The 57,671-nt window shown below is 36.3% G+C and carries 59 protein-coding genes and 1 pseudogene (2 of these 60 only partly in view); 8 read left to right on the top strand and 52 right to left on the bottom strand.

The window, feature by feature from the left end; translation table 11 throughout:
* On the bottom strand, positions 1-705 hold the start of the coding sequence (locus ACFQU5_RS01630) for an ATP-binding protein (RefSeq protein WP_486395049.1). It extends 888 nt beyond the left edge of the window; the window shows 705 of its 1,593 coding nt (coding positions 1-705); it begins with the start codon at positions 703-705; the stop codon falls past the left edge of the window.
* A gap of 139 nt (positions 706-844) precedes the next feature.
* On the opposite strand from ACFQU5_RS01630, the gene ACFQU5_RS01625 reads away from it, so the two are divergent.
* Together ACFQU5_RS01625 and ACFQU5_RS01620 are read left to right on the top strand one after the other, a co-directional pair.
* On the top strand, positions 845-1,891 hold the full coding sequence (locus tag ACFQU5_RS01625; protein ID WP_390284045.1) for a DctP family TRAP transporter solute-binding subunit: 1,047 nt from the start codon (positions 845-847) through the stop codon (positions 1,889-1,891).
* Positions 1,892-2,177: 286 nt separating this feature from the next.
* A complete protein-coding gene (locus ACFQU5_RS01620; RefSeq protein ID WP_390284043.1) occupies positions 2,178-3,425 on the top strand; it encodes a dicarboxylate/amino acid:cation symporter in 1,248 nt (415 codons plus the stop codon).
* 88 nt (positions 3,426-3,513) lie between these two features.
* On the opposite strand, the gene ACFQU5_RS01615 is transcribed toward ACFQU5_RS01620, so the two are convergent.
* From ACFQU5_RS01615 to ccpN, 10 genes and pseudogenes are all read right to left on the bottom strand, one after another.
* Entirely contained in the window at positions 3,514-3,723 is a 210-nt protein-coding gene (locus tag ACFQU5_RS01615; RefSeq protein ID WP_390284041.1) for a hypothetical protein, read from the bottom strand.
* A 41-nt stretch (positions 3,724-3,764) separates the two neighbouring features.
* Entirely contained in the window at positions 3,765-4,886 is a 1,122-nt protein-coding gene (locus ACFQU5_RS01610) for a Nif3-like dinuclear metal center hexameric protein (RefSeq protein ID WP_390284039.1), read from the bottom strand.
* Complete coding sequence (locus tag ACFQU5_RS01605; RefSeq protein WP_390284037.1) at positions 4,873-5,580, bottom strand: tRNA (adenine(22)-N(1))-methyltransferase; 708 nt, start codon at positions 5,578-5,580, stop codon at positions 4,873-4,875. Before ACFQU5_RS01605 ends, ACFQU5_RS01610 begins: the two co-directional genes overlap by 14 nt.
* A gap of 149 nt (positions 5,581-5,729) precedes the next feature.
* A complete protein-coding gene (locus ACFQU5_RS01600) occupies positions 5,730-6,116 on the bottom strand; it encodes a c-type cytochrome (RefSeq protein ID WP_390284035.1) in 387 nt (128 codons plus the stop codon).
* A gap of 146 nt (positions 6,117-6,262) precedes the next feature.
* Positions 6,263-6,424 (bottom strand): annotated as a pseudogene (locus tag ACFQU5_RS01595) (acyl-CoA dehydrogenase family protein); the annotation flags it as partial.
* A 199-nt stretch (positions 6,425-6,623) separates the two neighbouring features.
* Complete coding sequence (locus ACFQU5_RS01590) at positions 6,624-7,187, bottom strand: hypothetical protein (protein ID WP_390284033.1); 564 nt, start codon at positions 7,185-7,187, stop codon at positions 6,624-6,626.
* A gap of 188 nt (positions 7,188-7,375) precedes the next feature.
* Positions 7,376-8,503 (bottom strand): RNA polymerase sigma factor RpoD, encoded by a 1,128-nt coding sequence (gene rpoD / locus ACFQU5_RS01585; RefSeq protein WP_390284031.1) that lies wholly within the window; start codon positions 8,501-8,503, stop codon positions 7,376-7,378.
* 32 nt (positions 8,504-8,535) lie between these two features.
* Positions 8,536-10,356, bottom strand: coding sequence for a DNA primase (gene dnaG, locus ACFQU5_RS01580; RefSeq protein WP_390284029.1), 1,821 nt, complete (start codon positions 10,354-10,356; stop codon positions 8,536-8,538).
* A 465-nt stretch (positions 10,357-10,821) separates the two neighbouring features.
* A complete protein-coding gene (locus tag ACFQU5_RS01575; RefSeq protein ID WP_390284027.1) occupies positions 10,822-11,634 on the bottom strand; it encodes a pyruvate, water dikinase regulatory protein in 813 nt (270 codons plus the stop codon).
* Between the two features lie 11 nt (positions 11,635-11,645).
* Complete coding sequence (gene ccpN / locus ACFQU5_RS01570; RefSeq protein ID WP_390284025.1) at positions 11,646-12,284, bottom strand: transcriptional regulator CcpN; 639 nt, start codon at positions 12,282-12,284, stop codon at positions 11,646-11,648.
* Between the two features lie 841 nt (positions 12,285-13,125).
* Here ccpN and ACFQU5_RS01565 point away from each other — a divergent pair.
* Complete coding sequence (locus ACFQU5_RS01565; RefSeq protein WP_390284023.1) at positions 13,126-14,514, top strand: glycine--tRNA ligase; 1,389 nt, start codon at positions 13,126-13,128, stop codon at positions 14,512-14,514.
* A gap of 889 nt (positions 14,515-15,403) precedes the next feature.
* Positions 15,404-15,877, top strand: coding sequence for a hypothetical protein (locus ACFQU5_RS01560; RefSeq protein WP_390284021.1), 474 nt, complete (start codon positions 15,404-15,406; stop codon positions 15,875-15,877).
* A 3-nt stretch (positions 15,878-15,880) separates the two neighbouring features.
* On the opposite strand, the gene recO is transcribed toward ACFQU5_RS01560, so the two are convergent.
* From recO to gpr, 26 genes are all read right to left on the bottom strand, one after another.
* Positions 15,881-16,660, bottom strand: coding sequence for a DNA repair protein RecO (recO, locus tag ACFQU5_RS01555; RefSeq protein WP_390284019.1), 780 nt, complete (start codon positions 16,658-16,660; stop codon positions 15,881-15,883).
* A gap of 281 nt (positions 16,661-16,941) precedes the next feature.
* Positions 16,942-17,859, bottom strand: coding sequence for a GTPase Era (gene era / locus ACFQU5_RS01550; RefSeq protein ID WP_390284017.1), 918 nt, complete (start codon positions 17,857-17,859; stop codon positions 16,942-16,944).
* Entirely contained in the window at positions 17,840-18,259 is a 420-nt protein-coding gene (locus ACFQU5_RS01545) for a cytidine deaminase (RefSeq protein ID WP_390284015.1), read from the bottom strand. Before ACFQU5_RS01545 ends, era begins: the two co-directional genes overlap by 20 nt.
* Before the next feature lie 109 nt (positions 18,260-18,368).
* Positions 18,369-18,719 carry a diacylglycerol kinase family protein gene (locus tag ACFQU5_RS01540; RefSeq protein WP_390284013.1) on the bottom strand — a complete coding sequence of 117 codons (351 nt, stop codon included), beginning with the start codon at positions 18,717-18,719 and terminating at the stop codon, positions 18,369-18,371.
* On the bottom strand, positions 18,706-19,191 hold the full coding sequence (ybeY, locus tag ACFQU5_RS01535) for an rRNA maturation RNase YbeY (RefSeq protein WP_390284012.1): 486 nt from the start codon (positions 19,189-19,191) through the stop codon (positions 18,706-18,708). The genes ACFQU5_RS01540 and ybeY overlap by 14 nt, the downstream gene beginning before the upstream one ends.
* A 16-nt stretch (positions 19,192-19,207) precedes the next feature.
* Positions 19,208-21,322: an HD family phosphohydrolase gene (locus ACFQU5_RS01530; RefSeq protein ID WP_390284010.1), complete on the bottom strand. Its 2,115-nt coding sequence runs from the start codon at positions 21,320-21,322 to the stop codon at positions 19,208-19,210.
* 146 nt (positions 21,323-21,468) lie between these two features.
* The gene (locus ACFQU5_RS01525) at positions 21,469-22,425 is read right to left on the bottom strand and encodes a PhoH family protein (RefSeq protein WP_390284008.1); all 957 of its coding nucleotides are present in this window, start codon (positions 22,423-22,425) and stop codon (positions 21,469-21,471) included.
* A gap of 4 nt (positions 22,426-22,429) precedes the next feature.
* Positions 22,430-23,554, bottom strand: a complete 1,125-nt coding sequence (locus ACFQU5_RS01520) for a sporulation protein YqfD (protein ID WP_390284006.1) — start codon at positions 23,552-23,554, stop codon at positions 22,430-22,432.
* Entirely contained in the window at positions 23,541-23,792 is a 252-nt protein-coding gene (locus ACFQU5_RS01515; protein ID WP_390284004.1) for a hypothetical protein, read from the bottom strand. Before ACFQU5_RS01515 ends, ACFQU5_RS01520 begins: the two co-directional genes overlap by 14 nt.
* A 97-nt stretch (positions 23,793-23,889) precedes the next feature.
* Complete coding sequence (locus ACFQU5_RS01510; RefSeq protein WP_390284002.1) at positions 23,890-24,384, bottom strand: hypothetical protein; 495 nt, start codon at positions 24,382-24,384, stop codon at positions 23,890-23,892.
* A gap of 38 nt (positions 24,385-24,422) precedes the next feature.
* On the bottom strand, positions 24,423-25,421 hold the full coding sequence (gene floA / locus ACFQU5_RS01505; RefSeq protein WP_390284000.1) for a flotillin-like protein FloA: 999 nt from the start codon (positions 25,419-25,421) through the stop codon (positions 24,423-24,425).
* A 2-nt stretch (positions 25,422-25,423) separates the two neighbouring features.
* Positions 25,424-26,749 (bottom strand): NfeD family protein, encoded by a 1,326-nt coding sequence (locus ACFQU5_RS01500; RefSeq protein ID WP_390283998.1) that lies wholly within the window; start codon positions 26,747-26,749, stop codon positions 25,424-25,426.
* Positions 26,750-27,064: 315 nt separating this feature from the next.
* Positions 27,065-27,238 (bottom strand): 30S ribosomal protein S21, encoded by a 174-nt coding sequence (gene rpsU, locus ACFQU5_RS01495; protein ID WP_004227078.1) that lies wholly within the window; start codon positions 27,236-27,238, stop codon positions 27,065-27,067.
* A gap of 109 nt (positions 27,239-27,347) precedes the next feature.
* Positions 27,348-28,016, bottom strand: a complete 669-nt coding sequence (gene deoC, locus ACFQU5_RS01490; protein WP_390283995.1) for a deoxyribose-phosphate aldolase — start codon at positions 28,014-28,016, stop codon at positions 27,348-27,350.
* 199 nt (positions 28,017-28,215) lie between these two features.
* On the bottom strand, positions 28,216-29,550 hold the full coding sequence (gene mtaB / locus ACFQU5_RS01485; protein WP_390283993.1) for a tRNA (N(6)-L-threonylcarbamoyladenosine(37)-C(2))-methylthiotransferase MtaB: 1,335 nt from the start codon (positions 29,548-29,550) through the stop codon (positions 28,216-28,218).
* A 15-nt stretch (positions 29,551-29,565) separates the two neighbouring features.
* Positions 29,566-30,309, bottom strand: a complete 744-nt coding sequence (locus tag ACFQU5_RS01480) for a 16S rRNA (uracil(1498)-N(3))-methyltransferase (protein WP_390283990.1) — start codon at positions 30,307-30,309, stop codon at positions 29,566-29,568.
* A gap of 110 nt (positions 30,310-30,419) precedes the next feature.
* Positions 30,420-31,358, bottom strand: coding sequence for a 50S ribosomal protein L11 methyltransferase (gene prmA / locus ACFQU5_RS01475; protein ID WP_390283988.1), 939 nt, complete (start codon positions 31,356-31,358; stop codon positions 30,420-30,422).
* 76 nt (positions 31,359-31,434) lie between these two features.
* Entirely contained in the window at positions 31,435-32,544 is a 1,110-nt protein-coding gene (dnaJ, locus tag ACFQU5_RS01470; RefSeq protein WP_390283986.1) for a molecular chaperone DnaJ, read from the bottom strand.
* Between the two features lie 168 nt (positions 32,545-32,712).
* Complete coding sequence (dnaK, locus tag ACFQU5_RS01465) at positions 32,713-34,545, bottom strand: molecular chaperone DnaK (protein WP_390283984.1); 1,833 nt, start codon at positions 34,543-34,545, stop codon at positions 32,713-32,715.
* A gap of 62 nt (positions 34,546-34,607) precedes the next feature.
* Complete coding sequence (grpE, locus tag ACFQU5_RS01460; protein ID WP_390283982.1) at positions 34,608-35,177, bottom strand: nucleotide exchange factor GrpE; 570 nt, start codon at positions 35,175-35,177, stop codon at positions 34,608-34,610.
* Positions 35,178-35,190: 13 nt separating this feature from the next.
* Positions 35,191-36,225, bottom strand: coding sequence for a heat-inducible transcriptional repressor HrcA (gene hrcA / locus ACFQU5_RS01455; RefSeq protein ID WP_390283980.1), 1,035 nt, complete (start codon positions 36,223-36,225; stop codon positions 35,191-35,193).
* A gap of 90 nt (positions 36,226-36,315) precedes the next feature.
* The gene (gene hemW / locus ACFQU5_RS01450; RefSeq protein ID WP_390283978.1) at positions 36,316-37,461 is read right to left on the bottom strand and encodes a radical SAM family heme chaperone HemW; all 1,146 of its coding nucleotides are present in this window, start codon (positions 37,459-37,461) and stop codon (positions 36,316-36,318) included.
* A gap of 157 nt (positions 37,462-37,618) precedes the next feature.
* Positions 37,619-37,948 carry a hypothetical protein gene (locus tag ACFQU5_RS01445; protein WP_390283976.1) on the bottom strand — a complete coding sequence of 110 codons (330 nt, stop codon included), beginning with the start codon at positions 37,946-37,948 and terminating at the stop codon, positions 37,619-37,621.
* A 401-nt stretch (positions 37,949-38,349) separates the two neighbouring features.
* Positions 38,350-40,182: a translation elongation factor 4 gene (gene lepA / locus ACFQU5_RS01440; RefSeq protein WP_390283974.1), complete on the bottom strand. Its 1,833-nt coding sequence runs from the start codon at positions 40,180-40,182 to the stop codon at positions 38,350-38,352.
* Positions 40,183-40,487: 305 nt separating this feature from the next.
* Positions 40,488-41,378, bottom strand: a complete 891-nt coding sequence (gene spoIIP / locus ACFQU5_RS01435) for a stage II sporulation protein P (protein ID WP_390283972.1) — start codon at positions 41,376-41,378, stop codon at positions 40,488-40,490.
* A 48-nt stretch (positions 41,379-41,426) separates the two neighbouring features.
* The gene (gene gpr, locus ACFQU5_RS01430; RefSeq protein WP_390283970.1) at positions 41,427-42,455 is read right to left on the bottom strand and encodes a GPR endopeptidase; all 1,029 of its coding nucleotides are present in this window, start codon (positions 42,453-42,455) and stop codon (positions 41,427-41,429) included.
* A gap of 165 nt (positions 42,456-42,620) precedes the next feature.
* Here gpr and rpsT point away from each other — a divergent pair, with 165 nt between their 5' ends.
* Entirely contained in the window at positions 42,621-42,872 is a 252-nt protein-coding gene (gene rpsT, locus ACFQU5_RS01425; RefSeq protein ID WP_390283968.1) for a 30S ribosomal protein S20, read from the top strand.
* A 154-nt stretch (positions 42,873-43,026) separates the two neighbouring features.
* On the opposite strand, the gene ACFQU5_RS01420 is transcribed toward rpsT, so the two are convergent.
* The 3 genes from ACFQU5_RS01420 to holA form a co-directional block, all read right to left on the bottom strand.
* Positions 43,027-44,352 (bottom strand): efflux RND transporter periplasmic adaptor subunit, encoded by a 1,326-nt coding sequence (locus ACFQU5_RS01420; protein ID WP_390283966.1) that lies wholly within the window; start codon positions 44,350-44,352, stop codon positions 43,027-43,029.
* Positions 44,349-45,038 (bottom strand): hypothetical protein, encoded by a 690-nt coding sequence (locus ACFQU5_RS01415; protein ID WP_390283964.1) that lies wholly within the window; start codon positions 45,036-45,038, stop codon positions 44,349-44,351. The genes ACFQU5_RS01420 and ACFQU5_RS01415 overlap by 4 nt, the downstream gene beginning before the upstream one ends.
* A 95-nt stretch (positions 45,039-45,133) precedes the next feature.
* Positions 45,134-46,144 (bottom strand): DNA polymerase III subunit delta, encoded by a 1,011-nt coding sequence (gene holA, locus ACFQU5_RS01410; protein WP_390283962.1) that lies wholly within the window; start codon positions 46,142-46,144, stop codon positions 45,134-45,136.
* A gap of 172 nt (positions 46,145-46,316) precedes the next feature.
* Between holA and ACFQU5_RS01405 the strand changes: the two genes are divergently transcribed.
* A complete protein-coding gene (locus ACFQU5_RS01405) occupies positions 46,317-46,481 on the top strand; it encodes a YqzM family protein (RefSeq protein WP_036201782.1) in 165 nt (54 codons plus the stop codon).
* 59 nt (positions 46,482-46,540) lie between these two features.
* On the opposite strand, the gene ACFQU5_RS01400 is transcribed toward ACFQU5_RS01405, so the two are convergent.
* From ACFQU5_RS01400 to ACFQU5_RS01345, 12 genes are all read right to left on the bottom strand, one after another.
* Positions 46,541-48,832, bottom strand: a complete 2,292-nt coding sequence (locus tag ACFQU5_RS01400; RefSeq protein WP_390283960.1) for a DNA internalization-related competence protein ComEC/Rec2 — start codon at positions 48,830-48,832, stop codon at positions 46,541-46,543.
* Positions 48,813-49,385 (bottom strand): ComE operon protein 2, encoded by a 573-nt coding sequence (locus tag ACFQU5_RS01395; protein WP_390283958.1) that lies wholly within the window; start codon positions 49,383-49,385, stop codon positions 48,813-48,815. Before ACFQU5_RS01395 ends, ACFQU5_RS01400 begins: the two co-directional genes overlap by 20 nt.
* An 80-nt stretch (positions 49,386-49,465) precedes the next feature.
* Entirely contained in the window at positions 49,466-50,080 is a 615-nt protein-coding gene (locus ACFQU5_RS01390; RefSeq protein ID WP_390283956.1) for a helix-hairpin-helix domain-containing protein, read from the bottom strand.
* A 123-nt stretch (positions 50,081-50,203) separates the two neighbouring features.
* Positions 50,204-50,947: a class I SAM-dependent DNA methyltransferase gene (locus ACFQU5_RS01385; protein ID WP_390283954.1), complete on the bottom strand. Its 744-nt coding sequence runs from the start codon at positions 50,945-50,947 to the stop codon at positions 50,204-50,206.
* Positions 50,947-51,294 (bottom strand): ribosome silencing factor, encoded by a 348-nt coding sequence (rsfS, locus tag ACFQU5_RS01380; RefSeq protein WP_390283952.1) that lies wholly within the window; start codon positions 51,292-51,294, stop codon positions 50,947-50,949. Before rsfS ends, ACFQU5_RS01385 begins: the two co-directional genes overlap by 1 nt.
* Before the next feature lie 28 nt (positions 51,295-51,322).
* Complete coding sequence (gene yqeK / locus ACFQU5_RS01375; protein WP_390283951.1) at positions 51,323-51,886, bottom strand: bis(5'-nucleosyl)-tetraphosphatase (symmetrical) YqeK; 564 nt, start codon at positions 51,884-51,886, stop codon at positions 51,323-51,325.
* Complete coding sequence (locus ACFQU5_RS01370; protein WP_390283949.1) at positions 51,873-52,445, bottom strand: nicotinate-nucleotide adenylyltransferase; 573 nt, start codon at positions 52,443-52,445, stop codon at positions 51,873-51,875. Before ACFQU5_RS01370 ends, yqeK begins: the two co-directional genes overlap by 14 nt.
* A 12-nt stretch (positions 52,446-52,457) precedes the next feature.
* Positions 52,458-52,763 carry a ribosome assembly RNA-binding protein YhbY gene (yhbY, locus tag ACFQU5_RS01365; protein WP_390283947.1) on the bottom strand — a complete coding sequence of 102 codons (306 nt, stop codon included), beginning with the start codon at positions 52,761-52,763 and terminating at the stop codon, positions 52,458-52,460.
* Positions 52,764-52,784: 21 nt separating this feature from the next.
* On the bottom strand, positions 52,785-53,612 hold the full coding sequence (aroE, locus tag ACFQU5_RS01360) for a shikimate dehydrogenase (protein WP_390283945.1): 828 nt from the start codon (positions 53,610-53,612) through the stop codon (positions 52,785-52,787).
* Positions 53,613-53,661: 49 nt separating this feature from the next.
* Entirely contained in the window at positions 53,662-54,765 is a 1,104-nt protein-coding gene (yqeH, locus tag ACFQU5_RS01355) for a ribosome biogenesis GTPase YqeH (protein WP_390283943.1), read from the bottom strand.
* The gene (locus ACFQU5_RS01350) at positions 54,765-55,283 is read right to left on the bottom strand and encodes a YqeG family HAD IIIA-type phosphatase (protein WP_390283941.1); all 519 of its coding nucleotides are present in this window, start codon (positions 55,281-55,283) and stop codon (positions 54,765-54,767) included. The genes yqeH and ACFQU5_RS01350 overlap by 1 nt, the downstream gene beginning before the upstream one ends.
* Before the next feature lie 84 nt (positions 55,284-55,367).
* Complete coding sequence (locus ACFQU5_RS01345; protein ID WP_390283939.1) at positions 55,368-56,150, bottom strand: phosphatidylserine decarboxylase; 783 nt, start codon at positions 56,148-56,150, stop codon at positions 55,368-55,370.
* Positions 56,151-56,269: 119 nt separating this feature from the next.
* Here ACFQU5_RS01345 and pssA point away from each other — a divergent pair, with 119 nt between their 5' ends.
* Together pssA and sigK are read left to right on the top strand one after the other, a co-directional pair.
* The gene (pssA, locus tag ACFQU5_RS01340; protein WP_390283937.1) at positions 56,270-56,809 is read left to right on the top strand and encodes a CDP-diacylglycerol--serine O-phosphatidyltransferase; all 540 of its coding nucleotides are present in this window, start codon (positions 56,270-56,272) and stop codon (positions 56,807-56,809) included.
* Between the two features lie 128 nt (positions 56,810-56,937).
* A protein-coding gene (sigK, locus tag ACFQU5_RS01335; RefSeq protein WP_390283935.1) for an RNA polymerase sporulation sigma factor SigK crosses the window boundary here: on the top strand, positions 56,938-57,671 show its 5' portion. 13 nt of this gene lie beyond the right edge of the window; 734 of the gene's 747 nt are visible here — the first part of the coding sequence; the start codon lies at positions 56,938-56,940; its stop codon lies beyond the right edge, outside the window.

Here is a 57,671-nt window from a genome sequence, read left to right as displayed (position 1 = left end):
ATTTAAATCTTTATCAACAGCGATAATTCCTTCATGCATGGCATTGAAGGTTTCTGTTCTTTCTACATACATTTTTGAGATTTCATGGGGTTCTAAACCGAACATTTGCAACTTTATATGTCTTCCAAGCGTATGTGCTCCCCAAACACTGAAGAGAACAGAAATTGCAATTGTTACCAATATTTCGCTTTGGTAATCAGTGAAGATTTCAAGTGGAGATGGAACTAAAAATCCAACAAGAGCTACCCCGATTTGTATATTAAACTCATTCATAATTGGTACAAATGCTCGGATTGTTGTTCCTTTGTCGCCATTTGCTTTCGATAAATAATAATGTTCGACAAAGGCAGCATCCATATCCGAGGATTTGCTTATCTGTCCAATTTCATGACGCGATGGATGAGAGTACTTTTTGCGATTTGTATCCATAATGACGATATAATCAGCTTGGTTGATAAAACGAATCTCCTCTACCATTTCATTAATACTGGTGGACGCTGTATCAAAATTATCACTTTGCAATAATGTTTTAATCTCAGGTAAATTTGCAACAGTACGGGCTACAAGCATTGCTTCTTGTCCAATATCATCTTCTTTTTCTTTTAATAAGCTTCCAATGACAAAGGTTCCTGCGATTAAAAAAGAAAAGACAATAATGAAAAATGTTAACATCATTATTTTCTTATTCATTGATAATTTTCGTATTTTCATTATTGTCACTCCTTTAAATATTACTATTATATAATTGCTATAATGTTTATAATTATCTATAAATATTGTGCCTCCAGACTTAGAAATACTTCAAGCTCTACTCAATATTAATTTAATCATCGTGGTGAAAAAAATGAAATTATTCCTAACTGGTTCTTTTATTACCATCATTATCTTAATCGTACTATTCAGCTATCGTCAAAGTATTTTTTCAACTACCTCTCTTCCCTATGATGACGAACAACAAGGTTTAAATGAACAAATAACCATTCATTTTAGCCATGTTGTAGCGGAAAACACTCCTAAAGGAGCTGCAGCCGAAAAATTTAAGGAGTTAGTTGAAGAAAAAAGCAATGGAAAAGTAGTCGTGCAAATTTACCCGAATGGCATGCTTTATAATGATGAAAGTGAATTAGAAGCACTTCTGGAAAATAAAGTGCAAATGATTGCACCAACTAGTTCAAAGATGACAAATGCATTACCTAATTGGCAAGTACTAGATTTGCCCTTTATTATCGAAAATAATGAACAGTTAAAAAAACTTTTGAACGGAGAGACAAGTAAATCACTCTTAGAAGAGCTTGAAAGGATTAATGTTAAGGGATTAACTTTCTGGAATAATGGTTTTAAACAAATTGCCTCTACTTCCCCTATTGTTGAGGTGGAGCAATTTAAAGGAAAGCGTGTCCGGGTGATGGGCAGTGACATTCTGCATGAACAATTTAATCTTCTAGATGCTAAACCAATCGCTATTCCATTTGGTGAGGTGTACACTGATTTAAAAGATAATATGATAGATGCACAAGAAAATACGATTTCCAATATTTTTTCAAAGCAATTTCATACGATGGAAAATCATATTACCCTCTCAAAACATGGGGTTTTAGCCTATGCCGTCATGATGAATGGAGATTTTTGGAATAGCCTGGATGCAGAGAGTCAAAAAATTATTACCGATTCGCTTGATGAAATGCAGGACTGGCAATTTGAACAGGCAGAACAGTTTAATAATGAAAACTTAACATATCTAAAAGCAATTCCAAACGTTAAAATTTATGAATTAAATGACCTTACTAAAAAAGATTGGAAAGAAAAATTAAAACCAATATATAATCATTACGAAAAAAAAATTAATAACCATTATCTTGAAGAACTTTTAAATGAAAAAAGTTATCCATAAGATTCATAAAGAACAAAATGAACAATAATGAGCTGCCTTATTAAAAAGGGAGCTTTTTTTATGTTTCTAAAGTTTGTACTATAACAATTTATAACCCTTAGAAATTAGTATTATAACAGCAATAACATTGATATATAGCTGTTTGTGAGCATTTTCACAAGTTATATAACAAAATGAACGATAAAACCATTAAAAACTAAACAGTTTTTTTAGAAAACTTTACGGTATGATAGTTTCAGATATTGAAAGCGATATCATTTAAATTTTCAAGGGGGATGAAAGTGAAATGAAATTACTTAAAAACCTAACCGCTCAGGTTATCATTGCAATCATTCTAGGTATTATTGTTGGGGCAATTTGGCCAGAGTTTGGTGCAAGCTTAAAAGTATTAGCGGATTTATTCATAAAATTAATTAAAATGTTAATTGCGCCAATTATCTTCTTAACTGTTGCAATCGGGATCGGTGCAATGGGCGACATGAAAAAGGTAGGTAAAATTGGTGGTAAAGCATTAATTTATTTTGAGATAGTTTCAACCATTGCACTTGCAATCGGTATTGCAGTTGCGCTTCTAGTTAACGCTGGTGAAGGAATGAATATAGATGCTAATTCTGGTGCTGACGTTTCACAATATACTGAAGCTGCCGAAAATCAAGAACATGGAATTGGTGCTTTCATCGCAAGTATAATTCCATCAAACTTTGTTGGCGCTCTAGCTAACGGTGAATTATTACCTACTTTATTCGCTGCAGTATTATTCGGAATGGCGGCTGCAGCACTTGGCGAAAAATCTAGACCAGTCATTACTTTCTTTGAACAGGTTTCAGAAATTTTCTTTAAAATCGTTAGTATGGTTATGAAGTTCTCTCCAATTGGTGCATTTGGTGCAATGGCATATACAATCGGTCACTTTGGTTTAGAAGCTCTTGGAAACTTAGGCTTCTTAATGGCTGCAGTGTATATTACAATGGCACTATTCCTTATTTTAATCTTAGGTTCTATTGCAAAATTCTATGGCTTTAATATCTTTAAATTTATCGCTTATATTAAAGACGAAATTTTCTTAGTAATTGGTACATCCTCTTCTGAATCTGCTTTACCGTCGATGATGCGTAAATTAGAAAGATACGGTTGCTCTAAACAAGTTGTTGGATTAGTCGTTCCAACGGGTTATTCATTTAATTTGGATGGTACAGCAATTTACTTATCAATGGCGGCTTTATTCATCGCACAAGCTTATGGTGTAGATTTAACTTGGATTCAAATCCTGACTCTACTCGGTATTTTAATGATTACATCTAAAGGAGCAGCTGGTGTAACTGGCTCTGGTTTCATCACTTTAGCAGCAACTTTAGCAGCCTTCCCAATGATTCCAGTTGAAGGGATTGCTTTATTAATCGGGGTTGACCGATTCATGTCAGAAGCTCGTGCTGTAACAAACTTAATTGGAAACGGTGTAGCAACTGTAGTTGTCTCTAAATCAGAAAAAGAATTTGACGAAGCAGTTAATGCAGTAACTCAATCAAGAGCATAAAAAAAAAAGCAACTTCTTCTAAGAAGAGGTTGCTTTTTTAGTTGGAGGTAATCGTGCGATACCAACTCAATTGACTGGTTACTTTTTGTCATTTCTCACACTCATATTCAAAGGAGGTTGTTACGATGAAACCGCTTTTCTCTACGACGGCCTTTCCGCCCTCCTTTTCACACGCCTCAACTAATTGATCAATCTTGTTTTCTAAAAAGTACGAGGTTAATCCCGCAAAAATTATCCCCATGACAATCATGATGATTCCAATAATCACCCATCCACGTCCACTATTCCCCATTGACATGCTTCCTACCCTCTATTTAGATACAACTGTTGGGCATTCCTTTAAATGAAAGTAAATGGCTCCGTATTGATATCCGATTGAATAAATTGTACAGATAACTTAGCTTCCGAGCATAATTTATCCATTTTCTCTGCAACGCCCTTTATCATAACTTTTTCTACATGATGTCCAGGGTCTACAATGCTTAGCCCAATACTCTCAGCATCTTGAGCAATATGAAAACCGATATCACCTGTGACAAACACATCGGCACCAGATCGTTTCGCAGCATGAATATACTTGTTTCCATCGCCGCCTACAATCGCCACTTTTGAAATTGTCTTAAGTGTATCACCTACAACTCGAACTCTTGGTACGTCTAATTGCGTTTTTACGTACTCTGCAAAACGTTCTAATGGCATCGGCTCTTTCAACCTTCCTACACGTCCTAGGCCCATTTCATTTGTTTCTACTGCTAATGTATATAGATCATACGCCGGTTCCTCATATGGATGTGCATTTAACATGGCCTTTAGTACTTTATTTTTAATGGATTGCGTGAAAACGACTTCGATTTTTTCCTCATCCGTTTTTTCCATTTCACCAATGTCTCCGATAAATGGATCAGCACCTTCCAACGCTCTAAAACGGCCTTGTCCGTTTGTTGAGAAGCTACAAGCATCATAATTCCCAATTGCTCCTGCCCCGGCATTAGCAAGGGCATGACGTACATTTCCTGCATAATCATCCGGTACGAACACTGCAAGCTTCATAAGATTTTCATGATAGGTTTTTTCAAGGATTTGACGATTTTTGAGCTGTAGAGCATCAGCTAATAGATCGTTTACACCTCCATCTGCAACATCTAAATTGGTGTGAGCAGCATAGACTGCGATATCGTTTTTAATTAATTTTTCATATAGCTTTCCTGCTGGTGTATCTGTTCTTAAATTGGATAGCTTTCTAAAAATCGGCGGGTGATGAGCAATGATCAATTCACACCCTTTTGCAATTGCCTCATCTGCAACTTGTTCATTAACATCCAGTGTTACTAATACTTTTGTAATTTCTTTATTTAATGTCCCAATGGCTAATCCTATTGGATCATTTTCCATACATGCTAACTTTTTTGGTGACCAGCTTTCAAATAATTGAATTATTTCATGACCGTTAGCCTTTTTCATTGTTTAAAGCCTCCTCAACAAGCTTTATTAAATGTATTACCTCTTCTCGTTTCTTTACAATATCGGTTGTATGATCTGCCTGTTTTATTGAATTTAAAATTCGTTTCCAATTATTTATTTCTTTTGACCACTTTTCGACAAAAACATCCGTTTTATTGGCCATTAATTGTTTGCCTAGTAAAATTTCTTGTTCTGTAAGCTCCATTTCACCACGCTGCAAAACAAGAATTTCATATATCTTATCATCTTCTTTTAAGATGACCTCATCTAAGATAGCCCAATGATTTCCAATGGCCCATTCTCTAATTACTTTTGCATGTATGTTAGGTTGTAAAATAAGACGTGTAACCCCGTTAAGGACTTCCGGAGATTTCTCTAAAATTGAAACGATCAAAGGGCCACCCATACCAGCAATCGTGATTGTATCCACTCCATCGCGTTTTTCAACTGCTTTTAATCCATCTGCAAGCCGAACAGTAATATTATTTTGTAGACCCTCTAATTTAACCTGTCTTAACGCAGATTCGAAAGGTCCCTTTACCACCTCACCAGCAATCGCCTTTGTTACGATGCCATTATGTACTAAATAACATGGTAGGTACGCATGGTCACTCCCTATATCTGCCACAACTGCACCGGTGGGAACAAAGGATGCAACCGCTTCTAATCGTTTAGATAAATTTTGTGCATTCATGTAAGTAAACCGCCCTTTTCTAATTTCTATGTATTATTATATATAAATTTAAATGCCTTGTCCTTATAGGCATATTTGTATCTTATGTTTGTAAAAAATAAAGGGCTACCTTATAAGAATCCTTATAAGGTAGCCTCTGGTGTTCATTATTATTCTAATGAAGAAATATAATCAGCGATTGCTTGTGCTTCAGAACCTGTTTTTAAACCTGGTGTCATTGGAGAACCTGGAATACCATTTTCTAAAACATCAGTGATATGAGCAGCATCTAAACCAGCTAGTTTAGGACCCATACCTCCAGTTAAGTCACCACCGTGACAACCGATACATGAGCTTACTAATTCTTCACCGCCAGCACCTTCAGAAGCAGTTGCACCTTCTTCAGCAGTTGCACCCTCTTCAGTAGCTGCGCCTTCTTCACCATGACCTGCAGCGATTTCTTCTTTATTGCCTGCTCCTTCTAATGACATAAAGAAGATAAGTCCGATACCGAATGCCATAATTAGAATATAAGGAATAATAGGATTGTTTTTCATTAGGATAACCTCCCTTAGTTTTTATTTTTCTACATCTATTAATATAGAATCTAGTCAACATTAATTATTGTACTGCATTATTCGAAAAACGAAAAGACCTAAACAACAACTTTTACTAAGGCTGACACAAATTCGACAATTATAGGCTATTGGTTTAGGATGTATCTTGTAATGAGAAGCTTTTGCATCTCAGAAGTTCCTTCACCAATTTCAAATAATTTTGCATCTTTTAGATATCTTTCCACTTCATACTCTTTCATATACCCATAACTGTATTTACAGCCCCGAATTTGTATTGCTTTATCTGCATGCAACCTCTCCTATAATACCCATTTGTGAAAGCTGTTTAAACACATCGATCGGAAATGTTTTTGTTCTACCTTTTGCCCTTGATGCCACCACCGAAGTATTTTTCATCTTTAAGATTTAATCAAAATTAGGTTTGATTATTTATCGTTCACATGATGGGCAATTTATGGGTATTGAAATGGTATTTTAGTAAACGCACTATAGAAAAGAAATAATTTGAAATCCTATCAATACAATTAAGCCGACAATACCGGAGACTGTAAAGTACATTAATTTAAATTTAAATCCCGTTAACAACCACAATATACAATTCAAAATTAATAAAAAGTATAGAATGCCTTGCTTTTCAGGAAAATATTCTAAACTAACTTTTACGGATACACCAAAAAGTAATAATGCCGAAGCGATGTGTAAAACAGGTGAAATCAATTCATTTTTCTTTGAAATCCGGTAAGCCATCATCATTAGTACAACAGCGAAAATGCCGACCACTGTTACAACTAACCAAGTTAGTGCTGGTACCATAAATAAAGCCAAAAATAACCCGATTGTAGCAATGAAAGCTAACAGTATTATTATAAATTTATTTCGTTTTTCTTGGGCAATTATTGAATGTTGATGACTAATTTCTTTTTCAAGCTCTATCTCATTTCCTTCAGAATAAAGGGTCATTAAAAAATCACAATAATTCTCTGGTAATAACTTATTTTTTTTCCAAAATAGAATTTCATTCAAAATAATTTTTTTCTTCGCATTTGCCATAATGAATCTCCAAATTTGTTGAATTATGTATATATCCATTTTAACTTATTTCTAGGTTGATGACTAAAGTAATTTAAAAAAGGCACCACTAAAAGGGTGCCTTTATCGAAGGTGATTGGTTTAAAATTGCAATAGCCAACCTCTTACTTATAAAATATAAATAACTTCTATAGTGGTTTTTACGCCTTTTACTCCAGGAAGTCTTTTAAACGTTTGCTTCTTGAAGGATGTCTAAGTTTTCTTAATGCCTTTGCCTCGATTTGACGAATACGTTCACGAGTTACTCCGAAAACCTTTCCTACTTCTTCCAGAGTACGTGTACGCCCATCGTCTAAACCAAAACGTAAACGTAAGACATTTTCTTCGCGATCGGTTAACGTATCAAGAACATCTTCAAGCTGCTCTTTCAACAATTCATATGCGGCGTGATCGGATGGTGATTGGGCTTCATGATCTTCGATGAAATCTCCTAGATGTGAATCATCCTCTTCACCTATTGGTGTTTCCAATGAGACTGGTTCTTGAGCGATTTTTAGAATTTCACGAACTTTTTCAGGAGTTAAATCCATTTCTTCTCCAATTTCTTCCGGAGATGGCTCACGTCCCAAATCTTGCAATAATTGTCTTTGCACACGAATTAATTTATTGATTGTTTCAACCATATGCACCGGGATACGAATTGTACGAGCTTGGTCAGCAATTGCACGTGTAATTGCTTGACGGATCCACCAAGTTGCGTAAGTTGAAAATTTAAACCCTTTACGGTAATCAAATTTTTCTACCGCTTTAATAAGCCCCATATTTCCTTCTTGAATTAAATCAAGGAACAACATTCCTCGACCCACATAACGTTTGGCAATGGATACTACTAAACGCAGGTTCGCTTCAGCTAGACGTTTACGTGCCTCTTCATCGCCTTGTTCAATACGTTCTGCAAGTTTAATTTCGTCTACTGCCGATAGCAAATCTACGCGGCCAATTTCTTTTAGATACATACGAACAGGGTCATTAATTTTAACACCAGGAGGAACACTTAAGTCATTTAAATCAAACGCTTCTTCGCTCTCTTCTTGTTTTGCTAAAACTTCTTCTTCAAACTCTTCTTTACCATCTACCTCAATACCAAAGCTTTTTTCAATATCTTCAGCAAAGTGGAAAATTTCCTCATTTTCTAATTCAAATGGAGTGAGTTTGCTTGAAATTTCTTGCATAGAAATTTCATTTGATTTCTTTGCTTTTTCCTGTAAAAGTGCTTTAACTTCGTCAATCGTCTGTCCATTGACAACTTCTTTTGATTGTTCTGACTTGTCCGCCATAAACCTTCCTCCTTCTAACAACGCAAATCGGCTTAAATTACAGATAAAGATTTCTTCAGTTGTATGATTTCCAGAGCTATTTCCAGTGCACGTTTATGTTCATGCATCTTTTCGGCTTCCTGTGAATCATGAAGCAATTTTTTTATCTTCATTTCAATCCGATGTTTTTTTAACTGCCTTAAACAATCTGCTATTTCAGCTTCAGCCTGTTCAGGATCATGTTCTAGAAGTGCTGCTTCCATTACAATTTTCCTTAATTCTGAATCCTCTAGAATTTCTAAAAACCTTTGATAGTCAGCTGAACCATGCTCCTCATAAAATCCTACTAATCGAACGAAAACTGCCCCGTATTCATCTCGTATAAAGGGCCCGGGTTCATCGCTTTTCAAGATTCGATCCACAACATCAACATTATTTAGCATATGCAGCAAGAGTAATCGTTCTGCACGCTCAGTAGCAGATAAAGGTTTTTTTGTTTGTAATTCAATTTTTTTCGGTTGCTTACTGTTGTCTGTTTGGTTAAAATTTCTAGCATTATCAGCTTCTAGTTTCCTATATTGGGCATAGATAGCTTCCTGAGAAATATTTGTTTCACTTGCAATCTGTTTTATATAAAGGTCGCGTTCAATGGGTGAAGATCGACCAACAAGTTGCTCAAGTACTTCCTGGGTAAATTGCAACACATCATTTTCGAATTGAAAGTTTTTGTTTCTCCTTGCATGCATCATCATAAAAGCAATGTATGCATGAGGCTTTTCTAAAATTTGCTGTACAAAGGAATCTGGACCATATTTTTTTATATATTCATCTGGATCTAATTTTTCTGGTAATACAGCTATTTCAACCTTCAACTTTTCAGCATATAACATCTCAGAAGCTCGTTTAGCTGCTTCCCAACCTGCATTATCACCGTCATAACAAATGATTATCTGCTCACTTAAGCGCTTTAACTTTGTGATGTGCTGAGGTGTAAGGGAAGTTCCCATTGTAGCTACTGCGTTATAAACCCCTGCTTGATTTGCTGCAAGTACGTCCATAAATCCTTCCATCAAGATTACTTGACGTTTTTTTCGAATCACGGTTCTTGCTTTGTCCAAATTAAAAAGAATTTGACTCTTGTGAAAAATCGGTGATTCAGGACTATTTAAATATTTCGCCTCATCATCCGAATCTATAATACGTCCTGAAAATGCGATTACTTTTCCATTTTCATCCCGTATTGGAAACATGACTCTCCCACGAAAGCGATCAAAATAAGTATGGTCATTTTCTCGTCTTATGATGAGTCCGCTCTCGGCCATTTCCTCTAAATCAAACCCTTTTCTTTTTAACAAAACTGACAAAGTATCCCATCCTGGTAAAGACCATCCTATACCATTCGTTTCGATATGTTCCTTTGTAAATCCTCTTTTTAGCAAATATTTTAATGCTTGTTCTCCCTCTTCAGTGTTCATCAGTACGTGATGATAGAAATCGGCAGTAAATTCATGCGCCTCAAGCATTATTTCTTCTTTCTTTGAATAGGCTTGGTTTTCCCTGGATATACTGTTGCTTTGGATATCTAATTGGATTCCAAGGCGATTACCAAGTTTTACCACAGCATCTGGAAATGTAATATTTTCAATATCCATTACAAAAGTAATGGCATTACCACCTGCAGCACAACCAAAACAATGAAAAATCTGTTTATCTTGAGACACTGAAAATGAGGGTGTATTTTCACCGTGAAATGGACATAATCCAAACCAGTTACGTCCTCTTTTTGTAAGTTGCATATAATCGCTAATTACATCGACGATATCGGATTGAGAACGAATTTGTTCAATCATCTCTTCAGGTATTTTCCCGGTCATATAATCACCAACTTCAGTTGCTAAGTAACACAATTCGAGATAAATTTAAAAAATCCTCTATTTTCCGACAAAAAAATAGTGTTTTTGTTCTAAAATTTCTCTTATTAATATTTTTACCACAATTTTCTCATTATAAAACAAATAGATGAAAGTTTCCACTTTTTTATTGAAAAAAAATACGATTCTAACCTAGTTTAGGACAATTACCTCAGTAACCACGAACAAATTTCACAAATAATGACTAATTTAGTATGTATTATTAAGTGATATGCGAAAAAAACCTCTACTTAAATGAGGAGGTGGCAGACTATTCACCACGCTCGTTCATAATGTAATGTACTTTTCGGTTCTCCTACTGCATTGACTGATAAGCGTTAAGACAATTTCAGTAAAAATTTAATTATTATCACTAAAAATGGCTATAGACAAAGTCATATCTAACTTTATCTACAGCCAAAGCAGTAATTATTTATTATTTTCGATTTTTTCAATTATGATGTTTGCAGTTTCTTCGACTGCTTTGTTTGTCACGTCAATAACTGAACAACCTATTCTTTCCACTACTTTATTGAAATGCTCTAACTCCTGCTCAATGCGTGAAGGTTTAGCGTATATGGCATCATCATTTAATCCTAGTGCCATAAGCCGTTCTTTTCGAATAACGTTAAGTTTTTCTGTAGAAATAACCAGACCAAAGCATTTTTTTGGATCTACTAAGAATAATTCTTCAGGAGGATTTATTTCTGGCACTAACGGTACATTTGCCACTTTAAAACGTTTGTGTGCTAGATACTGGGATAGTGGTGTTTTTGAAGTTCTTGAAACTCCCACCAGGACTACATCTGCTAATAGTAATCCTCTAGGATCTCGACCGTCATCATACTTTACTGCGAATTCTACAGCCTCTATTTTCTTAAAATAATCAGCATCAAGTTTATGAACAAGCCCAGGCTCTTCCCGTGGCTGTTCCCCAATTTTTTCTTCAAATAGATGAATTATAGGTCCTAATAAATCTATCCATTGGATTGCCTCTCGGCTACAACTGTCCATCATATAGCTTCTCATTTTTTTTTCGACTAATGTAAAAACAATAATTGCATCTTGTTCTTTTGCAATTTCAACAATTTTTTCAATATGATCATTATTTTCAATATTTGGGAACCTACGAATTACAGTATTATCAAAGGTTGGACGAAATTGAGAAACTGCTGCTTTAACAACCTGCTCACCGGTTTCCCCTACTGAATCAGATACAACGAATACTTTTAAATTTTTCAAAGTAGCACTCCTTATAAATCATGGGTTTCAGCTAATGAAATAAACGCTTTGGTAACGTTGGTTTTTGTTAATCTCCCAACAATTTCAAGTCCCTTTTCTGTCTCATTGACAACAGGAAGCGAATCTACTTGACGTTCAATTAATTTTTTTGCAGCTCCGATTAATAAATCTGATTTTTTACAATAAACAATATTAGGCATCCTTGACATAATAATATGAACCGGTATTTTTGTCAGCTCTTGTGTCCCAATACTTGTTCTTAGCAAATCTTTTCTAGACAAAACCCCTTGTAAATAGGACCCTTCATCAACAACAAATAATGTTCCAACATCCTCTAAGAACAATTGAACAATTGCATCGTATACGGTCATATTTTCCGAAACTACTACTGGTAATGATTGGAAATCCCCTACTTTCAAGTTCATCATAGATTCACTTGCTGTAGTCATCGTTTTTTTACCTGAATAGAAGTATCCAACACGTGGTCTAGCATCTAAAAAACCAGCCATCGTTAAGATTGCTAAATCTGGTCGTAGAGTAGCCCGGGTCAAATTTAAACGCTCCGCAATTTGTTCACCTGTTATTGGTCCATTCTCTTTAACGATTTGAAGAATCGTATCTTGACGTTTATTGAGTTCGATTGGACTCACCCGCTTCAAATAGTGTTATACTTTTCTTTAAATATTATATACTAATTTAGTGCGATTTGCGAAGAAATGAATGAAAAACTACAATATTGACACAGTTCGAGTAAATAGCATAAAATATCGATAGAAGTTTATATAGGCAATGAGAGGACAATAAGTATCTTTTCACACAAGCGAGTAGGGATTGGTGGAAGCCTGCACGAAAAGAGAAAAGGCACCCTTGAGCCAATTTTCTAAAAGAGGATTGTTCATGTTAATAGTTAGCGCCTTTGCTGTAACGCGCCTTACTTTAGCCGACAGAGGCTAAAAAGAAAGCGCTTGTCAGACGAGGAACGAGGAAAAAATTAACCGCAGTGAACTAACTAGATGGTTAGCAGACTAAAAGCGCCACGTCCTGTGGCAACGTCCGCATGACAAACATCGTGTTTGCCTAGGATTAATTTTTGACAAGTGACGCAGTATGCGATGCGCTTTACTTTAGCCGAAAAAGGCTAAAAAGAAAGCGCTTGTCAGACGAGGAACGAGGAAAAAATTAACCGCAGTGAACTAAAGGTTCATGAGGATTAATTTTTGACAAGTGACGCAGTATGCGATGCGCTTTACTTTAGCCGCAAGAGGCTAAAAAGAAAGCGCTTGTCAGACGAGGAACGAGGAAAAAATTAACCGCAGTGAACTAAAGGTTCATGAGGATTAATTTTTGACAAGTGACGCAGTATGCGATGCGCTTTACTTTAGCCGACAATCAAGCGGGGTGGAACCGCGGGTGTAAATTATAGCACTCGTCCCCGGGCAAAAAGCCCGGAGACGGGTGCTTTTATATTTTTTAACTTAGGAGGAAATTATTATGGCTCAAAAATCTATGGAAACAATCGTAAACTTAGCAAAACATCGTGGTTTCGTCTTCCCTGGATCTGAAATTTACGGTGGACTAGCTAACACATGGGATTACGGCCCACTTGGTGTTGAATTAAAAAACAATGTAAAAAAAGCATGGTGGCTTAAATTTGTTCAAGAATCTGAATACAATGTAGGTCTTGACGCGGCAATCTTAATGAATCCCCGTGCATGGGTAGCATCTGGCCACGTTGGTAACTTCAACGACCCAATGATTGACTGCAAATCATGTAAAGCACGCCATCGTGCCGACAAACTAATTGAAGATGCTTCATTAGAAAGAACAGGTAAAGAAATTATCGTTGATGGTATGAGCTTCGACCAAATGAAAGCGAAAATGGATGAGTTAACAGTTACTTGTCCTGAATGTGGAGCAAACGATTTCACGGATATCCGTCAATTTAACCTCATGTTTAAAACATTCCAAGGTGTAACGGAAAGCTCAACAAACGAAATTTTCCTTCGTCCAGAAACTGCACAAGGTATCTTCGTCAACTTTAAAAATGTACAGCGTTCAATGCGTAAACGTACACCATTTGGTATTGCACAAATCGGTAAATCTTTCCGAAACGAAATTACACCTGGAAACTTTACATTCCGTACACGTGAATTCGAGCAGATGGAATTAGAATTCTTCTGCAAGCCAGGTGAAGATCTAGAATGGCACCAATATTGGAAAGAATTCTGCAAAAATTGGCTATTAAAGTTAGGTATGAAAGAAGATAGCATGCGTCTACGCGACCACGAAGATGATGAGTTATCTCACTATTCAAATGCAACTTCCGATATCGAATTCCGCTTCCCATTTGGCTGGGGAGAATTATGGGGTATCGCCGACCGTACAGATTACGACTTAAAACAACATATGGAACACTCAGGTGAAGATTTCACTTACATCGATCCAATTACAAACGAACGTTATGTACCATATTGTATCGAGCCATCTCTTGGTGCAGACCGTGTAACATTAGCATTCTTATGTGACGCCTATTACGAAGAAGAACTAGAAGGCGGCGATTCTCGTACAGTTTTACGCTTCCACCCTGCTCTAGCTCCATTTAAAGCAGCAGTTTTACCATTATCGAAAAAATTAGCTGATGAAGCAGGAGAAGTATGGGCTGATTTACGCAAATCGTTCCCAGTTGATTATGATGAATCACAATCAATCGGTAAACGCTACCGTCGCCAAGATGAAATCGGTACACCATTCTGTATCACATACGACTTCGACTCAAAAGAAGACGGCCAAGTAACAGTTCGCCACCGCGATAGTATGGAGCAAGTCCGTATGCCTATTACAGAGGTAAAAGCTTATATAGAAAAGCATCTTCAATTCTAATTGGCGATAACGCAAGAAAATATACGGACTTTGTGCCGAAAGCCTGCGACAGGCACAAACTATGCCTATTTCTGAAGTTAAGGCATATATCGAAAAGCATTTACAATTCTAATAATTCATATCTTAACATGGAGATATGCGAGTTCTGCACCGAAAGCTTGCGACAGGTGCAAGTCCGTATGCCTATTACAGAGGTAAAAACTTATATAGAAAAACATCTGCAATTCTAATTGGCGATAACGCAAGAAAATATACGGACTCTGTACCGAAAGCTTGCGACAGGTGCAGGTCCCTATCACTGAAGTTAAAGCCTATATCGAAAAACATCTTCAATTGTAAAAATACTTTTTCATAAGTTTTGCGAGCGACATGTGCAGACTTTAAAACTTCAATCGAAGAGCAATATTAAAAGGGTCCCTCGGAAAGTCCAATAATTCACTTTCTGAGGGACCCCTTTTTATCTTTATTCTAAAATAACCTCTTTTACTTAAGAGTGTCGTATTTGATATTGAATCCAGCCACCTTTGTCGAAACCCCGCCCACTTCCAAAAAACATAAAATACTCTATTAATTTTCAATCATATTAATAATATTTTTTGCGATTATTTATTAATTTGTTCTATTAGATCTAATTGATAGGAATGATTTCGGAAACTTTTTTTAAAAAAGTTACTACTTCATAAATATGATTCTTCCCCTTTGTATTGTATTTCTGACTATAAGTAATAAAGCCCACACATCTTGTCTAAAATGTGTGGGCTTTATTTAAGATAAATCCATTTCAAATAGTGTATATTTTTGTTCATTTTGGTCATTTAGTTCATTTAAGAAGTGATTTATTTGAAAATTTAGATTATAATGAATTAAAATTAAAAATAGGGGTGAATTGATGTTCCTTCACACTTTATTTAAACAACCTAAACAGGAAACCGTTAAAATTTGCTCGGCCGAAAAGCTTTTAGACCTCGTACGCAAACTACTAGAGAAAGAATTACCCGAACATCTAGCACATAATCATATTTTATTTACTGCAAATTTTAAACTTGAATCTTTAAATAATTCCCTCAACCATCATCGAAGTCAGTTAAATCAACAATTGAAATTGGGACAATATCACTCGCAAATGTATCATCACTTGCAAAAACAAGTTAGTGATTTGCAAATGTTAATAGATAGCTACATGGAGCTAAATATTGATTTGAAGCAAATGAATCATCGACTGCACTTTCACTATGACCAAATAGATTATCTTCATGAAAACTATATATTTTTCATGGAAGGGCTATCTTCTGACCAAAGCTCCCTCTTGTTTTGGCAAACAGTTAAAGAAGATGTATTAGACATCATTCGAAAAATTTTGTAACACTTAATCTGTAGAATCCTCATTAGATGTCCTTCTGGTCAATAATGGGGTTCTTTCCAATTGTTCAATAAATGAACGTGATTTCAATCGGATTCCTGTTTGCTCCTCATAAATAGTAGTAACTATTTTTTTAATGAACTGTTTTGTCCCTTTTTTTAGCTCAAGCTTCCCAATTTGATCAATTGGTACATTATAAAACATCCGTATTAATTTTAATTGAGTAGGAGATAAACGAATGATATACGGATCTTGATGAAAACAGCGATGACATAAAAAACCGCCCTGTGAAAATGAAAAAGAAAATTCTCCATCAAAGGAACCACATGAAGCACAAGCATTTAGAATTGGTTGAACTCCAGTATAAGGCAGTAGCTTCCAATCAACGAATAAGCTAATTGCTTCTGGATCATGCTCTTCTTCAATAGCATTTAATGCTTGAAGCAAAACTTCAAATGCAAACGGTTCTGGTCCTTCATCTACTAGTCTATCAACAAGCTCGACGATGTAGCTGGCATAAGCCGTTGCCACTATATCTGTTTGTAAATAGCGCATAGAAGCTAAATGTTCCCCTTGTTGGAGAGTCCCCATCCCAGTTGTTCTTTGCACCATATAAATCCCATGCATAAAGGTTTGAGTAACACCAGCTAGGCGACTAGTCGGCTTTTTTGCTCCCCTAGCCATAACAGTCACCTTGCCTGCTTCTCTAGTCATTAAAGTGACAATCTTATTTGACTCACCATAAGCACGTGACTTCAAAACAATGCCTTCCCATTTGTTTAACATTATGGCACTGCACTTCCTTCAACATTTTACTTTTGTTCTATTATACATTACCGTTTCATAATTTACGCTATTTGTAGCATTAGCTTTTCCAATCCTCATACTAGTTGTTCTTAGATGGGCCACCTAAACACATGCAGCTCCAGCCAACTTGGTTTGTATTCTTCCCGTAAAAAAAATGACAATTTAATACTATTTCTTCAAGCATAGTACTCTGCATAAATGCTGACACCCCAGTATTCAAAAAAGACAAACTGCATTTAGCAGCTTGTCTACAAATTTACTTAATATTCATCTTCACGGTAGCCAAAGTCACGTAGATGAGCGGATTTGTTCCGCCAATCCTTTTGTACTTTTACCCAAAGTTCCAGGAATACTTTAGAGCCCAGTAGCATTTCAATATCTTTGCGCGCCTGCGTACCTACTTCTTTCAGTAAGGCACCGCGTTTTCCGATAACAATACCTTTTTGAGAATCTCGTTCTACCATAATGGTTGCTTGAACGCGAATCATATTTTCATTTTCTTCATCGCGTTTGATTTTGTCGATTACGACAGCAATCGAATGCGGGATTTCTTCTCTTGTTAAATGAAGAACTTTTTCGCGAATCATTTCTGAAATAATAAATCGCTCCGGGTGATCTGTCACCTGGTCGGCAGGATAATATTGTGGACCTTCAGGTAGATACTTTTCAATCGTTTCCAATAATTGGTCCACGTTATTTCCTTGTAGAGCAGAAATTGGAACAATCTCAGAAAATGGGAATTTCCCTTTGTATGTGTCGATAACTTGGATTAATTCCTCGGGATGAATTTGATCAATCTTATTGACAACTAGAAATACTGGTGTTTTGGTTCCTTCCAAAAGTTCTAAAATGAACTCATCACCCTTGCCTAGTCCCTGTTCAGCATTGACCATAAACATAATAATATCTACTTCACGTAAAGTGTTTTTGGATACTTTAATCATGAACTCGCCTAATTTATGTTTCGGCTTATGAATACCCGGTGTATCGATGAACACCATTTGAGATGCGTCACGTGTTAATACACCTTGTATTTTATTTCGAGTAGTTTGTGGCTTATCCGACATTATGGCAATTTTTTGACCAATGACCCGATTTAAGAAAGTTGATTTTCCAACGTTTGGTCGTCCAATAATTGAGATAAATCCTGATTTGTAGTTATTGTTTTTTTCCTGCATTTTCTAAATCCTCCGGTGTAAAGGCGCCAGGCAAAAGCTCGGCAACTGTCGTTTGTAGTAAATCTCCATTTAGGTTTGTTAAGTATACTGGCATATCCGGTGCACAGAATTCTGATATTACTTGTCTGCAAGCCCCACATGGTGAACATGGCCCGTCTGTATCAGCAACTACTGCAATTGCTTTAAATTTTTTAATGCCATCCGAAACCGCTTTAAAAATAGCTGTTCTTTCTGCACAATTTGTTAAACCATAACTAGAATTTTCAATGTTGCATCCATGATAAACCTTTCCATCTTCCGTAAGTAATGCTGCACCTACCTGGAATTTTGAATATGGAACATAAGCAGTCTCTTTAGCAATTTTTGATTGTTCGATTAAATTCTTCATATCCACTGTCATTTAGTATCCCCGCTCCTTCATAAACACCTAATTCATCTTCATCTTAGTACTTATAATGTTCTATTTTATATCACAAAAAGCAATCGTAAAATCAGATACCCTAATAGAGTTAAAGCCATTTAGGCAGAAAAATTAGTAATCCGATTATAACACTTGCCATAGCAAATACAAGTACTGCACCTGCTGCAACATCCTTTGCTTGTTTGGCAAGGGGGTGAATTTCAGGAGATGCCAAGTTTACAACACTCTCTATGGCAGTATTTATCATCTCTGCGCCAATTACCAGTGAAATGACCAGCAAAATCATTATCCATTCGATTATTGTTAAGCCAGTTAAAAGACCAGCAATAATCACAAAGAAAGCACTAATAATATGGATGCGCATATTTTGCTCTTTCATGGAAGTCCATATGCCATAAAAAGCATACCCAAATGATTTGAGTAGTTTATGGACGTCCATTCGAATCACGACCCAGGCCAAAAGACGATAGTATTTCATCTTGTTTGCCAAACATGACTTTTTCATCTTCTTCGGTCATATGATCGTATCCTAATAAGTGCAGAAATCCATGAACAGCTAAAAAGCCTAATTCTCTTTCAAAAGAATGGCCGAAGTCAGCGGCTTGTTCCTTTGCACGATCAGTAGAAATAATGATATCCCCTAAAATTCTGGGAATCCCTTCACCAACTATTTCAACCTCTCCTTCTCCTAATTCTTCAAGGGCAAAGGAAATAACGTCCGTTGGTTGATCTTTATCTCGATATTCACGATTGATTTCATGAATTTTTTCATTCGATACAAATGTAACTGATACCTCACTACCATCTTCAATTGCAAGATGACTTGCCGCATGTTGCAACAATTTCTCGACCAGTTCAATATGCAAATCATTTACTTCATTTGTTTCATCTAAAAAATCAATATTAAGCATTAGTGCCTCCTATAAATTAGCCTTCTTTCGGGTACTCAATTCTTGAGTGGAATATTCCATTCAATGTCTTACATAAAACTTTTTCAATGATCTTTAACTCCTTGATCGAGACATCACACTCATCAAATTGATGTTCTTGTACACGACTTTGTACGATTGAATGTACTAATTGTTGAATTTTTTCTGAGTTCGGTTGTTTCATGGAACGTACCGCAGCTTCTACACTATCCGCAATATTGATCACAGCTGCCTCTTTAGTTTGTGGTTTTGGACCCGGATAACTAAATAACTTTTCATCTACTTCATCATTTTCTTCCTTTGCCTTATGGTAAAAGTATTTCAAAGTACTTGTACCGTGATGCTGTAAAGCAATGTCCACAATTTCCTTTGGCATTTTATGCTTTTCCAATAACTCTGCACCGTCTGTTGTATGCGAAATAATGATTTCAGCACTTCTCTCGGGTGGCAAGGAGTCATGTGGATTAATCCCCGACATTTGGTTTTCTATGAAGAAGGCTGGTCTTCTAGTCTTTCCAATATCATGATAATAACAAGCAACTCGCGCAAGTAAGCCGTCTGCTCCTATTTCTTCACATGCTGCTTCTGCAAGATTCGCTACCATCACACTATGATGATAAGTTCCTGGTGTTTCGGTTAATAATTTTTTCAATAGAGGATGATTTGGATTTGATAATTCAATCAATCTCATTGTCGACAATAATCCAAAGGCTGATTCAAAGAATGGTAATAATCCCATCGTCAAGGCACCCGATAAAATTCCAGATGCAATACCTGCTATTGTATAAAACACTAATTCAAATAGATCATAATTAGATTGTGACATCAGTAAATAAAAAGCGATAAATAATAAATTGAAAATGGAAACAATTCCACATGCTTTCAACAGATGCGATCTTTTCTCCATACTTCTCATAAAGTAGACACTTGAAAGTCCGCCAAAAATTATATATAGTACAATATCCATTTGTAAAACCGCTGAATAGCCTTCATGGAAGATAACGCCACCTGAAGCTGCAGTTAAAATCGTAACTAGTACGGCTGCTTTTTCGTTCGCCAGAAGTCGTACAAGCATTGTTGCGAGTGCAGTTGGGTATAAAAAGGCTATTGTTGCATCAAATTGATCCGAAAGCAAACTAATGATCTTCATAAGGATGATTGCAAAAGAATAAACAATAGCAGTTACAAACAAAGCCTTCCTTTTATTCTCAAGCTCCATGTCCGAATAATTAAATAGTATGTACATAAAGGCTATTTGCAGAATTACCAGAATCGATAAGCCTAGTACGGGTTTTGTGGATGTTTGATTGTTTAATAATCCAAGGAGCTCCAATTGTCTAAATACTTCCCTGTCAATCAGCTCGCCTTCTTGAACGATAATCTGACCTTGCAATATTCGAGTCGGTTCCACTTCTTCTCGAGCTTTTAATGTTAACTCCTCCGTGCGAACTTCATCCAACACTTCTGTTTCCAATATAGCAGCTCGTCCAAGAGGTATGATCGAACTTAAAATACCTTCATCAATGGAACTTTGCTGACGAATTTTGGTTTCTATTTCAGTCCGTTTAAGTGGAAGATCATCTGTACGAATAGGTTCTTCCAGCATTGTTTTTATTTCTTTAACAAGAAAGTTTTCCGCTTCTTTCAAATCAGATTCAGCAGCTACTAAAAAAGATTGCAATTGACTGTTTGACAAAAATACAAGCTGGCTCTCCGTAATATCTTTAAGCTTTTCACGTAATTGGGCGATCTGATTTTCAATAGGTACGTCTTCTTCTTGCGCGCTTATTTCTTCCCGTACGTCCCTGATAATATCAAAAATAGACGTTACCAAAGAAGAACGATGCTCTGCGGTTTCCTCATTAAAAAAATAAACAGGTTGGACAGCTTCTTCAGCCTGATTTCGTTCTTGTTCCGTTTTCACGGTATCTTCTATGGTCTTCACAGCACGAATTGTTTCTGGAGCGAGTTGGAAAGCTTGAATATCATATGTAGTACTTCGAATGTTACCCAGCATTAAAAAGAATTGCAGCAAACCAGTAATTAATAAAACAACTATTAATAAAGTTCGAAAACTAATCATGTTCAGTAATTTATTAAAGTGCTTTTCCACTTGTGCACCCCCAAATGTCTATATGTACTAGTTTACCAATTTATGAATATTATTTCATGGAATCTTACCAAAAATTAAAAAATGTGCACGATAAACGTACACATTTACATAATTAAAGTACTCTGTATACAATTTTAACTTAGATTTTATAATTCTTGGTCTGTATATGATTGGATAATTTTAGCAACAAGCGGATGACGAACAACGTCTCCAGCCTCAAGAATTTGGAAATGAATATCCCTTAAATACTTTAAACTACGCTCAGCGATAATTAAACCAGATTCCGTATTTTTTGGTAAGTCAATCTGAGTTTTATCACCTGTGATGACCATTTTTGATCCAAAGCCTAAACGAGTTAAAAACATCTTCATTTGCATGTGTGTAGTATTTTGAGCTTCATCCAATATTACAAAAGCATCATCCAAAGTTCGACCACGCATATATGCAAGTGGCGCAATTTCAATTGTTCCACGTTCAATTAGTCTTTGTGTTTGTTCTTGTCCGTAAATGTCATGCAATGCATCATAAAGGGGTCTCAAGTATGGGTCTACTTTTTCTTTTAGGTCTCCTGGCAAAAACCCTAAGGATTCCCCAGCTTCTACAGCTGGTCTCGTTAAGATGATTCGCTTTACATGACCATTTTTTAAAGCTTGTGTAGCCATGACTACTGCAATATATGTCTTCCCTGTACCTGCTGGCCCGATTCCAAACACGAGGTCATTATGGCGAATCGCTCTTATGTACTCTCGTTGTCCAATAGTTTTTGCACGAATCGGCTTTCCCTTATAATTTCTTGCAATTTCTTCTTCGTATAACTCTGCAAAATATTCGATTGTCCCTTTATTCACCATTTCGATTGCTGTAGCTACATCACGCAAATCAATATTAACCCCTTTTCGAATGACTTTCAAAAGAGCATGTAATAAATCTTTAGCATGTTGTTTATTTGGTTCGCTACCTGCTATTTGAATCACTTCGCCACGGGTGATAATTTGAACGTGAAATGTCTCTTCAATCAGTTTTAAATTAGCATCTGACATTCCAAGTAGCATGACTGCTTCATTTGGATTTTCAACTTGTAATTCTGATAATTGTTCTGCCATTAAATCAATCTCCTTGGTCAATTGGGTAGTTTTTTGCAATATTCTCATTTACCAAAAATAGGACTTTCCCTATCACTTTATCATCATCGAATGAAACGTGCAAAAGGTTTTCCTTTTTTATAATAGTTTTGGGAGGTAAAGATTTTAAGATTTTTTCGTGCAATAGAGGCAAGATAAACGACTCGATTTGTTCTTCTGAGATCTCTTCCGTAACTGTGATGTACTTTTGAGTCTTTTTGATTTCCACAAATCTTGAAAGCCATTCCGGTAAATCGACCTTTTGAAACGATTTTCCTTGCTCCTTTTCACCATTTATTTTGAAATCAAATGTCCATTCTTTACTACTTGCCGAAACCAATTGAATACTCTTTGGTATTGAAAATTCAGTTTCCAGCCAATAATCAGCATACACTTCTCCAGAGGCACCTACCACAACTGATCTATCGCCAACTGTGATTACACCTGATACAAGTGTATCCCCTTTATATACTGTTGTATTCGGTAATACACGACGTTCTCCACTGGAAATTTCAAAATGTGTAATAACCCCACTTTTTGTAGCAATCAAGTGATTCTTGGCATCCGTCGTATTTTTCTTGTTATCAGTAATTGGGGCAAGCTGCGGCACAATTGTCATACTGCTGCCTGTTTTTAGTATATGCACCCAGGATAGATCTCTTAACTCCTCCATGATTGTTTGACGTATCTCAAAATCTGATTTTACACGCCCTTTCATTTTGGGTTTATCTAAGGAAAGTTTCTCCTTAATTACTTTTTCAACGGCAACTCTTAACTCAGGAGTTTCTGCCTCAACATCCACATTCCAAACAAATTGCGAGGCGATTATAGGTATGATAATAAGCAGGAGCAGCCCAATAGCTGTCCAACTATTTTTCTGAAAGATTCGAGACACCTGCAAGTATTGAATTTTCACTTTCACACGATATTTTTTGCGAACCTCTCGAACGACTTTTATATCTTTCCTAACCATTTCGAATCGAATTTCATTTTCGAGGTGCTTAAGGTTTTTAATCTTTACACCTTTGGAATGAAGATTTTGGATAAAGGCATGGGCTCCATTTGTTCGACTTAAGCGAATTTCAACAGGACGATTATCAAATTTTTTCATAATCATTCACCTGTCTTTTCATCTCAAAGGATAACAAATTTTCAACATGTATTATTAATTCTACCTCTTTCAATACATCTATATGTACACGATTTGCTTTTATTAAAATTGAAAAATCCTCATATATAAACGAACAATGCTGTTCTGAAGCTTCTAAGAACTTATATGTTCCGATTAAACGCAGCTGTCTGCTATTTACTATTTCTATTAATGGGTCTGTTTGGAATAATTTTTTCAATTAAAAATGCCCCCCTTTCGCAAAAGTATATGCTTTGAGAAAGGGGGACATGTATAAAATTGAAAGCAGTTTTTAAAACTAGCCTTAAGTTAATGGGTTACCTTCGTCTTGCTTTAGGAGGACCTAGAATTTCTGTGGTAATAATGGCCTGCACTAACGCTTTTCTATTGGTCGGCACAAAACTCCCAATTTCATTTTGTTTAATAGCATCTGATTCTGAAGAATCTGATGAAAGTTTTGAACCCCTGTTGGAAGAACGTTTTCCATCTAATGGAGGCCTTGAATTTGAAGATATTTGTTGACTACCCACTTCTTTTTCGAATGACTCGTTCACCCTTATATTTTCTTGTCGGATTTCTTTTTGTTGAGTAGTCTGTTTCGGTTGTGTTTTCTCATTTAATTGCTGAAACACTTCACTTGCAAAATCCTCGAGTGATTTTCTTTTTTCAGGTTGTTTTGGCACCTCAAATTTTCTACTTGTTGTTGGATTATTAAAAGGTGGCATCGGCTTTTGATCTTGCTGTTTCTTTTTAGCGCCATTTAAAATAGTGCTAATGATGAACAAGAGCACCATCATAATAATGCCTTCCATCGGGCTTCACACTCCCTTCTTAAGGTGTGTACCTGCAATTATTTTTGATTTGGATCTGGTTTATCAGTTGTTACTTTTGCAATTGAATCTCTCATCGATGTATCTGCTTGTATGTTTTGATAATTCATATAATCCATTATACCAAGATTACCACTTCGCAACGCTTCAGCCATCGCCAATGGAACTTCTGCTTCTGCTTCTACTACTTTCGCTTTCATTTCTTGAACCTTTGCAACCATTTCTTGTTCATTTGCTACCGCCATTGCACGGCGTTCTTCCGCTTTGGCTTGAGCAATATTTTTATCAGCTTGTGCTTGTTCAATTTGAAGCTCCGCACCAATATTTTTACCTACATCTACATCCGCGATATCAATCGAAAGGATTTCAAATGCAGTACCCGAGTCTAAGCCTTTTGAAAGGACTGTTTGGGAAATAAGGTCAGGATTTTCCAACACTTTTGAATGACTCTCTGAAGAACCAATCGTTGAGACAATCCCTTCACCCACACGGGCAATGATTGTATCTTCTCCGGCACCACCAACTAAACGATCTAAGTTTGTACGTACTGTGATTCTTGCCTTGGCTTTCACTTCGATACCATTAATGGCTACACCCGCGATAAATGGCGTCTCGATCACTTTTGGATTTACGGACATTTGTACCGCTTCTAAAACGTCGCGTCCAGCTAAGTCAATTGCTGCTGCACGTTCAAAAGATAACTCAATATTTGCACGTTGAGCCGCAATCAATGCATTTACAACACGGTCTACATTTCCACCAGCTAAATAGTGTGACTCTAACTGATTAATTGAAACGTCTAATCCTGCTTTGTGTGCCTTAATTAAAGGGTTTACAATTCTTGCAGGAATAACTCGGCGTAATCTCATCCCTACTAATGTGAAAATACTTACTCGTACACCTGCTGCAATCGCACTAATCCATAAAGCAACCGGCACAATTGTTAAAATAACGGCTAATACAATAATAATTAAAACAATTGTTACGATTAAACTTATTGCTGCTGCATCAAAAATCATATTTACTCCACTCCTTTTTTCGTCTCTCTCACGATAATTCGTGAGCCTTCTACTTGAATTACTTCCACTTTACGATTGGCTTCGATATAGCTTCCTTCCGAAACTGCATCTATTCGCTCATCGCCAACGAGTATTGTCCCAGCTGGGCGAAGAGGTGTAATAGATTCGCCAATCTTACCTAACAAATCGATACGATTCACATTGGAAACGTATCCTTCTTCAGTTGTGGTTGCGTCTCTTAATATCAGCTTATTAAAGACATGAATATTTTTTCCAAAGAATTTCATCACGATCACCATTCCTATTATTGCAATAAACACAGCGATTAAAATCGAATATGCCATATGCACCACACTTTCCCCAGCAAATAATATACTAATTATCATAAGTGCTCCACCAATAATACCTATTATTCCACCCGGCACAAACAATTCAGCTACAAGCAACGCTAAACCTATGACAAATATAAAAACAGATTCATATCCAGCTAAGCCAGCTACTGTATGACCAAAAAAGAAAAGTCCGAACGAAGATAGACCAATGAGTCCCGGGAATCCAAATCCAGGGGAAAACAATTCCAATACTAATCCAAGACATCCAATAGATAACAACAGCGTCACAACTATGGGATTTGTGATAAATCTCGCTAATTTCTCAGCAAAGGTTGGCTCGATCGAAACAACTTCACTTTCTGTTAGATTAAGTTTTTTAAGCAGTTCATTTAAATTAGATACAGTACCTTCCGAATATTCTACTTCTAATGCTTCTTCCGCTGATAACGTTAACAGTTTGCCTTCCGGTGCCCGATATTTCGGCATATCGACTGTTTTATCTGCCATCGCCCGTGCGTAGATAGGTTTTCTGTTTTTAGCTTCCGCAGCTGCCTCCATCGCACCTATCCAATAACTATTTCTCTTTTCGTCCGCGGCATTGCCAGCACTATCAATAATAGCAGCTGCACCCATTGTAGCGGTCGGAACCATATAAATTTCGTCAGCATGCAAAGCCAAATAGGCTCCAGCTGATAGCGCTTTCGAATTAATAAAGGCTATTACTTTGATCGGGGAATTATCGATTATCTTTGCAATTTCATCTGCTGATGTGACATAACCACCAGGTGTATTTATTTCCAGAATAATAGTTTCCGCCTCTTCTTCATTTGCTTCTGTAAAAGCTCTTTCCAAAAAGGCCTTTAAGCCGTCTTCTACTTCATTCTCAAGTGGGACATGATACACCTTTCCACTTGCTACTGCTGAAAGACTCGGAAGTAGTAATGAAAAGGAAATCATACATAAAAGAATCCAACTAAAGGTTTTTGTTTTTCTCATCTCTGCCCTCCTTTTAACTGGTAATAGTTTTAGTTCTTATAAGGATAATTAGCTTAATTTACTTTACGGTTGAATGATAAAAAAGTTTCAAAAAACGTATATTTTTTACATATTATTTATTCTACACAAAATAATAATAATCTTACAAAAATTCTATTAATAAAATATCTCTTATTGTCCATAATAATTCTATATTTCTTTTTTGAAAAAATGCAAAATACCCTAGTATTTGTTTAACAAATACTAGGGTATATCAGTTTTCACCTTGATGAATCATAAAATTGCGTGTTATGAACGTAGGGATTTGTTAGGAAATTACCACTTACGTTTACGTGCAGCTTCTGATTTCTTTTTACGTTTTACACTTGGTTTTTCGTAAAATTCGCGTTTTCTTACTTCCTGAATAGTACCACTTTTAGATACAGTACGTTTGAAGCGGCGAAGAGCATCTTCAAGCGATTCGTTTTTTCTAACGACAGTTTTTGACATCTCTCTTTCCCTCCCTCCGAACACACGTCAATACACAATCAACATATGTTAGTTGTGTACTAAAGAATTATATCGTATTGTACAAATACAGTCAATAGCAATATTAAAATTAATAATTAGAATCTGAAATTAATCCATTCATTATTGATACACCTGAGCTTGCCCCAATTCGAGTCGCACCAGCTTCAACCATTTTTTGCATATCTTCCAGGCTTCTTACACCACCAGATGCTTTCACACCAATTTCTGGTCCAACTGTTTTTCTCATAAGGGCAACATCCTCGGCTGTTGCACCGCCTGTTGAAAATCCAGTTGAAGTTTTTACAAAGTCAGCACCCGCTTCAACAGATAACTCACAAGCTTTTACTTTTTCTTCATCTGTTAAAAGAGAAGTTTCCATAATCACTTTTACTAACGTTCCATTTGCAGCTTCAACAACTGCTTTAATGTCTTCAAGTACAAGTTCATAATTACTATCTTTCAATGCTCCAATATTGATTACCATATCAATTTCCCCAGCACCGTTTTCAATAGCATTACTTGTTTCAAAAGCCTTCACTTGAGGTGTTGTTGCTCCTAATGGAAATCCTACCACTGTACAAACTTTTACGTTTGAACCTACTAATAACTCACTTGCTTTTTTAACCCAAGTTGGATTAACACAAACAGAAGCGAATTCATATTTTAGCGCTTCTTCACAAATTTTCTCGATTTGATCTTTTGTTGCTTCAGCTTTTAATAAAGTATGATCGATCATTGCAGCGTAATTTTGAGTCATGAAAATTACTCCTTTTTTATAGTTGTACGTACCTCTTCCATAATACCATTAAAGTAAATTATTGTGAAATGACAGTTAATTCAATATGAGCATCACATCATGTTACTTTTCCATGGTTTAACGTTTTTATTCGTAAAATTATTTGATAACTATAAATAAAAACGGCAAAACCATTTAAGATTTTGCCGTTTTATGAATATTATTGAACCTGTTCTTCTAAAACACGTACAAAAGTACCTTCGCAATATGGATATCCTGCTTTTTGTACTTTTACTTTAATAAGTTTACCTATCATCTCTTCATTTCCTTCAAAAACAACACGAAGATAGTTGTCAGTGTACCCTACGATCATATTTGTTTGAGTAGATTCCTTGTACTGTTCTTCGGGAATTACTTCTAATACTTCCCCTTCAAAACGAGAAGCATATTCTTTTGCTAATTGGTCGTTAAGTGTCAGTAATCGATGTACACGTTCATTTTTCACATCTTCGTCAACCTGATCTTCCATTCTTGCAGCAGGTGTACCAGTTCGTTTGGAGAATGGGAAAACATGCAGCTCCGCAAATTTATGTTTTGCAATAAAGTTAAATGTTTCCATGAATTCCTCTTCCGTTTCACCTGGGAATCCAACAATTACATCGGATGTAATGGCTAAGTCAGGTAAAGCTTCATTTAGGCGTTCTAAGCGCTCAGCAAAGAATTCCATTGTATACTTGCGTCGCATACGTTTTAACACTGTATCTGATCCGGATTGAATTGGAATGTGTAAATGACGGACAACTATATTAGAATTTTTTAAGACTTCAATTACTTCATCCGTTAATTGTGAAGCTTCTATCGAAGAAATACGTAAGCGTTTTAATCCTTTTACATTTTCTTCTATGTCACGAAGTAATTGCGCTAAGTTATAATCCTTGAAATCTTGTCCATACCCACCTGTGTGAATACCAGTCAATACGATTTCAAGATACCCTGCATCAACCAGCTGTTGTGCTTGACGAATTACTTCTTGTGGATTACGTGAACGCATTAAACCACGAGCCCAAGGAATAATACAGAATGTACAGAAATTGTTGCAGCCTTCTTGTATTTTTAAAGAAGCACGAGTGCGGTCCGTAAAATAAGGAACATCTAATTCTTCGTAAACGCGATTTTTCATAATGTTCCCTACCGCATTAATCGGTTGGCGTTCTACTTTATATTGTTCAATATAACCTAACATTTTTTGACGATCTTGTGTCCCTACAACAATATCTACACCTGGAATCGCCATGATTTCTGCTGGTGAAGTCTGTGCATAACACCCTGTAACACAAATTACCGCATCTGGATTTTGACGAACTGCACGACGAATGACCTGACGAGATTTTTTATCTCCTGTATTGGTTACCGTACAAGTATTTATTACATATACATCTGCTTGCTGTTCAAATTCAGTACGTTCATATCCTTGTTCTTTAAAAAGCTGCCATATACTTTCAGTTTCATAATGGTTTACTTTACAGCCTAAAGTATGAAAAGCCACTGTTGACACTGGCTAACACCTCTTTCATTCAAATTCATATGATATAGCAGCCAGCGCGTATAATGGCGCTGTTTCTGCTCGTAATATTCTTGGTCCAAGAGACATTGTTTCCGCTCCAGCTTGTAATAAGCTTTTTGCTTCGTTTCTTGATATACCGCCTTCAGGACCGAAAATTAATAAAATTGACTTCGATTCATTATCATACACTTTTTTAAGTTTATCTGCAAATCTTGTTCGGGTTTCTTTTTTCGCATCTTCTTCATCAGCAATAAATACCACATCATATTGCGATACAAGAGTTAGTAGCTGTTTAAAGGATACTGGATTCATAATAGTAGGAATACGGGTTCTATGCGATTGCTCTGCAGCTTCTTGCGCTATTTTTTGTAATCGTTCTGTTTTTTTCTCGCCTTTTTTTTCGTCCCATTTTACAATAGACCGCTCAGCACTAAAGGGAATTAACGCATTCATCCCCAGTTCCGTACTTTTTTGAGTGATTAACTCAAGCTTATCCCCTTTCGGTAATCCGCATGCAATGTCTACTTTTATCGGCATTTCAGGCGAAGGAATCGTTTTGCCTGTTTGTTTTACAATTACGTCTTGTCCGATTGAAACGATTTCACAAATAAACGCTGTATCAGCATGTACTAGGATAATCTCTTCACCACTTTCCATGCGCATAACTTTGGAAATATGACGGGCGTTTTCTCCTGTTATTGTTAATTCATTTAATTCATTAAAGGGTTCATGTACAAAATATCGTTGCATTAAGTACCTCCAAAAACACTTATTTGTAGTTATCCAAACATACCAAAACTTTTTTATCCAGTAAAATAACAAAGAGCTGCCCCATATTATTGGGACAACTCCTTTGTTGTTTATGGTCGTCGTGCAATGATGGCCACCCAATCTTCCATCATCAACACTTCCTCAATAATAAAACCAGAACCTACTAATGCTTTTTTTACATCATCCTTTTTTGCATTAATTATACCAGAAGTTACATAAAGCCCACCTGGTTTAACAATCGAAAAGGCATCATCTGTAAACGTAATAATAATCTCAGCCAAGATATTCGCAACAACCACATCCGCTTGCTCTGTAACCGTATCAAGCAAGTTCCCTTGGTGTACTTTTGCAATTTGTTGTACTTTGTTATGTACAATATTTTCATTTGCAGATTTAACAGCAACTGCATCTAAATCAAGAGCATGAACTTTCTTTGCACCAAGCATTGCCGAGGCAATTGCTAATACACCGGAACCAGTTCCAACATCTACAACCGAATCTCCTTGATTCACAACTTTTTCCAATGCTTGCAAGCACATCACAGTAGTAGGATGTGTACCTGTTCCAAATGCCATACCGGGATCCAATTCAATAATTAGCTCGTCAGTGTTTACCGGTGTATACTCTTCCCAAGTTGGAACAATTGTAAATCTTTCTGAAATTTTCACTGGATGATAATATTGCTTCCAGGCAGTAGCCCAATCTTCCTCATGTACTTCACTCATAGTGAAGACATTATCCCCCAGATTAATATCAAAATTTTCAAGGTTCGCGATTGCAAGTTTAATTTCTTCAACAGTTTCTGCTAAAAAACTAGATACCGGTAAGTACGCTTTTACGATTACCCCACTTGCGGGAAAATCATTTGGGTTCAAATCATAAATCTCACCAAACTGATCTACTCTTTCTTTCTCCATTTCTGTTGAATCTTCAATAACAACACCACTTGCGCCTGCCTCATGATAAATATTTGAAATTGCTTCAACCGCTTCGTTTGTTGTTAAAACCGACAATTCTGTCCATTTCACTTGCAATCAGCTCCTCTAAAATTTTGTCCCCAAGGCAGCAAAGTTAAGCGTCCATACTTGGACACTAATCGTTCTATTACTCACCTTTAAATGTTTTTTTAATTTTATCAAATAATGAACTACTATGTTCTTCCGGAATATCACCACTAATTTCTGCAAAATCACGTAATAGTTGCTTTTGTTTTTCTGTTAATTTTGTTGGTGTCATTACTTTAACAATGACATATTGATGTCCAGTACCGTAACCATGGACATTTTTAACCCCTTTATCTTTTATACGGAATTGAGCACCTGATTGTGTACCAGCCGGTATTTTCAGTTTCACTTTCCCATGTATTGTAGGTATTTCTATATCATCACCAAGAGCAGCCTGCGGGAATGTTAATTTTAATTCATAATAAATATCATCGCCATCTCGTTCAAAGAATTCGTGGCTTTTCACGTTAAAGACGATGTATAAATCACCTGCTGGACCGCCATTTATACCTGGTTCACCTTGTCCTGTCACACGTAATTGCTGACCATCATCAACACCTGCGGGAATTGTAACCTTGATTTTTTTACGTTTTTGAACAGTTCCTGTTCCATGACATGTTGTACATTTTTCTGGAATGATTTTACCCGTACCTCGGCAAGTATTACATGTGCGGCGATTAACCATGCGGCCAAATGGTGTTTCAACTGCTTGGTTAACCTCACCTGCCCCATTACATGTTGTACATGTTTTTGTACTAGTTCCAGGTTTTGCACCCGACCCACTACAAGTGTCACAAGTTTCTTCATTCGGTATTTCTATTTCTGTCTGCTTACCGAAAACCGCATCTTCAAAAGAGATGTTCATACGGTATTGCAGATCATCACCTTTTCTAGGAGCATTTGGGTCAGCTCTACGTCCGCCGCCTCCGAAGAATGAACTGAAGATATCTTCAAAACCACCAAATCCAGATCCTCCAAATCCACCTTGGTTTGGCCCTTCATGACCGAATTGATCATATTGAGAACGTTTTGCATCATCGCTCAGTACTTCATAGGCTTCCGCTATCTCTTTAAACTTCTCATCTGCTCCGGGTTCTTTATTGATATCAGGATGATACTGTTTTGAAAGTTTGCGATATGCTTTCTTTATGTCATCTTTACTTGCACTTTTACTAACACCAAGTACTTCATAGTAATCGCGTTTACTCATCAGTCACACTCCGCTCTTTTTCATAACGTATATTTTAACATGTTCGTATAATACTGTATATGAAGATTGATTTTATTTAGCTTACTTTTACAATTACAATGAAAAAGTCAAAGTCCGTTATATTCGGCTTTGACTTTTTCTACTTTCTTCTATAAACGATTTCAGACCTTATTTATCGTCTTTTACTTCTTCAAAGTCAGCATCTACAACGCCGTCATCTTTTTTATCTTGACCTGCTTCTGCTTCACCTTGTGCAGCTTGTGCAGCAGCTGCCGCTTGTTCATATACTTTCATTACTAAAGGTTGCAATACGCCTTCTAGTTTTTCTTTCGAAGATTTAATTCCTTCGATTTCACCAGCTTCTAATGCTTTTTTCAATTCTTCTTTTGAATCTTCTACTGATTTTTTCTCATCTTCCGTGATTTGTTCACCAAGATCAGAAATCGTTTTATCAACTTGGAATACTAATTGGTCTGCTTCATTGCGAAGTTCTGCTTCTTCTTTGCGCTTTGCATCAGCTTCGGCATTTGCCTCAGCTTCTTTTACCATGCGCTCGATATCTTCGTCTGTTAAACCAGAATCCGATTGGATCACGATTGTTTGTTCTTTTTGTGTACCTAAGTCTTTCGCTTTAACTGATACGATACCGTTTTTATCAATATCGAATGTTACTTCAATTTGAGGTACGCCACGAGGAGCCGGTGGAATATCTGCTAATTGGAAACGACCTAAAGTTTTGTTGTCGGCAGCCATTGGACGTTCACCTTGCAACACGTGAATATCTACAGCTGGTTGGTTATCTGCAGCTGTTGAGAATACTTGTGATTTTGAAGTTGGAATCGTTGTGTTGCGTTCGATTAATTTTGTAAATACGCTACCCATTGTTTCAATACCTAGTGAAAGTGGAGTTACATCAAGCAATACGATATCTTTCACATCACCTGTTAACACACCACCTTGAACTGCTGCACCCATTGCTACTACTTCGTCTGGGTTAACACCACGGTGTGGATCCTGGTTTGTTTCTTTTTTCACGGCTTCTTGTACTGCAGGAATACGAGTTGATCCACCAACAAGGATTACCTTATCTAAATCAGAAGCATTTAAACCAGCGTCTTTTAAAGCTTGACGAGTTGGAATAATTGTACGTTCTACTAAATCACGAGTAATTTCATCGAATTTTGCACGAGTTAAGTTCACTTCCAAGTGAAGAGGACCATCAGCTCCTGCAGTAATGAATGGTAATGAAATTTGTGTTGATGTTACACCTGATAAATCTTTTTTCGCTTTTTCAGCTGCATCTTTTAAACGTTGCATTGCCATTTTGTCTTTTGATAGATCAACACCATTGTCTTTTTTGAATTCTTCTACTAAGTAGTCGATTACTTTTTGGTCGAAGTCATCTCCACCAAGTTTGTTATCCCCAGCAGTTGCTAGTACTTCGAATACACCGTCTCCTAATTCAAGGATCGAAACGTCGAATGTACCGCCACCAAGGTCAAATACCAAGATTTTTTGGTCTACGTCTTGTTTATCCAAACCATAAGCAAGTGCAGCTGCTGTAGGTTCATTAATAATACGTTCTACTTCAAGACCGGCAATTTTACCAGCGTCCTTAGTTGCTTGACGTTGCGCATCATTAAAGTAAGCTGGAACTGTAATTACAGCTTTTGTTACTGTTTCACCTAAGTAATCTTCTGCATAGCCTTTTAAGTATTGTAAAATCATTGCGGATACTTCTTGAGGGGTATATTCTTTATCCTCGACTGTAACTTTTTCTGAAGTACCAATTTTTGATTTAATTGACAAAATTGTATTAGGGTTTGTGATTGATTGGCGTTTTGCCACTTCCCCAACTTGTTTTTCCCCATTTTTAAACGAAACCGCCGAAGGAGTAGTACGGTTACCTTCTGGATTTGGAATTACTTTTGGTTCGCCGCCTTCTAGGACTGCTACACAAGAGTTTGTTGTACCTAAGTCAATACCAATAATTTTGCTCATTTTAAATTTTGCCTCCTAATATTTAAACACGAAAATTGTGTTTTTCACATTTGATTACTGAATTACTCGTTTACTGAAACCATAGATGGTCTTAAAACGCGATCTTTTAATTTATAGCCTTTTTGTAGCTCTCTTAATACAATACCAGTTTCCTTTTCAGAGTCTGATTCTTGCATTACCGCTTGATGTACATTTGGGTCAAATGCCTCTCCCTCAGCAGGGATTAACTCTAGACCTTCTTGTTTAGTTGCATCAATCAAAGTTTTGTAAACCATTTCAATCCCTTTATAAAGAGAAACAGCATCATCAGAACTTACTTCCACCTGTAACGCACGGTCTAAATTGTCGATAACCGGCAAAAGTTCTGTCAGCAACTTTTGAGCTCGATATTTTTCAGCCGCTTCGCGATCTAACTGGGAACGACGACGCATATTGTCGAAGTCTGCACGAAGGCGTAAATAACGACTTTCTTCTTCTTGCAGTTTTGCTTCAAGCTCAGCAACTTTAACATTTAATTGCTCTTCAACAGATAGTTCTACCTGCTCTTCAGTTTCTATGCTATTCATTGCTTCTTCGTTTGTTTGGTTATTTACTTCTTCAAGATTTTCTTTATTTTCCGTAGTTTCAGACAAGAATGTTTCCTCCTTATAACCCATCATTTACTTTATTTGATAGTGCACTTGAAAGTCCACTTCGCATCACATCAAGCAGCGACACAACCCGTTGATAATCCATTCTTTTAGGACCAATTATGGCGATGGACCCTTCTTGATCATTACCTACGGAGTATGAAGCTGTAATTACACTTAAATCATCCATAACAATATGATTATTTTCGGAACCAATACGAATATGGATACCCGTGTCTTCAGGATGGAACAAAGAAATCACTTGACTTTCCTTTTCCATCATTTCCATGAGTGCCCGAACTTTATTTAAATCGTGGAACTCTGGTTGATTTAACATGTTGGTTTTTCCACCAAAATAAATTTTCCCTTCATTTTGGAAGGTTGCAACATTCCTCAGTGATTGGATAAAGGAATCCGCAGTGTTTACATGTTGCCTCAAAACATAAAAAGTTTCTAATTCAAGTCTACTTTGTAGCTCTAATAATGAAACACCCACTAAACGTTCATTTAGAATATTGACCGTCTTTTCAATATCTGAAGGAACAAATCCTTGCGGGAGTGTAATTGTTCGATTTTCAACATGTCCGTTATCAGTAACAATAATTGCCACTGCAGTTTGTTCAGAAAGAGGGACAATCTGAAATCTTTTTACGCGATGTTTACCTACATTAGGTCCAAGTAAAATCGTTGTGTAGGAAGTTAAATCAGACAAAATGTTAGCAGATTCACGAATTACTTGTTCCATCTCTACAATTTGATTTTTATAAATAGATTGAAATAAGCCAATTTCTCGGTTAGACATGGAGATCGGTTGCAATAAATGATCTACATAAAATCGATAACCCTTCTCAGATGGTACACGACCTGAAGATGTATGCGTTTTTTCTATAAACCCAAGTTCTTCTAAATCGGCCATCTCATTTCGGATTGTCGCTGGACTAGATGTAATCCAATCTTTCTTTGAAATTTGGCGTGATCCTACTGGTTGAGCTGAAGTAACAAAATCATCAACGATTACTTGCAATATTTGTAATTGTCGATTCGTTAACATTGTCATCACCTCTGTTAGCACTCATTAATAAGGAGTGCTAATACTATTATTAAATTATCAAATCTCTAATATGATGTCAACGGAATCGCTCTATTCTCCAATTAAAAATTGTTGAAATATTTCATTCCCAACAAAGCGACCCTTTCGACTTAATTTTATGCCTTTTTCATCTTCAACTATCAAGCCATCTTTAACAAAAGCAGTTATTTGTTTTTCATAAAGCTCTTTCATCGAAATGCCAAGCTTAGTTTCAAATTCCTTAAATAATACCCCTTCATTTTTTCTCAAACCTAAAAACATTTGTTCTTCACATTTTTCTTCAAACGTTACTTCATGTTTATGAAGAATAGGTTGTTCACTAATTTTGATTGTTTCAATATATTTTTTTATTGGCCCATGATTCGAATAGCGATTTCCTAAGAGATAACCATGCGCACCGGCACCAAAACCAGCATACTCATCGTTATCCCAATAAATTTTATTATGTGTTGATATATGGCCATCTATCGCAAAATTGCTTATTTCGTATTGTTTCTTTTCTTTTTCTTCCATTCGTCGCATTAATAAGTCATACATATCGGCCTCTAGGTCTTCTGTAGGCAAGCTTAGCTTTCCTTTCGCGTACTGAATATAAAAAATGGTTTTTGGTTCAACAATTAAAGAATACGCTGAGTAGTGTGGAAGATTTAGCTCCAATGCTTTTTCTAGAGTATCTTCCCATTGCTCCATTGATTGGCCAGGTAAACCATACATTAAATCAATGCTTATGTTGTCAAAGCCAACCTTTTTGGCTTGTCTAATGGTTTCAAATACATGCTCGTTTGAATGTGTGCGCCCAATTTTTTCAAGAAGCTTTTGGTCAAAGGATTGAACGCCCATACTTAATCGATTCACCCCGCCATGTATCATAGCCTCCAACTTATCAACTGATAATTCGTCGGGATTTGCTTCTGAACTAAATTCAACAAGCTGCTTTGTTGGAAGCAAGGTATTTATATGATGTAATAGTCTTGCAATTTGATCTGCTGAAAGTGCAGTTGGAGTCCCTCCGCCAAGATAGATAGTTTCAATGTTTTGAAATTGTTCTGGTGTTTTCCTAACAGCCATTTCTATCTCCTTGCCAACTGCTTCTATATATTCATCCACTGGTTGGTTTTTAAAAAATACTTTATTGAAATCGCAATAATTACAAATTTGATGACAGAAAGGAATATGTATGTAAACACCTCGAGCCATTAAAAATCCCTTCTTTCTCTAAGAAATATCATATCCTCTATTGTACTCTATCATAATAATAATTCAATTTTATGCTACTAAATCTATACAATAAAGGATTGCTCAATATATTCTTCAACAAAAAAAGAGATCTGAATACAATCAGACCTCAAAAAATTCAAATGGTAATATTCATTTGTTGTTTAAATAGATCTACAAACATTTCAAGTGTTGAGTAAGAAGAAAATCTAGTTGTAAAACTGCTTACTTCTTCTTTTGAATCAAAAGAAAATGCACCCATTTCCTTTGTAAACTCATATTTTCCATCTTGTAACGTGATTAAGTAAACACGTACCACTGGACGATATGGTCTATGCTTATCCAAATTGTCTCCCGCTAACAATAACCCTACTGAACTATCCTGTTCATTTACGATTGTTGTTAGTGCTACTAATCCATCATACTCAAACCATTCAGGAATTGCTACCTCTACTATATTATTATTCACCTATTATACATCTCCTTCGCTGTTTTTCATATGAAGCTAAAAAATTGATATAAATACCAATAAATAACAAATTAGAGCGGTTCAATTGGTTTTTATAGATAAATTGTACTAAAGGAATCACATTTCTAAAAGAGCAATATTTAAACAATTTTTTTTAACTTTTTGCAATATATGAAATAATGTTGCAATAAAAAACAGATTCTCTTTTGAAGTTAAATGATAATCAATAATATTGACATAACTTTCCATATGATAGCTACGTTTCTTCCACATGCACAAGAAAGCAGATGCGTATGATCATACAAAAAGCCAATTTGCATCACTATGGTGGCAAATCAGCTTTTTGTGTAGCCATAATCAATCAGTTCAAGATCTTGAGAATATTTCTTAGGCTTTAAACATTATTTCTTATTATTATCATCCATTTTCAGTACCGCCATAAACGCTTCTTGCGGGACTTCAACTGAACCTACTTGTTTCATACGTTTTTTACCTTCTTTTTGTTTATCAAGAAGTTTACGTTTACGTGAAATGTCGCCACCGTAACATTTTGCAAGTACATTTTTACGCATTGCTTTAATCGTAGAACGGGCAACGATTTTTTGACCGATTGCTGCTTGAATTGGTACTTCGAATTGCTGGCGCGGGATTAACTCTTTTAATTTTTCAACAATCACTTTACCACGCTCATATGCAAAGTCACGGTGTACGATAAAGCTTAATGCATCGACTTGCTCAGCATTTAATAGAATATCCATCTTCACCAGCTTAGATGGTTTGTAGCCAATTAACTCATAATCGAATGAAGCGTAGCCCTTCGTGTTTGATTTTAAGAAATCAAAGAAATCGTACACAATTTCAGATAACGGCATTTCATAAATTATACTTACACGACTCGTATCAATATAATCCATCGTCATGAAGTTTCCGCGTTTCAATTGGCAAAGCTCCATAACTGCCCCTACATAATCGTTTGGAACCATAATTGTTGCTTTTACATAAGGTTCCTCAATACGATCAATTTTTTGTGGATCAGGCATCATAGATGGGTTATCAACTTTTAAAAGCTCGCCGTCAGTTAAATGAACATCATAAATAACGGAAGGAGCTGTCGTTATTAAATCAATATTAAATTCACGTTCGATACGCTCTTGAATGATTTCCATATGAAGCAATCCTAAGAAACCACAACGGAAACCAAAACCTAATGCTTGAGAAGTTTCTGGTTCATACTGAAGCGCAGAATCATTCAATTCCAGTTTCTCCAGTGCTTCACGTAAATCGTTATATCTCGCAGTATCGATTGGGTAAAGACCGCAATATACCATTGGATTTAATTTGCGATATCCTTCTAGCGGTGCTTCAGCCGGACGATTGGCAAAAGTAACAGTATCCCCTACTCGTGTATCCCCAACATTTTTGATAGATGCTGTTAAGTACCCTACATCCCCTACAGTAAGCTCGGCTTGAGGTACCGATTTTGGTGTATGAACGCCAACTTCAATCACTTCAAACTCGGCTCCAGTTGCCATCATGCGAATTTTATCCCCAGGTTTGACTGTACCATTTACAATCCGAATGGAAATAATGACCCCTTTATATGCATCGTATACAGAATCAAAAATTAACGCTTGAAGAGGAGCTTCGGAATCCCCAGTAGGAGCAGGTACCTTTTCCACAATTTGCTCTAATATATCTTCAATGCCTATCCCAGCTTTTGCTGAAGCAAGAACAGCTTCCGAGGCATCCAGTCCAATTACATCCTCAACCTCCGCGCGTACTCGTTCAGGATCAGCAGCAGGCAAATCGATTTTATTAATAACCGGTAAAATTTCCAGATCATTATCAAGGGCTAAATATACATTGGCAAGAGTTTGTGCTTCGATTCCCTGTGCTGCATCTACAACTAAAATAGCCCCTTCACAAGCTGCTAAACTTCGTGAAACTTCATATGTAAAATCGACGTGACCGGGTGTGTCGATTAAATGGAATGTGTAGGTTTCACCGTCTTTAGCTACATATTTTAACTGAACTGCATTTAATTTAATCGTTATTCCTCGTTCACGTTCTAAATCCATGGAATCCAACAATTGAGCTTTCATCTCACGTGCAGTGATGGATTTTGTTGTTTCTAAGATACGGTCAGCTAATGTAGATTTTCCGTGATCGATATGGGCAATAATAGAAAAATTCCTTATGTTTTGTTGTCGCTTTAATCGTTCTTCTCGATTCATGTCGTGTCCACTCCTAATCAAATACGCCTCCTACGCATTATTTCCGCTCATCGCGCGGAAATAACCAAAGATGGGTGGACTCTATCGAAAAGTCCCGATTCTTTGGAATACGCTGGAGGCATTAACCTTTATCAGTCAGTTGTACCTACTGATTGCTTGGTAACCTGTTATAGTCTCGATATACAATTCCTTCAAAAAAAGGCTAAACTAACTTGAATTATAGCAGTGACACAACAACTTTAGCAATGATGTAGTGAGAAAAAACGCAAAATATTATGATTGATTCACATCAAAAATTTTAATTTTTAGGCATTTCCTTCTTGATTTACGTAGGTTTTGGCAATCGCTTGTGCAAGTACCGCGATTGTTCGATATACCTCATCCTCTGTATTATCGATTCCGCCAATTTCAATTAACAATAAATTACTAGCTAAATCCTGATTGTAAACTCCATCAACCCCATCTCCAGACTTTTCAATAATCCCTCTTGAAATATTGGGGACAATTTTGTTTAAAGCCTGACTTAAAGAGTTGGCATGAGATAAATTCGTCTTATAATTTGGGTTTTCTGCCCCAATAACAAATGCAGTTTTAGCATAACCCACATTCTTATGTGAAACAGTAGACTTTTTATGACCTGTAGCATCGCGATGAATATCTAAAATCAGGTCATACTCGTTTTTCTTTAACTCTTGATTAATAAATGTACGTGCTGTGGAATAAGAAGAAGACATTGTTTTCCCCTGTTTCACGGTTTCAGCCATAATATCTACATCAAGAGTCGTTGCGTTTAAACCATTTAGTTTAAAGTAATCTTCCATTACCTGTGACATTGATAGCAAATTCGCTTGGTCATCGTACACAGCAACGGTTCCTGTTTGACTTTGAACGAACGGTTTATACGTTTCTTGAGAATGTGTGAAAACAAACAATACATCAAATGAATTCATTGCCGGTTTTACATCTGTTACGCTATCTTCTGTTGCAATTACTTCTGTTGGTGTCACTTCTGTTGCTGTTGCTTCTTCAGAATTCTTCTCTGACTGTACATTGGTCGATGCAAAGACTACTTGCTTTTCTTCAGCAATAGGAGGCTCATATTTTTCGTTGTTCGGAAAAGGCAATAGTCCTGTGATGATTGGTAACATAAAAAAGAAGACTAGAAAAACAGATAGAACTTTAAATTTTTTTAACATGACATCCTCTCCTTCCACTACAATATGGAGGAGGATGTCCTTTTAGAACTATTTCACTTTGTGTTCCATCCAATTAAAAAGACATTTACTGATCAGGATTGAATATTTTGTAATCCACACATCCACTTCTTTTGGCGTTACGATTAATCTTTCAGGATGGGAAGCAAATGCCTCTTCAAATAATTGAAGTCGATCTTCGTTGGACCATGTCGACCATTCTCCGAAAATCGGTTTGATTAAATTTAAGTCGACTCTCTGATTAGGATCCGGTGTATAAGATGAAACAGAAAGTTTGCCAGAAGGCTTCCCTTTTTCTTCAATCTTTGCCGCAATCGAACGGAATACGTTATCAATCGCATCAGCTATAATAACTGTTGCATCCACAACCGTTGGCACACCGATTGCCGTTACAGGTACACCCATTACTTCCTTAGACACTTCCGTACGCTGATTTCCAACACCCGAACCGGGATGAATCCCTGTATTAGTAATTTGAATTGTTTTACATAAACGCGAGCTTCCTCTCGTTGCTAATGCATCAATTACTAATACTAAAGATGGTTTAATACGCTCAGTAAGAGCTCGGATAAAATCACTTGTTTCAAAACCAGTCTGACCAGTTACGCCGGGTGCGTACATAATAAAATGATCACTTGGATTTTCGGATTGTTCATTTTGCATCGAGTCAATCGCAAAAGGACCAATTGCATCAGGTGTAATCGTTTTATTCCCTAACCCGATTACAAGAACCTTACTGTCCTTCGTAATCTCTATATCTTTATGAATATCATCAAGATATTTTGTAAACGTCTTTTCCAACTGTTCAAAACCATTCGAATCATCGATGGTTAACGTCGGGACAGAAAGCGTTATATATGTTCCTTCCTTTTTTCCGATTTGTTCTTGTCCATGCTCATCTACAACTACTTTCGTGACTTTTACTCGACCTTCGTTAAATTCATCAATATTAACGCCACTTGTTTGATCTAACCTATTTTTCTGCTGCTTGGTCTGATGCTCTACTACTTCTGCTGATTCATCAATTAAATCGGTTCTGCTCCAATTTACTTCTATCATTAATAATCACCTCTTTTATATGTTGGACAAACTGTCAAGTAAATATTCTTTGCATTTAACTATTGCAATTAACTCCGTGGTTTGGTAGAATGATTTTTGTTGTATTGACAAACGAAATTAGTGAGAAGATAACTCATCTCGTCCCTTATTTAGGAGGTGAAAGATATGCCAAACATTAAATCTGCAATTAAACGTGTTAAAGTTGCTGAAAAAGCTAATGCAGCTAACGCTCAAGCAAAATCAGCTATGCGTACTACAGTTAAAAAAGCTGAACAAGCACTTGCTAACAATGCTGAAAACGCTAATGAATTATTAGTAGCAGCTAGCAAAGCACTTGATTCTGCAGCTTCAAAAGGTCTTATCCATAAAAATGCTGCAGCTCGTAAAAAATCACGTTTAGCTAAAAAAGCTAACTAATTCATTAAGAGGTTTTCCAAAATCATAACTTTTATGATTTGGAAAACCTCTTTTTCGTTGCCTATTAATAAATAATAGATTTCAGTTCTCATTTTGCTTATATTCTTTTAACCCGCAAAAAAACTACCTAGAGACATCCTCTAGATAGTTTATTTTAAAAGATTAAATATTTGGCATATTGCTTCCAGTCAAGTTCCTGTAAAGCGGCTTTACTTGGAATTTCAAAGGGCATTGGGAAGAATGCATTTGATAACTCATCTTTTACATAATCATGAAAGATGATTTGCTCATTCGCTAAATTACTTGTTAAAATCGTTTCTCCCTTATCCTCGAAGGCAACATCGACTTCATTCGTTCGAATTTTGCCATCCTCACCTATTGAATAAATATAATGTACTTCAGTTGTTTCTGTTTCACTAGTGAATTCTTTTGTAACAAGCCAATCTTTATTAACTCTTAGTGCATTCGAAGCTTCGTTAATAATAATTTTAGCATTTGTTAAACTAGCGTAAGGCTTGTTTGATATTGCCTCATCTAAATTTATTCTCACCTCGAATGAGAGTGGTTCCGGCATCTCAACTACTTTTTCCATTTCATTATACCAAAGTGAATTTGTCGCTGGAATCGTCTGCTTCTCTACTACAATACCTAATAATTCTTCCTCATTCACTACCAAACTACTAGTATCTTCACTATTTGTTAAACTCTCAGATTGTGCATCCTTTTCAACGAGCGATTGATGGAGTTCAACAGATTGATTTTCCGCAACCTGCTCCCACTCCTGCTCAGATACATATGTTATTAAATCTTTCTTATCTGTATAAATAATAAATGAAATCGTTCCGTTATCCTCAATAACATCTCCAATAACCCCGTCGCTGGGACTTGAAAGAACATTTGAAAAACTAAGTTCAGAGATTCGATCAGATAATATTGCTATATTTCTTTCGACCTCCGCAATTTCTTTTTCAATTGTTGCAATTGCTTCTAAAGAAGTTCCTTGTGTAACTTCTGTTGCCACGGTTACAGATAATTCATCATCAATTTGTTCTGAATCAATAGTTGTCAGAGGATCTTCAACATTTTGTGCCTCTAATCGTCTCAGAATGCCTTCTAGGGCCGTTAACTCACTCTCGTATGCATTTACTTCAGATTGAAGATTGGACTGTTCCTGCGCAGCTTCTTCCGTTTTATACGATGCAATCTCCTCATTCATACTGATTTTTTGTCCAGGCCGAACAGAAATCTGTGATAGAGCATTTGCATCTGCTGTGATTCGAATTTCTTCTTGTGGAACGATCATTGCCTCTTTTTCTAAATAGGCTCTTTGCTGCTCTAAGGCTACTCTTTCATAATCGGCAATATAATAAGAGCGCGCAATTTTACTATCCTTTTTAAAAACAATCATGCAATTCACTATAATTAAGGCTAACAAGAATAGACTACCTATTCCAATCCAAACTTTTCTATTCCGTTTCATAAACCTACCACCTTAGAAATATAATCATAGAGAGGTAATATACTAATTGCAGCTGTTACTAGAGCAAAGAAGATCTGAACTGCAATAATCTTCGCTAATAATAGGCCTTTACCGTCCTCTTCCCATTTCGATAAAAAAATATATTGAATGAAAATGGTAGCAGCTGTTGCAATCGTAAGTTGATTAAAAAAGAAAATGACAAAGCTATCATCTGTTAAATATGTACTAACCGGTCCTAATGACAAAAATGAAATTGCTGTCGTGAACCCTGACATGGAGAATACCAAGAAAACAATGACCTTTTCTACTAAAATACTTGCAATAACAAATAATTGGATCTTTGAAATTGCTTTGAATGAATGGTCAGTAAGGATTGAAAGACATAATGAGATGAAATAGTAATGGAAAACAAAAAATAATAACCCCTTTATCGCTGCCCCTATCACCGATAGATATCGGCTTACAATATACTCTTCTTCTAAGTTAGCGGCAAAAAGGTGAGTCAAATTTTCTGTACCCATGCCCCAAATACCTCTTACCACGAAAAAGAGAACGGTTAAACCAAGAAGCACATAAAAACGATAACGATATCCTTTTATATGATAATCCTGTTCTTGATTATCTAGTGCAAATGCTAATTTACTAGGATTTAAAAGAGAATGCCAAAATCTAAATTGATAGTCCATAAGAAGTCCTTTCTTTCTAGAAAATATATGTTTTAATTAATATAACAGATATTGTAAATAGTTTTAAATGGTAAGTAAAAAATACTCCAATAGATTTATAAAGCTTTTAAGAGAAACATTTCTAAATACCTTTCCCGATTACCGCTGACCGACTTTAATTTCAAATCAACTTCCGATAAGTTTTTTAACGCTTTTAATAACCTTTCCTCATTTGGGCGGTCTCTATTTTCTAACATTAGCTTCACTCGATATGGATGAATTTTCAATTGTTTAGCAATTTGGTTTGGATGATAACCTTTTTTTTGCAAATAATAAACATTATTCATAGTACGTATATTCGAGGCTAACAGTCCAACTAACATGATGGGCTCTTCCTTTTGTCTGAGTAAATCATGATAAATTTGAAGAGCTTCGGATACGTTTTTCGACAAATATGCATTCAGCATTTTAAAGGCATCATGCTCCAATGTTTTTGCGACCAACTCTTCAACTAAATAACCAGTAATTTGTTTTTCTTCGCCTAAATATAAAGCAATTTTCTCAATTTCAATTTGTAGTTGCAGCATATTCGCTCCAACCATTTCCACCAACTTATCTACAGCATCATCTGCTATATTTTTTTCGAAATGTTTGACTTCACTCCGAACCCAAGTTGCCAAATCATTTTCTTTCGGTGGCTCAGCATGAAGAAGAGTACTTTTTTCTTTCATTGCTTTTGTAATTTTTTTGCGTTCATCCAATTTTTCATATGGCGCTATAAATACTGTGACACAAAAATCAGATGGATGGGCCAACCAGTTTTCAAGCCGTTTTAAATCGTGATCTATTTTTTCTTTCCCTTTTTCACTTGCTTTTAAAAACGAAGCATTTTTTGCGATAACTAATTTTCTTTCGGAAAAAAATGGAAATGTATCAGCTTCATCAATTACTAAATCAACAGGCGATTCTTCCATATCAAAAGTCATCACTTCAGCCTCTTCCGCTGTATTTAGTCCTTCTTTGATTCTTTTGATTGTTTCATCGACAAAATAAGATTCTTCTCCATAAATACAATATACAGGAGCAATTTGCCCATTTTTTATCTCTTTCCAAACTTTCGTAAACATATTGCTTCCTCCTAACTCTTGACGTAACTATAAGTATACACTTTTTTATTTTCTATTATCTATGTATAAAAATTTTCAATAAGACAAAAGGTAGTTAGTAGAAATTGATTTATTGGATATAGCTTTTTGTCATATATTCACTTATAATTGATGATGAGTAGGAGGGATAAGTATGTCATCACATGATGAAAACGTTGTAACACACAATCCTTTTGAAGGAAAAAATGGCGCATCTATGCGTAACCAAGCAATTGATGCTGGTGTAGGATTTGGCGTTTCATTCGTATTTTTTGCAATTATGTTTATTATCGCAATCATTGTTGATGTAGCGGCATAATCAGCGCTACTGCGAAAAGGGGAACTTCAAGATGTACTTGAAGCTCCCCTTTTTGATGTTCATTTCTGATTACTTGTCTTAATTTTGATTAATTCACCATCGACCCGCAATTCAATCGTACCTGCTTCCCCTGTGTTGAACGTAGGTAAACCCAGATCCTGAAATCGTTGTACTACTTCCTGATGAGGATGTCCATATCGGTTGTCCTTTCCCGCGCTAAAAATTGTAATAGCAGGCTTTAATCTTTCTAGAAAGACTTCACTACTAGAAGTTTTACTTCCGTGATGCCCCGCCTTCAAAACATCGATATGCGCTAGGGAAGGATATTGCTGAATAATTGACTCTTCCCCCGCTTTCTCCACATCACCCATGAAAAGCCCTTCAAACTTACCCTTTTCAAAATACATGACAAGTGAATCATTGTTCCCTTCATATTTCTGTTCGTTCGGCCAAAGGTAAGTAAATGAAATATCTGCTGTTTGCCAGGAAACATTCGCAATCTGTTCTATTATCGGTATTCTCTGTTGTTTCGCTTCAAGTAACAGTTCATTCATTACACCTTTTTTATATGAGCCTGGTGTAATGTGTATTTCCCCAACTCGGACTTCCTGTACTATTTCTTCTGCACCTTCGACATGATCACTATCGGCATGAGTCAGAATGAGTTTATCGATTTTCCGAATCCCCTTCCCCTTTAAAAAAGGCACTACAATGTCCCTTCCTACTTCATATTGGTTTGTGCTCTTCTTCCATTCTTCCTGGTTAAATCTTAAAACTCCACCAGTATCAATCAAATAAACCTCCTCCCTAAAGGGAAGTTCAACGACAATACAATCCCCTTGTCCTACATTGATAAAGGTAATTATTAAATCATTAGTCAGCTTCCCGCTAAAATGGACGCAAAATGCCGGCAAAATCATTACAGCAATAATTTTCAAAAGTTTACCTCTCATATCCAAGATATAAAATGTCGCAAAAACACTAACATAAGCAACAACAATTAAAAGTATTTTTGGCTTACCAGGATTCCACATTTGATAAGGTATTCCCTTTAACAATTCAATAAAAGTTGTAAGGAAGCTTCTTAAGGGTTCATAGAATAGAAACAATAGATTGGCTATTGAACCAGCAAAATATGTTGCTGCTAATAATAGGATATTGATAGGCAAGATGATAAAAGAGAAGAGTGGAACAAAGAATATATTTACCAGTAGGGATGATAGACTTAACTCATAGAAATGGACTAATAGAAGAGGATAAACAAGTAGCTGAGATACGAAGGTTATGAGGAATGATTGTACAATCCACGAGGAAGAGCGACTAATAAATTGACCGGAGTAAATAAGGCTTGCTGTAGCTAAATAGGATAATTGAAATCCAATTTGAAAAACAGACCAGGGTTCTAAACATACAAAAAATATAAAACTAATGGAGAGGGCATCATCCGCTGCCATTTTTCCTTTTAAACGACTAATCATCACCAGTTCAACAACTAATACTGCACGCCAAACAGAAGGAGCACCGCCAGCTAAAATAGCATAAATCGGTAATATCACTAAAAGAACAATAGATGCAAATTCCCTTCTAACCCCTAGTCTCAAAAGTCCTTGATAAAAAATAAACGCTACAATTGCTATATGAAGTCCCGAAATTGCAAACAGATGGGTGATGCCCAATTTCTGATATGCTCTAGTCATTTCTTCGTCGACATTTTCCTGCAACCCAATAATCAGGGCTTGTGCTTCAGCGACGAGAGATGGCGGAAAGGTTTTCTCAATGTGTTGTTTAACATTAAATCGTTGCATAGCTATTCTTTGATGAATACTTTCATTTCTTCCGGCAAATTCCCAGTTGGCTATCTCAACAATGCCTAAAGAACCCTTACTTTTTAAATATCCCTCCATACTAAAGGCATAATCATGATTTGGTTTAGTGGGTTCTACTATCTCTCCCCTCACTAAGTAACGACTACCAACTAATGCTTTCTGCTGGTAAGTAAGCTTTTCCTTTTCGGAACTAAATTTATAGACAACATATACATTTCTACCTTGAGAATCCTTCATAAATCCGCGCAATTTATCGCCATTTATTTTATATTCATCCGTCCAGGTTAAATGAGATGGCAGGAGGAGTGGTTCAGCAAATTCTTGAAGCAAGTGAGTAAAATAAGTGAAGGTAATTAAAGTGGTAAGAGTAATTCCAACTAAATGAAGCATATGCATTTTTTTTAAAAAAAGAAATAGAGAATACGGCACCAATAAGAACAATAACCTCACCGATTCGTGGGCTGCAATAGAAGCAACCAGAATCGATAAGGCATAAAAAATCCATTTATGCTTGAACGATGTCAAATAATTCTTTCACCTTCTCTTCAAATGGTTGCAGCACTTCTTTGGAAGCACCAAGATTTCTTAAATTGTCTAGCATGTCTATTGCTAGCGCAAGCTTTTGATCATGTAAAAAGTCGATCTTTGATTCATCAAAAGGAATTTGTACAACATTGACATCTGCCTTCTGAAACAATTCTAAAGCATATTCACTATTTTTATAGTCATTTGCGTAATATAAGTTTTTGATCCCTGCTTGAATAATTGTTTTTGAGCAAGGCAAACAAGGAAAATGTGTCACATAAATATCTGCACCGTTTGCTGGCGTACCATATTTTGCACATTGCAATAATGCATTTGTTTCAGCATGAACTGTTCGAACACAATGATTATCCACCACATAGCAGCCATCTTCAATACAATGCTCGTCACCCGAAATCGAGCCATTATAGCCACCCGCAATAATTCTCTTCTCTCGAACTATTGTTGCGCCCACCGCTAATCTAGTACATGTACTTCTAAGGGCCAATAAATGGCTTTGTGCCATAAAAAATTGATCCCATGTAATTCGCTCCATATGATTACCTCCAAACTATCTTAGTACTAGTTTAGATGGAAAAGATCGTTTATGCAATGTGGGATATAATTTGTACATTCTTACTTAGCGACGATAAACTCTTTTAATTTCTCAAAGGTTTTATCACCTATACCCGTAACATTTTTTAGATCCTCGATGGTTTGATACGGTCCACTTTCCTCACGATAGGCGATTATTGCTTGAGCTTTTGAAGCACCAATTCCAGGCAGGGTCGTTAATGTTGCTTCATCGGCACTATTCAAATCAACCTTATCAGTTTGAGGATTAGTTGTTGAGGCGGGAGAACTTGTTATTTGTCCACTTACTGGATTTTGCTCTATTTCCTCGCCTGTCTTCGGTATATAGATCACCATCTCATCCTGCAGCTTCTGTGCATGATTAACAGCTAAGGATTGTGCTTCTTCTGTATAACCACCTGCCCTTTCAATTGCATCGATAACTCGATCTTCTGTTGTTAACTCGTAAACACCTGGTGATTGTACTGCACCTTTTACATCAATCATAATCTTTTCGACAATTGGTTCATCAATTGACTCTGATGGAGCTTCCCTATTGGCTTCTTCGTTTTGTTCTTGTGGAATTGTTGTAATTGTAAGGGCTTCTTCTTGGTCTGAAGATTCTTGCTGGAGAAAAACATAAAGTAGAATTATACAAACAATGCCGGGGAATAGCATTATTCGTCCATACTTTTTAAAAACTGGCTGAATAATAAAAACACCTCTCTAAAGAGGTAAATCATATGGAGTATATGTATAATATACATAATTTACCTTCTTTTGAAAAGTGTCTAAATTGTATTATTTAATTGCACGAATAAAAATTCGTTCACTTTCTTGGGTTGGACTTTCATCTGTCCAGTCTGCAGTTACTGCTACATCGGTATAACCAATTTCCTTTAACCATTTTACATATAGGTCAGCAGGGAATGTTCTTTGAAAGTGTTCTTCTTCGAACCGTTCAAATAATCCACTTGTTTCTTCTTTCACGAAGAAGGTCATTTGGTGAAAAATCGAATGTTCAAATTCACCCGGTTCGGTATACCAGATGTAAGTAACCTCTCCATCATCGTAGGTAAAGGGACTTTCCATAAATATATGATCCATTTTAAATAAAGAGTGAACATCAAAAAATAATTGACCACCGTCACGTAAAGAATCGTAAATTCTCTTCAATGTTTCAATCACTGCATCTGATTTTGCTAAGTAGTTAATGGAATCAATTGGAATGGTTACAACATCTAAATCGGTGAAACCTTCTAATTCATCCATAGACATCATAAACAACGGAATTGTAACACCATTTGCTTGCATACGCTCATATGCAACGGTTAACATATCCTCGGATAGATCAATTCCACTTACTTCATATCCTTCTTGATGAAAGCAAAGAGAAAGAGTTCCAGTTCCACAGCCAACATCCAACAATTTAGGATATTGCTCATTAGGAGCATGTTTTTTTACCCAATTCACATATTGGCCATATGGAATATCCTGCATTAATTCATCGTACACTATTGCAAATCTTTCATAGCTTGAATTCATCATTCTACTGTTGGTAGATCAAGGTGAGGAGCATCTCCCCAAAGACGTTCTAAATTATAAAATGCACGTTCATCTTTATGGAAAATGTGTACGACAACATCTCCAAGGTCAACTAAAATCCAACGAGCAGAGTCAAATCCCTCAATTCGTTTTACCTCATAGCCATTTTCTTGTGCTTTTTCCTGTACTTCTCGTGCAATTGCTTGTGCTTGTCGGTCAGAATTACCGTTACAGATTAAAAAATAATCAGCTAGTAAAGAGATATTTTCCATATTTAATACAACGATATCTTCTGCCCTTTTATCATCTAAAGCTTTGTAAGCAATTTCTAATAGGGTTTGAGTCATTCTTTCACTTTTCCTCTCTGTTTAACGCTTAAGCGTTTCTTGAAATAACATCATTAAAGCATTCAATCGATACGGGATAAATTTGTTGTTCCGTTTGTACCAAGAATCGAATTGAATGACTAATACATGCTTTCATTGCTAGATCCAAATCTTCTTCTGCCATTTTTCGAAGCTTTTCCACCCCGTCAAATTTTCGGTTTGGTTCGATCATATCTGCTATAAAAATAATTTTTTCTAATTTTGTCATACCCGCTCTACCGGTTGTATGGAAACGAATTGCATTTAAGATAGCATCGTTTTTAATATTAAATTCAGTCTCTGCTATCCATGCCCCTACTGGACCATGTAAAATTTCAGAGCCCCACTCCACAAGCCGCAAGTCAAGACCGTTGTCTTTCACAATAGTACGCATCCAATCTTCATCAGCGTACTTTGCAATATCGTGTAAGATAGCAGCTGTTTCAGCTGCAGTACAATCTTCACCATACTTACTAGCTAAGTGAACTGCAGTTTCCATTACACCAATAGTATGAATATATCTTTTTTCAGGCATACGTGGTTTTATTGCCGATAAATACTTATCGCGTTCCATATAGACCTTCCTTTCGAATATAGCTTTCCACACCGTCGGGCAATAAAAACTCCAGAGTGCCGCCTGTTTTCAATCGTCTTCTAATGAATGTGGAAGATAAATCAATTTCAGGAGCCTCCACTATTTTCACATCGTATGGAGTAGATGATTTTGATCCAGGTCTTTTTAATCCAACGAACTGGACTAATTTGATTAATTCGTCAATCTTATACCAGTTATGAAGAGAATCAATCATATCCCCTCCGATGATAAAATAAAATTGAACATCTGGTTCTCGCTTCAACAGCTCTACCATCGTATAATACGTGTAAGATACTCCACCAAGCGCTAATTCAATTGATTCAATTTTGAAATGCTCATATGGGTTTGTAGCGATTTCCACCATTCGGAGGCGATTTTCCATGGATGCATCATCGACTAGTTGTTTATGTGGTGCAATTGCATTTGGCATAAACCGGACTTCATCAAGAGAAAGCGCATGAAACACTTCGTTTGCCATTATTAGATGTCCGATATGGGGTGGATTGAATGTTCCACCTAAAATGCCAACTTTTTTCATTGCCCACACACCTTATTTCTTGTCTACTTTTGGTAACACAATCTTTTTGTTATTTCTTGACTCTTTATATAAAACAACTGTTAATCCGATCAGCTGGACAAGTTCCGCATTAGTACCTTTTGCAAGAGCATTCGCAACATCATCTTTATCTTCTTCACAATTGTCTAAAATACGTACTTTGATCAATTCACGCGCTTCCAATACATCACGTAATTGACTAATCATTTGGTCGTTTACGCCACCCTTGCCTACTTGAAAAATTGGTGTTAAATGATGTGCTTCTGCACGTAGAAATCTTTTTTGTTTGCCTGTAAGCATAAAACTTAGTTTCCTCCTAAATTAACTGCTTAATTCTGCAGTTAACCTTTTTATCATGTTATTTGTGTTCGGATACTGTCCTAACCAATAGTTAAAAGCGATTGCTCCTTGGTGTACGAACATTCCTAGACCATTCACAATTTTGGCATTTTTCATTTGTGCCTCCAATAAAAATGGTGTCATTAATGGATTATACACAATATCAGCAGCAATTGCTCCTTCTTGTAACTTTTCAAGGGATAGCGGCAATTTAAATTCACTATTTGCAAGCCCTGCTGATGTGGATTGGATCAGAATGCCGAAATTGTCCAGTAATTGGTCTGCTTCCTTAATAGACAGTGCTCGACCTTCACCTAACTCATAAATGATCTCCTCTGCCTTTTCAACAGTACGATTTGTTATTGTTAGGTTGTGATAACCAAACTGTTTTAATGCAAAAGCAATGCCACGTGCCGCACCACCTGCACCTATTAATAACACTCCCTGATTTTTCTTGTCTTTCCCAATCACTTCTTCAAGAGAATGAACAAACCCTGCTCCATCTGTGTTATAGCCTTTCAGTCGTCCATCAGGAAGGTGGAGCACGGTATTGACAGCTCCCATTTTTTCAGCAAGAGGATCGAGTTCATCTAAATATGGAATGATGGTTTGTTTATGTGGTATCGTGACGTTCCATCCACTTGCCCCCAGTATTTTTAACGAAGCAACAGCATTTTCCAAGTCTTCACTTTTCACGTGAATCGGGATATATGCTGCATCAATATTCATTTCATTAAACCAAGTATTATGCATATTAGGGGATTTTGAATGGGCGATCGGATCCCCAATTACAGCAAACCATTTTTTCATTTCCAAAAACCTCTTCTTCCTTGAATAAACTAACTAAAAAACTTTGGATTTATATTAAGGATGGTCGAATAAAGACTTCTACCCCTTTAGGAGCGTGTGCTGCTACAACAACATTGGCATGCTGCACAGTAATCCATCCAAGACCTGAAATTACTACATCTGTTTTCGCCTCTTTAATGGCAAATTCGTGACGTACAAGTTCAGGGAGAAGATGGATATGCTCCTTCGACGGTGGTGAAAGGAGTTCCCCTTTATGCTCTTCATACAATGAGTCCGCTTTTTCAAGCTTTGTACGATGAATCGGCAAATCATTTGCAGCATAGATTGTAAAGGCAGAACGTTCACCCTTAACAAAATCAAAACGAGCAAGTGCACCAATAAATAAAGATTGCCCTTCATTTTGCTGATATACTTTAGGCTTAATTTCTTTTTTAGGGGTGATATATTTTAATTCACTTGAATCAATATGGTGGGCCATTTGGTGATGATTTATAATACCTGGTGTATCATAGATTGCCGCACCATCATCTAGTGGAATTTCAATCATGTCTAAGGTTGTTCCTGGGAAATGAGATGTTGTAATGACATTTCCTTCACCAGACGCTTGTTTAATAATTCGGTTGATAAAGGTAGATTTCCCGACGTTCGTACTACCAACCACGAATACATCCTTGCCATTACGGTGCATTTCAATAGCGTCTATTACTTCGCCCATACCCATGCCTTTATGTGCACTCACAAGGATCACATCAATTGGTTGTAGACCCAAGCTTTTCGCTTCACGTTTTAGCCAGTTAATCACTTTTTTCGGCTTTACTGATTTTGGTAATAAGTCTGCTTTATTGGCAACTAATAATACCGGATTTTTCCCAACAAATCGGTGAAGACCAGGCAACCAACTTCCGTTAAAGTCAAAAATATCAACAATTTTCACGATTAATCCTTGTTGTTCCCCAAGTCCATTTAAAATTCGCAAAAAGTCATCGTCCGTTAAACTAACAGGTTGAATTTCATTGTAATTTTTCAGACGAAAACATCTTTGGCAGATGACTTCCTCTTTTTCTAATGAAGATGGCGGTGCAAATCCTAATTCCTTTGGATTTTCTGTTTGTATTATTACTCCACAGCCAATACAGCTATGATTTTCATTCATTACTGTTCCTCCCACGTTTTAATTCCTTTACGTTTAAGCGAATTAAACACACGTCGTTCTATAAATCGATTAAAAAGCGTTACAAGACCATCCGACTCCGCAACAGGTCGAACTAAAATTGTATATAATTTCAAACGATTAGCACCCATGATATCTGTTAATAATTGGTCACCAACCATTGCGACTTCATTACTTTTCAAACGTATTTCTTTCATTGCAGCATAATATGCTGCTCCTAATGGTTTTTTTGCACGATAAATAAACGGGATTCCAAGTGGTTCCGCAAATCGTTTCACCCGTTCCTGGTTGTTATTCGATGCAATAATAATACGAATACCTGCATCTTGCATTAATTTCATCCAGGTAGCTATTTCTTCCGTAGCGTCCGGCCTGTCCCACTCGATTAAAGTATTATCCAGGTCTGTAATAATTCCTTTAATTCCTAAGGCAGCTAATTTTTCTGGTGTAATTTCAAATACAGTTGTTACAAACTCTCTCGGCAATAAAAAATTGTACAAAGCCTTGACTCCTTCAAAATTTTATATGATACCTTTAATTTTTGGAGGATGGTTCCTCGGTTAGTAAAGATTCTCATTAAACAATTATAACATAATTGCGATAGGTTCTCCCATCTTCACATTATGCCCTTTTTTAATATTTTCAGCAAAGGTAATAATGTCTTCTTCAAACAACATGACAACTGTTGAACCAAAGCCAAAAAATCCAATCTCCTCACCTTTCTTCCAAGATGTCGAGACATTTGTTAAAGTAATTGAGTTCACAAACATTGCTCCTACTTTAACAAGGGTAACATGTTTATTTTCTGGAAATTGCAATTCACTAATCATTCGATAGTTTTTGCTAATTGGCTTTTTGCCGTAAGTTAAACCTAACTGATTTACAGGGTAGGATTTATTCCCAAGTATATATTGGCGAATCACTGTCCCATCTATCGGACTATGAATACGATGATAGTTCGCTGGACTTAAATAAAAAACAATATATTTCCCATTTTTATATTTATTTATAACTTGTTCATTCCCTAACAAATCCAAAAGTGTATAAGGCTTTCCTTTTACTGTAAATATGGCATCTTCGTCTATCCGACCAAAAGATTCAATTTTTGCGTCAACAGGACTGACGAATATATCCTTAGCTGGATTCACTGGCCTTACTTCTTCTTTTAACTGCCTTGTGAAGAAATCTTGTAAACTTGTAAAACTATTTATTTCACGTGAAACTTCAGTATGATCTATTTCGTATACTTTACTATAACGGCCGATCAGATTTTTGCTGATTGGTGATGTCACAAGTTTTTTAAGTAAGAACGAGCTGTATTTTCCATTCGTAAGTTCAATAAGTGATTGATAGACTTTTTCTTTCATAGTACCCCCAATAAATTCTGAATTTTATATGTAACTTTAAGGATTTTTTATTGACTTACAATTTATGCTGTTTCGAAGTATAATATATAAATATATTTAGCGCAAAGGAGTGTTTCCCCATGTTTATCATCCATATGGTGGATTCCACGATTAAAAAAATTAAATCGCACGCTGCTAATCTAATTACACTTTGTAATTTGTCTTTCGGTGGTGCCTCGATTATGGCAACATTAAATGAAGCATATAGTTATAGTGTTTTATTTATTTTTATTGCTGCTTTTCTAGATCGATATGATGGTAAGGTAGCAAGAAAATTTAATCAAGAATCGGAGCTTGGCAAACAATTGGACTCCATGGGTGATATTATATCATTCGGTGTAGCCCCCGCTCTATTGATGTATGAAATTATTTTAGCCGATTTCGGTATGATTGGAATAATCTTCACTATTCTTTATATTGCATGTGGTGCATTCCGCTTAGCTCGCTTCAATATTTCGGAAGCTACAGGCTATTTTGTAGGATTACCTATTACTGCAGCAGGAACTTTTTTAACATTTTCTTATTTCCTAATCCCGGCAGTAGGTCCACAATTTTATTTATTTCTCTTCCCAATTCTCTCCATTCTAATGATATGTACATTAACATTAAAAAAGGTATAAACGATTCGATGCATCGATTCTGATTGCATCGTTTTTTTATACATGTTTTTTAATTTAATTGCCACTACTTCTCATTTTCCCATGAAGTTTATCATATAATGTCGAAAAAAGCAGAAAGGATGACGTGATTGAGCGGAATTTTTGCATCACTAATGCAGCTTTGGTTAGACATTCCGTCATTACTTGGTTATTTAAAGGGGCAGGCTTTTCATCGACCTTTTACCAAAGAAGAAGAAGCAAAAGCTATCGAACGCTTTATGGGAGGCGATGAACAAGCGCGTCTTGATTTAATCGAAAGAAATATGAGGCTTGTCGCACACGTCGTCAAGAAATTCCACCCTCAGCATGAGCAACTAGACGATTATATATCCATTGGGACTATAGGATTGATGAAAGCGGTTAGCAGCTATACACCCGATAAAAAGACCCGTTTAGCCACTTATGCTGCACGATGTATTGAAAATGAAATTTTAATGCATTTACGTGCTCAAAAAAAGGTACAAAAAGATGTATCGCTGTTTGAACCAATTGGTGTGGATAAGGAAGGACAATCTCTGCAAATTCGTGATTTATTACAGCTAGAAGAACAACCAGCCATCGATCAAATCGAACAAAAGGAAAGCTTTGAACAGCTGTATGCCTATTTAAATACTTTAGATGCTCGAGAACTTGAAATCATTGTATATCGTTATGGACTAAACAATAACGATCCGTTAACACAAAAGGAAATTGCAAAAAAACTTAAAATCTCAAGAAGTTATGTATCGCGTATCGAGAAGCGGGCACTGGTAAAGCTATATCAACAATTCAAGCATAATCAAGCTGAACGGGAAAATCGCAAGGCAGAAATCGAATCATCAAA

This window comes from Ureibacillus sp. GCM10028918 (genome assembly GCF_042666115.1).
Classification (GTDB): Bacteria; Bacillota; Bacilli; order Bacillales_A; family Planococcaceae; genus Ureibacillus.
The sequence above is the reverse complement of the archived record's forward strand: the minus strand, read 5'-3'. Positions and strand labels throughout refer to the sequence as shown.

Coding starts and splice junctions, on each gene's coding strand:
- ybeY (WP_390284012.1), bottom strand. CDS start 19,191: ATGCTTAATATTGATTTTTTAGATGAAACAAATGAAGTAAATGATTTG.
- deoC (WP_390283995.1), bottom strand. CDS start 28,016: ATGACTCAAAATTACGCTGCAATGATCGATCATACTTTATTAAAAGCT.
- rpsT (WP_390283968.1), top strand. CDS start 42,621: ATGCCAAACATTAAATCTGCAATTAAACGTGTTAAAGTTGCTGAAAAA.
- ACFQU5_RS01605 (WP_390284037.1), bottom strand. CDS start 5,580: ATGAATGCACAAAATTTATCTAAACGATTAGAAGCGGTTGCATCCTTT.
- rpoD (WP_390284031.1), bottom strand. CDS start 8,503: ATGGCGGACAAGTCAGAACAATCAAAAGAAGTTGTCAATGGACAGACG.
- ACFQU5_RS01600 (WP_390284035.1), bottom strand. CDS start 6,116: ATGAAAAACAATCCTATTATTCCTTATATTCTAATTATGGCATTCGGT.
- ACFQU5_RS01345 (WP_390283939.1), bottom strand. CDS start 56,150: ATGAAAGAAAAAGTCTATCAATCACTTATTGAACTTACGAATGGAAAA.
- era (WP_390284017.1), bottom strand. CDS start 17,859: ATGCAGGAAAAAAACAATAACTACAAATCAGGATTTATCTCAATTATT.
- ACFQU5_RS01510 (WP_390284002.1), bottom strand. CDS start 24,384: ATGGAAGGCATTATTATGATGGTGCTCTTGTTCATCATTAGCACTATT.
- lepA (WP_390283974.1), bottom strand. CDS start 40,182: ATGAATCGAGAAGAACGATTAAAGCGACAACAAAACATAAGGAATTTT.
- ACFQU5_RS01415 (WP_390283964.1), bottom strand. CDS start 45,038: ATGGACTATCAATTTAGATTTTGGCATTCTCTTTTAAATCCTAGTAAA.
- ACFQU5_RS01480 (WP_390283990.1), bottom strand. CDS start 30,309: ATGCAACGATATTTTGTACATGAACCCTTTAATGAATTAAATGAATTA.
- pssA (WP_390283937.1), top strand. CDS start 56,270: ATGTTTATCATCCATATGGTGGATTCCACGATTAAAAAAATTAAATCG.
- rsfS (WP_390283952.1), bottom strand. CDS start 51,294: ATGACTCAAACCCTATTAGAAATTGCTTACAAAGCTTTAGATGATAAA.
- ACFQU5_RS01620 (WP_390284043.1), top strand. CDS start 2,178: ATGAAATTACTTAAAAACCTAACCGCTCAGGTTATCATTGCAATCATT.
- dnaK (WP_390283984.1), bottom strand. CDS start 34,545: ATGAGCAAAATTATTGGTATTGACTTAGGTACAACAAACTCTTGTGTA.
- ACFQU5_RS01560 (WP_390284021.1), top strand. CDS start 15,404: ATGTTCCTTCACACTTTATTTAAACAACCTAAACAGGAAACCGTTAAA.
- spoIIP (WP_390283972.1), bottom strand. CDS start 41,378: ATGTTAAAAAAATTTAAAGTTCTATCTGTTTTTCTAGTCTTCTTTTTT.
- ACFQU5_RS01420 (WP_390283966.1), bottom strand. CDS start 44,352: ATGAAACGGAATAGAAAAGTTTGGATTGGAATAGGTAGTCTATTCTTG.
- ACFQU5_RS01615 (WP_390284041.1), bottom strand. CDS start 3,723: ATGTCAATGGGGAATAGTGGACGTGGATGGGTGATTATTGGAATCATC.
- ACFQU5_RS01385 (WP_390283954.1), bottom strand. CDS start 50,947: ATGAATTCAAGCTATGAAAGATTTGCAATAGTGTACGATGAATTAATG.
- ACFQU5_RS01520 (WP_390284006.1), bottom strand. CDS start 23,554: ATGAAAAAATTTGATAATCGTCCTGTTGAAATTCGCTTAAGTCGAACA.
- ACFQU5_RS01405 (WP_036201782.1), top strand. CDS start 46,317: ATGTCATCACATGATGAAAACGTTGTAACACACAATCCTTTTGAAGGA.
- ACFQU5_RS01545 (WP_390284015.1), bottom strand. CDS start 18,259: ATGACAGTGGATATGAAGAATTTAATCGAACAATCAAAAATTGCTAAA.
- rpsU (WP_004227078.1), bottom strand. CDS start 27,238: ATGTCAAAAACTGTCGTTAGAAAAAACGAATCGCTTGAAGATGCTCTT.
- dnaJ (WP_390283986.1), bottom strand. CDS start 32,544: ATGAGTAAACGCGATTACTATGAAGTACTTGGTGTTAGTAAAAGTGCA.
- ACFQU5_RS01610 (WP_390284039.1), bottom strand. CDS start 4,886: ATGAAAAAGGCTAACGGTCATGAAATAATTCAATTATTTGAAAGCTGG.
- aroE (WP_390283945.1), bottom strand. CDS start 53,612: ATGAAAAAATGGTTTGCTGTAATTGGGGATCCGATCGCCCATTCAAAA.
- hrcA (WP_390283980.1), bottom strand. CDS start 36,225: ATGTTAACGAATCGACAATTACAAATATTGCAAGTAATCGTTGATGAT.
- floA (WP_390284000.1), bottom strand. CDS start 25,421: ATGATTTTTGATGCAGCAGCAATAAGTTTAATCGTAACAATTGTTTTA.
- ACFQU5_RS01500 (WP_390283998.1), bottom strand. CDS start 26,749: ATGAGAAAAACAAAAACCTTTAGTTGGATTCTTTTATGTATGATTTCC.
- gpr (WP_390283970.1), bottom strand. CDS start 42,455: ATGATAGAAGTAAATTGGAGCAGAACCGATTTAATTGATGAATCAGCA.
- yqeK (WP_390283951.1), bottom strand. CDS start 51,886: ATGGAACGCGATAAGTATTTATCGGCAATAAAACCACGTATGCCTGAA.
- dnaG (WP_390284029.1), bottom strand. CDS start 10,356: ATGACCGGGAAAATACCTGAAGAGATGATTGAACAAATTCGTTCTCAA.
- yqeH (WP_390283943.1), bottom strand. CDS start 54,765: ATGAATGAAAATCATAGCTGTATTGGCTGTGGAGTAATAATACAAACA.
- ACFQU5_RS01525 (WP_390284008.1), bottom strand. CDS start 22,425: ATGGCAGAACAATTATCAGAATTACAAGTTGAAAATCCAAATGAAGCA.
- ACFQU5_RS01590 (WP_390284033.1), bottom strand. CDS start 7,187: ATGGCAAATGCGAAGAAAAAAATTATTTTGAATGAAATTCTATTTTGG.
- ACFQU5_RS01370 (WP_390283949.1), bottom strand. CDS start 52,445: ATGAAAAAAGTTGGCATTTTAGGTGGAACATTCAATCCACCCCATATC.
- ACFQU5_RS01565 (WP_390284023.1), top strand. CDS start 13,126: ATGGCTCAAAAATCTATGGAAACAATCGTAAACTTAGCAAAACATCGT.
- recO (WP_390284019.1), bottom strand. CDS start 16,660: ATGTTAAACAAATGGGAAGGCATTGTTTTGAAGTCACGTGCTTATGGT.
- ACFQU5_RS01625 (WP_390284045.1), top strand. CDS start 845: ATGAAATTATTCCTAACTGGTTCTTTTATTACCATCATTATCTTAATC.
- hemW (WP_390283978.1), bottom strand. CDS start 37,461: ATGGCTCGAGGTGTTTACATACATATTCCTTTCTGTCATCAAATTTGT.
- yhbY (WP_390283947.1), bottom strand. CDS start 52,763: ATGCTTACAGGCAAACAAAAAAGATTTCTACGTGCAGAAGCACATCAT.
- ACFQU5_RS01540 (WP_390284013.1), bottom strand. CDS start 18,719: ATGGACGTCCATAAACTACTCAAATCATTTGGGTATGCTTTTTATGGC.
- ACFQU5_RS01395 (WP_390283958.1), bottom strand. CDS start 49,385: ATGGAGCGAATTACATGGGATCAATTTTTTATGGCACAAAGCCATTTA.
- holA (WP_390283962.1), bottom strand. CDS start 46,144: ATGTTTACGAAAGTTTGGAAAGAGATAAAAAATGGGCAAATTGCTCCT.
- ACFQU5_RS01390 (WP_390283956.1), bottom strand. CDS start 50,080: ATGCTATTCCCCGGCATTGTTTGTATAATTCTACTTTATGTTTTTCTC.